Origin of the sequence: Tumebacillus algifaecis, from assembly GCF_002243515.1 — a bacterium.
Taxonomy (GTDB): Bacteria; Bacillota; Bacilli; order Tumebacillales; family Tumebacillaceae; genus Tumebacillus_A; species Tumebacillus_A algifaecis.
In genome coordinates, this window is the sequence record NZ_CP022657.1 from 1,124,397 (window position 1) to 1,181,083 (window position 56,687).

The 56,687-nt window shown below is 52.5% G+C and carries 58 protein-coding genes and 1 riboswitch (2 of these 59 cut by a window edge); of the genes, 43 read left to right on the forward strand and 15 right to left on the reverse strand.

Annotated features, from left to right (window positions below; genetic code table 11):
• Together CIG75_RS05045 and CIG75_RS05050 are read right to left on the reverse strand one after the other, a co-directional pair.
• Positions 1–604 carry the 5' portion of an MFS transporter gene (locus CIG75_RS05045; RefSeq protein ID WP_094235666.1) on the reverse strand. It extends 629 nt beyond the left edge of the window, so 604 of the gene's 1,233 nt are visible here — the first part of the coding sequence; it begins with the start codon at positions 602–604; its stop codon lies beyond the left edge, outside the window.
• The gene (locus CIG75_RS05050; RefSeq protein ID WP_157729388.1) at positions 597–1,166 is read right to left on the reverse strand and encodes a flavoprotein; all 570 of its coding nucleotides are present in this window, start codon (positions 1,164–1,166) and stop codon (positions 597–599) included. Before CIG75_RS05050 ends, CIG75_RS05045 begins: the two co-directional genes overlap by 8 nt.
• A gap of 847 nt (positions 1,167–2,013) precedes the next feature.
• Between CIG75_RS05050 and CIG75_RS05055 the strand changes: the two genes are divergently transcribed.
• The gene (locus tag CIG75_RS05055) at positions 2,014–2,166 is read left to right on the forward strand and encodes a hypothetical protein (RefSeq protein ID WP_157729389.1); all 153 of its coding nucleotides are present in this window, start codon (positions 2,014–2,016) and stop codon (positions 2,164–2,166) included.
• Between the two features lie 93 nt (positions 2,167–2,259).
• On the opposite strand, the gene fabI is transcribed toward CIG75_RS05055, so the two are convergent.
• Positions 2,260–3,030, reverse strand: a complete 771-nt coding sequence (gene fabI, locus CIG75_RS05060; RefSeq protein ID WP_094235669.1) for an enoyl-ACP reductase FabI — start codon at positions 3,028–3,030, stop codon at positions 2,260–2,262.
• A gap of 198 nt (positions 3,031–3,228) precedes the next feature.
• Between fabI and CIG75_RS05065 the strand changes: the two genes are divergently transcribed.
• The 4 genes from CIG75_RS05065 (at position 3,229) to CIG75_RS05080 (ending at position 6,469) form a co-directional block, all read left to right on the forward strand.
• Positions 3,229–3,744, forward strand: a complete 516-nt coding sequence (locus CIG75_RS05065) for a DUF4178 domain-containing protein (protein ID WP_094235670.1) — start codon at positions 3,229–3,231, stop codon at positions 3,742–3,744.
• Between the two features lie 31 nt (positions 3,745–3,775).
• Positions 3,776–4,513, forward strand: a complete 738-nt coding sequence (locus CIG75_RS05070) for a YidC/Oxa1 family membrane protein insertase (RefSeq protein WP_094235671.1) — start codon at positions 3,776–3,778, stop codon at positions 4,511–4,513.
• Between the two features lie 69 nt (positions 4,514–4,582).
• On the forward strand, positions 4,583–5,014 hold the full coding sequence (locus tag CIG75_RS05075) for a hypothetical protein (protein ID WP_094235672.1): 432 nt from the start codon (positions 4,583–4,585) through the stop codon (positions 5,012–5,014).
• A gap of 18 nt (positions 5,015–5,032) precedes the next feature.
• Entirely contained in the window at positions 5,033–6,469 is a 1,437-nt protein-coding gene (locus tag CIG75_RS05080; protein ID WP_094235673.1) for an NAD-dependent succinate-semialdehyde dehydrogenase, read from the forward strand.
• Between the two features lie 8 nt (positions 6,470–6,477).
• On the opposite strand, the gene CIG75_RS05085 is transcribed toward CIG75_RS05080, so the two are convergent.
• Positions 6,478–7,293 carry a metallophosphoesterase gene (locus CIG75_RS05085; RefSeq protein WP_094235674.1) on the reverse strand — a complete coding sequence of 272 codons (816 nt, stop codon included), beginning with the start codon at positions 7,291–7,293 and terminating at the stop codon, positions 6,478–6,480.
• 117 nt (positions 7,294–7,410) lie between these two features.
• Here CIG75_RS05085 and CIG75_RS05090 point away from each other — a divergent pair, with 117 nt between their 5' ends.
• The 14 genes from CIG75_RS05090 to CIG75_RS05150 all read left to right on the forward strand — a co-directional run bounded on the left by CIG75_RS05090 (position 7,411) and on the right by CIG75_RS05150 (position 23,738).
• Positions 7,411–7,926 carry a DUF402 domain-containing protein gene (locus CIG75_RS05090; protein ID WP_157729390.1) on the forward strand — a complete coding sequence of 172 codons (516 nt, stop codon included), beginning with the start codon at positions 7,411–7,413 and terminating at the stop codon, positions 7,924–7,926.
• Positions 7,927–7,988: 62 nt separating this feature from the next.
• On the forward strand, positions 7,989–8,429 hold the full coding sequence (locus tag CIG75_RS05095) for a hypothetical protein (protein ID WP_094235676.1): 441 nt from the start codon (positions 7,989–7,991) through the stop codon (positions 8,427–8,429).
• 78 nt (positions 8,430–8,507) lie between these two features.
• Complete coding sequence (locus CIG75_RS05100; RefSeq protein ID WP_094235677.1) at positions 8,508–9,071, forward strand: hypothetical protein; 564 nt, start codon at positions 8,508–8,510, stop codon at positions 9,069–9,071.
• A gap of 161 nt (positions 9,072–9,232) precedes the next feature.
• A complete protein-coding gene (locus tag CIG75_RS05105) occupies positions 9,233–9,871 on the forward strand; it encodes a class D sortase (protein ID WP_157729391.1) in 639 nt (212 codons plus the stop codon).
• A gap of 62 nt (positions 9,872–9,933) precedes the next feature.
• Positions 9,934–14,532, forward strand: coding sequence for an SdrD B-like domain-containing protein (locus CIG75_RS05110; RefSeq protein WP_172844413.1), 4,599 nt, complete (start codon positions 9,934–9,936; stop codon positions 14,530–14,532).
• Between the two features lie 103 nt (positions 14,533–14,635).
• Complete coding sequence (fabL, locus tag CIG75_RS05115) at positions 14,636–15,394, forward strand: enoyl-[acyl-carrier-protein] reductase FabL (RefSeq protein WP_094235680.1); 759 nt, start codon at positions 14,636–14,638, stop codon at positions 15,392–15,394.
• A 71-nt stretch (positions 15,395–15,465) separates the two neighbouring features.
• Positions 15,466–15,834 (forward strand): hypothetical protein, encoded by a 369-nt coding sequence (locus CIG75_RS05120; protein WP_094235681.1) that lies wholly within the window; start codon positions 15,466–15,468, stop codon positions 15,832–15,834.
• A 47-nt stretch (positions 15,835–15,881) separates the two neighbouring features.
• A riboswitch (cobalamin riboswitch) is annotated at positions 15,882–16,054 on the forward strand.
• Between the two features lie 153 nt (positions 16,055–16,207).
• Positions 16,208–17,500, forward strand: coding sequence for an S-layer homology domain-containing protein (locus CIG75_RS05125; RefSeq protein WP_172844414.1), 1,293 nt, complete (start codon positions 16,208–16,210; stop codon positions 17,498–17,500).
• Between the two features lie 82 nt (positions 17,501–17,582).
• The gene (locus CIG75_RS20595; protein WP_157729392.1) at positions 17,583–18,020 is read left to right on the forward strand and encodes a hypothetical protein; all 438 of its coding nucleotides are present in this window, start codon (positions 17,583–17,585) and stop codon (positions 18,018–18,020) included.
• Positions 17,978–18,796, forward strand: a complete 819-nt coding sequence (locus tag CIG75_RS05130; protein WP_157729393.1) for a DUF4430 domain-containing protein — start codon at positions 17,978–17,980, stop codon at positions 18,794–18,796. Before CIG75_RS20595 ends, CIG75_RS05130 begins: the two co-directional genes overlap by 43 nt.
• Entirely contained in the window at positions 18,793–19,668 is an 876-nt protein-coding gene (locus CIG75_RS05135) for an energy-coupling factor transporter transmembrane component T family protein (protein WP_094235684.1), read from the forward strand. Before CIG75_RS05130 ends, CIG75_RS05135 begins: the two co-directional genes overlap by 4 nt.
• A complete protein-coding gene (locus tag CIG75_RS05140; RefSeq protein ID WP_094235685.1) occupies positions 19,669–21,387 on the forward strand; it encodes an ABC transporter ATP-binding protein in 1,719 nt (572 codons plus the stop codon). It begins immediately after the preceding gene.
• A gap of 112 nt (positions 21,388–21,499) precedes the next feature.
• Positions 21,500–22,225, forward strand: a complete 726-nt coding sequence (locus CIG75_RS05145) for an ECF transporter S component (protein ID WP_157729394.1) — start codon at positions 21,500–21,502, stop codon at positions 22,223–22,225.
• Positions 22,206–23,738 carry an S-layer homology domain-containing protein gene (locus CIG75_RS05150; protein ID WP_094235686.1) on the forward strand — a complete coding sequence of 511 codons (1,533 nt, stop codon included), beginning with the start codon at positions 22,206–22,208 and terminating at the stop codon, positions 23,736–23,738. The genes CIG75_RS05145 and CIG75_RS05150 overlap by 20 nt, the downstream gene beginning before the upstream one ends.
• A 33-nt stretch (positions 23,739–23,771) precedes the next feature.
• Here CIG75_RS05150 and CIG75_RS05155 read toward each other — a convergent pair whose 3' ends face one another.
• Positions 23,772–24,386 (reverse strand): RsfA family transcriptional regulator, encoded by a 615-nt coding sequence (locus CIG75_RS05155; RefSeq protein WP_094235687.1) that lies wholly within the window; start codon positions 24,384–24,386, stop codon positions 23,772–23,774.
• A gap of 181 nt (positions 24,387–24,567) precedes the next feature.
• Between CIG75_RS05155 and CIG75_RS05160 the strand changes: the two genes are divergently transcribed.
• Both CIG75_RS05160 and CIG75_RS05165 read left to right on the forward strand, forming a co-directional pair.
• Positions 24,568–25,377 (forward strand): Cof-type HAD-IIB family hydrolase, encoded by an 810-nt coding sequence (locus tag CIG75_RS05160; protein WP_094235688.1) that lies wholly within the window; start codon positions 24,568–24,570, stop codon positions 25,375–25,377.
• A gap of 272 nt (positions 25,378–25,649) precedes the next feature.
• A complete protein-coding gene (locus CIG75_RS05165; protein WP_094235689.1) occupies positions 25,650–26,129 on the forward strand; it encodes a ferritin-like domain-containing protein in 480 nt (159 codons plus the stop codon).
• Positions 26,130–26,218: 89 nt separating this feature from the next.
• Here CIG75_RS05165 and CIG75_RS05170 read toward each other — a convergent pair whose 3' ends face one another.
• Positions 26,219–27,034 (reverse strand): hypothetical protein, encoded by an 816-nt coding sequence (locus tag CIG75_RS05170; RefSeq protein ID WP_157729395.1) that lies wholly within the window; start codon positions 27,032–27,034, stop codon positions 26,219–26,221.
• Positions 27,035–27,431: 397 nt separating this feature from the next.
• Here CIG75_RS05170 and CIG75_RS05175 point away from each other — a divergent pair, with 397 nt between their 5' ends.
• A complete protein-coding gene (locus CIG75_RS05175; protein WP_094235691.1) occupies positions 27,432–28,022 on the forward strand; it encodes an RNA polymerase sigma factor in 591 nt (196 codons plus the stop codon).
• A 4-nt stretch (positions 28,023–28,026) separates the two neighbouring features.
• Positions 28,027–28,278 carry a helix-turn-helix domain-containing protein gene (locus CIG75_RS05180; protein ID WP_094235692.1) on the forward strand — a complete coding sequence of 84 codons (252 nt, stop codon included), beginning with the start codon at positions 28,027–28,029 and terminating at the stop codon, positions 28,276–28,278.
• Positions 28,279–28,398: 120 nt separating this feature from the next.
• On the opposite strand, the gene CIG75_RS05185 is transcribed toward CIG75_RS05180, so the two are convergent.
• From CIG75_RS05185 to CIG75_RS05195, 3 genes are all read right to left on the reverse strand, one after another.
• Positions 28,399–34,362: an FG-GAP-like repeat-containing protein gene (locus CIG75_RS05185; RefSeq protein WP_094235693.1), complete on the reverse strand. Its 5,964-nt coding sequence runs from the start codon at positions 34,360–34,362 to the stop codon at positions 28,399–28,401.
• A gap of 5 nt (positions 34,363–34,367) precedes the next feature.
• Positions 34,368–35,771 (reverse strand): hypothetical protein, encoded by a 1,404-nt coding sequence (locus CIG75_RS05190; RefSeq protein ID WP_094235694.1) that lies wholly within the window; start codon positions 35,769–35,771, stop codon positions 34,368–34,370.
• 476 nt (positions 35,772–36,247) lie between these two features.
• Entirely contained in the window at positions 36,248–36,385 is a 138-nt protein-coding gene (locus CIG75_RS05195) for a YvrJ family protein (protein WP_094235695.1), read from the reverse strand.
• A 191-nt stretch (positions 36,386–36,576) separates the two neighbouring features.
• Here CIG75_RS05195 and CIG75_RS05200 point away from each other — a divergent pair, with 191 nt between their 5' ends.
• The 3 genes from CIG75_RS05200 to CIG75_RS05210 all read left to right on the forward strand — a co-directional run bounded on the left by CIG75_RS05200 (position 36,577) and on the right by CIG75_RS05210 (position 38,762).
• Positions 36,577–37,107 carry an MgtC/SapB family protein gene (locus CIG75_RS05200; protein ID WP_227874365.1) on the forward strand — a complete coding sequence of 177 codons (531 nt, stop codon included), beginning with the start codon at positions 36,577–36,579 and terminating at the stop codon, positions 37,105–37,107.
• 162 nt (positions 37,108–37,269) lie between these two features.
• Positions 37,270–38,265, forward strand: coding sequence for a biotin synthase BioB (bioB, locus tag CIG75_RS05205; RefSeq protein ID WP_094235696.1), 996 nt, complete (start codon positions 37,270–37,272; stop codon positions 38,263–38,265).
• 119 nt (positions 38,266–38,384) lie between these two features.
• Positions 38,385–38,762: a hypothetical protein gene (locus CIG75_RS05210; protein ID WP_094235697.1), complete on the forward strand. Its 378-nt coding sequence runs from the start codon at positions 38,385–38,387 to the stop codon at positions 38,760–38,762.
• A gap of 94 nt (positions 38,763–38,856) precedes the next feature.
• Here CIG75_RS05210 and CIG75_RS05215 read toward each other — a convergent pair whose 3' ends face one another.
• Positions 38,857–39,207, reverse strand: coding sequence for a cupin domain-containing protein (locus CIG75_RS05215; RefSeq protein ID WP_094235698.1), 351 nt, complete (start codon positions 39,205–39,207; stop codon positions 38,857–38,859).
• 66 nt (positions 39,208–39,273) lie between these two features.
• Here CIG75_RS05215 and CIG75_RS05220 point away from each other — a divergent pair, with 66 nt between their 5' ends.
• A complete protein-coding gene (locus CIG75_RS05220; RefSeq protein WP_172844415.1) occupies positions 39,274–39,795 on the forward strand; it encodes a mismatch-specific DNA-glycosylase in 522 nt (173 codons plus the stop codon).
• On the opposite strand, the gene CIG75_RS05225 is transcribed toward CIG75_RS05220, so the two are convergent.
• Positions 39,785–40,666, reverse strand: a complete 882-nt coding sequence (locus CIG75_RS05225; RefSeq protein ID WP_094235700.1) for a complex I NDUFA9 subunit family protein — start codon at positions 40,664–40,666, stop codon at positions 39,785–39,787. The genes CIG75_RS05220 and CIG75_RS05225 overlap by 11 nt on opposite strands.
• Before the next feature lie 117 nt (positions 40,667–40,783).
• On the opposite strand from CIG75_RS05225, the gene CIG75_RS05230 reads away from it, so the two are divergent.
• From CIG75_RS05230 to nth, 6 genes are all read left to right on the forward strand, one after another.
• The gene (locus tag CIG75_RS05230; protein ID WP_094235701.1) at positions 40,784–41,734 is read left to right on the forward strand and encodes a D-2-hydroxyacid dehydrogenase; all 951 of its coding nucleotides are present in this window, start codon (positions 40,784–40,786) and stop codon (positions 41,732–41,734) included.
• Between the two features lie 13 nt (positions 41,735–41,747).
• Entirely contained in the window at positions 41,748–42,380 is a 633-nt protein-coding gene (locus CIG75_RS05235) for a YktB family protein (protein WP_094235702.1), read from the forward strand.
• Positions 42,381–42,654: 274 nt separating this feature from the next.
• A complete protein-coding gene (locus CIG75_RS05240; RefSeq protein WP_227874413.1) occupies positions 42,655–43,740 on the forward strand; it encodes a tetratricopeptide repeat protein in 1,086 nt (361 codons plus the stop codon).
• A gap of 382 nt (positions 43,741–44,122) precedes the next feature.
• Positions 44,123–44,305 (forward strand): hypothetical protein, encoded by a 183-nt coding sequence (locus CIG75_RS05250; RefSeq protein WP_227874366.1) that lies wholly within the window; start codon positions 44,123–44,125, stop codon positions 44,303–44,305.
• Between the two features lie 73 nt (positions 44,306–44,378).
• Positions 44,379–45,812 carry a bifunctional metallophosphatase/5'-nucleotidase gene (locus CIG75_RS05255; RefSeq protein WP_094235706.1) on the forward strand — a complete coding sequence of 478 codons (1,434 nt, stop codon included), beginning with the start codon at positions 44,379–44,381 and terminating at the stop codon, positions 45,810–45,812.
• A complete protein-coding gene (gene nth / locus CIG75_RS05260; RefSeq protein WP_094235707.1) occupies positions 45,809–46,483 on the forward strand; it encodes an endonuclease III in 675 nt (224 codons plus the stop codon). Before CIG75_RS05255 ends, nth begins: the two co-directional genes overlap by 4 nt.
• A 36-nt stretch (positions 46,484–46,519) precedes the next feature.
• On the opposite strand, the gene CIG75_RS05265 is transcribed toward nth, so the two are convergent.
• The gene (locus tag CIG75_RS05265; RefSeq protein WP_094235708.1) at positions 46,520–46,834 is read right to left on the reverse strand and encodes a DUF2614 family zinc ribbon-containing protein; all 315 of its coding nucleotides are present in this window, start codon (positions 46,832–46,834) and stop codon (positions 46,520–46,522) included.
• Between the two features lie 94 nt (positions 46,835–46,928).
• Here CIG75_RS05265 and CIG75_RS05270 point away from each other — a divergent pair, with 94 nt between their 5' ends.
• The 5 genes from CIG75_RS05270 to CIG75_RS05290 all read left to right on the forward strand — a co-directional run bounded on the left by CIG75_RS05270 (position 46,929) and on the right by CIG75_RS05290 (position 49,705).
• Positions 46,929–47,534 carry a DUF2140 family protein gene (locus tag CIG75_RS05270; RefSeq protein ID WP_157729397.1) on the forward strand — a complete coding sequence of 202 codons (606 nt, stop codon included), beginning with the start codon at positions 46,929–46,931 and terminating at the stop codon, positions 47,532–47,534.
• Positions 47,535–47,633: 99 nt separating this feature from the next.
• Positions 47,634–47,834, forward strand: coding sequence for a hypothetical protein (locus CIG75_RS05275; RefSeq protein ID WP_094235710.1), 201 nt, complete (start codon positions 47,634–47,636; stop codon positions 47,832–47,834).
• Between the two features lie 139 nt (positions 47,835–47,973).
• Complete coding sequence (locus tag CIG75_RS05280; RefSeq protein ID WP_094235711.1) at positions 47,974–48,543, forward strand: N-acetylmuramoyl-L-alanine amidase family protein; 570 nt, start codon at positions 47,974–47,976, stop codon at positions 48,541–48,543.
• A gap of 37 nt (positions 48,544–48,580) precedes the next feature.
• Complete coding sequence (locus CIG75_RS05285) at positions 48,581–49,351, forward strand: N-acetylmuramoyl-L-alanine amidase (protein WP_157729398.1); 771 nt, start codon at positions 48,581–48,583, stop codon at positions 49,349–49,351.
• 9 nt (positions 49,352–49,360) lie between these two features.
• Positions 49,361–49,705, forward strand: a complete 345-nt coding sequence (locus tag CIG75_RS05290; protein WP_157729399.1) for a phage holin, LLH family — start codon at positions 49,361–49,363, stop codon at positions 49,703–49,705.
• Positions 49,706–49,744: 39 nt separating this feature from the next.
• Here the strand turns inward: CIG75_RS05290 and CIG75_RS05295 are convergent, their stop codons facing one another.
• Together CIG75_RS05295 and CIG75_RS05300 are read right to left on the reverse strand one after the other, a co-directional pair.
• A complete protein-coding gene (locus tag CIG75_RS05295) occupies positions 49,745–50,407 on the reverse strand; it encodes a hypothetical protein (RefSeq protein WP_094235714.1) in 663 nt (220 codons plus the stop codon).
• 40 nt (positions 50,408–50,447) lie between these two features.
• Complete coding sequence (locus tag CIG75_RS05300; protein WP_094235715.1) at positions 50,448–51,677, reverse strand: aminotransferase class I/II-fold pyridoxal phosphate-dependent enzyme; 1,230 nt, start codon at positions 51,675–51,677, stop codon at positions 50,448–50,450.
• Between the two features lie 148 nt (positions 51,678–51,825).
• Between CIG75_RS05300 and CIG75_RS05305 the strand changes: the two genes are divergently transcribed.
• From CIG75_RS05305 to CIG75_RS05325, 5 genes are read left to right on the forward strand one after another with little or no spacing between them, the layout of a single operon-like run.
• Positions 51,826–52,959 (forward strand): YhgE/Pip domain-containing protein, encoded by a 1,134-nt coding sequence (locus CIG75_RS05305; protein ID WP_157729400.1) that lies wholly within the window; start codon positions 51,826–51,828, stop codon positions 52,957–52,959.
• Positions 52,960–52,984: 25 nt separating this feature from the next.
• Positions 52,985–53,596, forward strand: a complete 612-nt coding sequence (locus CIG75_RS21525; RefSeq protein ID WP_094235717.1) for a TetR/AcrR family transcriptional regulator — start codon at positions 52,985–52,987, stop codon at positions 53,594–53,596.
• Positions 53,593–54,024, forward strand: coding sequence for a ribonuclease HI (gene rnhA, locus CIG75_RS05315; RefSeq protein ID WP_094235718.1), 432 nt, complete (start codon positions 53,593–53,595; stop codon positions 54,022–54,024). Before CIG75_RS21525 ends, rnhA begins: the two co-directional genes overlap by 4 nt.
• Before the next feature lie 15 nt (positions 54,025–54,039).
• Entirely contained in the window at positions 54,040–55,194 is a 1,155-nt protein-coding gene (gene queG / locus CIG75_RS05320) for a tRNA epoxyqueuosine(34) reductase QueG (RefSeq protein WP_094235719.1), read from the forward strand.
• Positions 55,191–55,655, forward strand: coding sequence for a 2-thiouracil desulfurase family protein (locus CIG75_RS05325; protein ID WP_094235720.1), 465 nt, complete (start codon positions 55,191–55,193; stop codon positions 55,653–55,655). Before queG ends, CIG75_RS05325 begins: the two co-directional genes overlap by 4 nt.
• A 127-nt stretch (positions 55,656–55,782) precedes the next feature.
• Here the strand turns inward: CIG75_RS05325 and CIG75_RS05330 are convergent, their stop codons facing one another.
• Positions 55,783–56,687: the 3' portion of a CotS family spore coat protein gene (locus tag CIG75_RS05330; RefSeq protein ID WP_094235721.1), read on the reverse strand. The gene runs 475 nt beyond the window's last position; 905 of the gene's 1,380 nt are visible here — the last part of the coding sequence; its start codon lies off the right edge, out of view; it ends in the stop codon at positions 55,783–55,785.

Genomic DNA, 56,687 nt, shown 5'->3' on the forward strand with positions numbered 1-56,687 from the left:
GCTTTGGAATCGATCCGATCAGGAAGACGCAGAGCGCCATCACCAAGTAACTGAAAGCGCAGATGAAGATGGAAAGCGACGTGCCGATCGCTGCGAGCAGAGCACCGGCGAGGATCGGCCCGAGCAGGCGAATCGTGTTGTCAACCAACTGCAGTTGACCATTCGATTTGATCAGTTGATCCTTATCGACCAGATTCGGGATGACCGCAGACAAGGAAATATCGACAAAGAAGGAGAGCGTAGAGAGCACAAAGGACAATGCGAAAAGATAAGGCATGGACAGCAGATCCATCCAATAGAGCAACGGAATCGAAACGATCAATAACATACGAGCTATATCGCAGACCATCATGATCTTACGGCGATCAGAACGGTCGATGATCACGCCACCAAGCGGCAACAATAGCAGGAACGGCAAGGTTTCAAAAGCGAACACCGCTCCCATCTGCACCGACGACCCCGTCAGATCATAGGCCAGCCAGGGAAGTGCGAGCATGTAGATGTTGTTGCCAAGACGAGAAAAAAGCAACCCGAACAACAGGTAGTAAAAACGGTAGGCTTGTTTGGGCTGTGGTTGAGTTGGCTGCGTCAACGGATTAGACATACAGCCCTTGCCCCCTTAAAATCTCTTCTAAACGCGGGATAAACTGGCTATAGGAAGGCATCGCACCTTGCACTCTTTGTCCAGTGGAGAGCTGGATCGCGTCTTCTCCGCCTGGTTCGACGATCAGGTAGCCGTCCTCTTTAAGTCGGCGCAAGTTGCGCTGCATCGCAGGGCGATTGAGCATGTGTTCGTTCATGTTCGGGCAAAATACGACCGGACACTTCGCCGCCATCGCAGCGGTGGAGAGCAGATCATCAGCAATGCCGTTGGCTACCTTGCCCACGATGTTGGCGCTGGCCGGGATAATCACCATCAGGTCGGCCCAAGCGGTCAGATGAATGTGCGGAATTTTAAATTGGTCGGTCGAGTCGGTCGATTTTAAAAACACATTTCCATCGATGAAATAGTTGACCGTGCTGCTTTGGAGCATCGAGGCGGCACTTTCGGTCATAATGACATGTACGCTTGCGCCCCAAGTGCTGCGAAGAGCTGTGAGATAGTTTTGAATTTCTACTGCGCCGATCGACCCGGAAATGCCTACGAGCACTTTGTTGATGTCCAAGTGAGTCCCCTCCATAAATGAGTGAAAAGCCCGGATGGAACCATCCAGGCTTTTGAGATGCATGTTATGAGTCAGTGATTAGCAAACCCAGACTTGATCTTTCACGACTGTCACCTCCATGCGTCTCAAGTGTTATCATGAAAATGAAACTAGCAGATGAAGATCGGTTCGAAAGTTTGTGCCATGGTTGTCACCTCCCTACAGTAGTTTAGAAGTTCTCGTTGGAAAGGAAATTAGCAAACGAATACCGGATCTTTCATATTGTCACCTCCGCACCAACGTAAATATCGAAAGAAGAATGTATTTAATTCAACCACTTGTATGAATGAATACTACAAGCGGGGACATGATTCCTACCTGAAATTGAAAAAATCTGAAAATAAATGATGGAGCCCGGTAAGAAAACCCGGGCTTTGGTTTGAAACTAGCAGAGGTAGATGTTGATATCGCCTACTTTGACGTTGCGCTCCATGTCTGTTCACCTCCGATTCTAAATTAATAAAGGTTGTTCTGAAATATAAATACTACACTCGATACTCGAACTCCTTTCTATTAGTCAAAATTAATTGAAAAAATCTGCAACTTCCCATCGGCGGCAGTTTTTTGGTACTTTGAACAGGCAAAGATCTTGTACAGATCGAATGCACTACCGCAAGACACACGATTTCAATTGAACAAGGGGGAAGCAACTGTGATCTCCATAACGGACCGCGCTAAAGAAGCACTGCACATCTACCAGACTGTAGGCGAGACGCTGACTTTGCGCTTTTTTATCGAAACGGAAGGCGGCTGAAGCGCTACAACCTTTTATGATTTGGCTCTGGATGAGCCAAGAGCGGATGATGAAGTGATCGACGCAGGTGACAACATCCAAGTGGTCGTCGATCGCGGGTCGTGGTTTTTTGTCGATGAGCCATTGAAAATCGATTACGAGCCCGCAGAAAAAGCGTTTCGGATTCGGGCGGCGACCCACGTGATCCCTGACCGAATCAAGTTGTAACCAATGTCGTCGCGCTGTCCAAGCTGTCAATTGGCAAATAAAAAGCGGCTTGCAGAGTAAGACTCTGCAAGCCGCTTTGCGTGTTGGTATCGTTTAGCCCATGATGTGGTAGCCAGCGTCCACGTGAATCGTTTCGCCGGTGATGCCGCTGGCCAAGTCGGAAGCGAGGAACAGCGCGGTCTTGGCGACTTCTTCCTGCGTGATGTTGCGGCGCAGCGGGGATTTTTCTGCCACTTGCGGGAGGATCGACGTGAAGTTTTTCACGCCGCGCGCAGCGAGCGTGTTGATCGGACCTGCGGAGATCGCGTTGACGCGGATGCCCTGCGGACCGAGGTCATTGGCGAGGTAGCGCACGCTATGTTCCAGCGCTGCTTTGGCCACACCCATCACGTTATAGTTGCTGACGATGCGCTCACCACCGATATAGGTCATCGTGATGATCGAGCCGCCTTCTGTCATCATCTCTTTTGCTTCCTTGGCGATGGTGACCAGCGAATATGCCGAGATGTCATGTGCGAGCAAGAAGCCTTCGCGGGACGTGTTGACAAAGCTGCCTTCCAAATCCTCAGCTTTTGCGTACGCCAAGGAGTGAACGACCCCATCCATCGTGCCCCATTCTGCCTTGAGCTGACCAAACGCAGCGGTGATTTCTTCGTCGCGGGTGACATCGACAGAAATCAACGACGAGCCCGGCATGGTCGTTTCCACGAGCTTTTGTACACGGGATTCCAAACGCTCCCCTTGGTAGCTGAATGCGAGGGTTGCGCCCGCTTCGTGCAGCGCTTTGGCGATCGCCCAAGCAATCGAGCGGTCATTGGCAACGCCCATGATCAAGAACTTTTTACCGGCTAACAGTTGGTTCATATTCAATCTCCTTTGTGAGTAGAATACACTCTTAGTACCTAGTACTATATTGAACGATTTTGCCGCAAAGGACAAGTCCTGGCTTTCCTAACATTTTTTTCTCGAGGTAAAAATGAGAAAGGGTGAAACTCTACTCGCGTTCGCTCGTATACTAGATGCGGTGCTTAGCAACCGAGCATACACAAGGAGAGTACCCCCATGGGATTTTTCGATAAGATAAAAGGAATTTTTGGCGCTGACAAACCGAAGGGTTTGGAACAACGAACATTGGTCAACCTAAAAGTTGGCGATATCATTTCGATCGACCTGACCGATTACGAGGTGACAGGTATCACGATCTATCGCGGCGGCTCCAAGCAACGCATCGGGTATCTGCTGAACGATGCCGGCCGCAAGTGCTTCTTGCTCGTCGAGACGAAAGAGGTCATCCGAGCTTTCCTGTATGAAACGATTCAAGCTCGTCTTGCCAACCCTGAAGCGGTCAACTACGAGATGATCTACGACGGGTTGTCCTATTTTGAAAAAGTGCGCGGAGAGTCGAACGTCAACGTGATCGGCCAAAGCGCATTTAACACGGTCGATCCGGTCCATTGGTGGATGCACGTTGCCGATAGCGGGCAGGCAATGTTAATCGAATGGCAAAACGGAGAGACGATCTTTCGCATCGGAGCCCCGATCAAAGCGGACCACATCACGATCTTCGCCAACAACTAACGAACTAGACCTGATAGGAAGAGGGAGATAGATGAGCAACTGGGCCGTTGTACAATTTCTAGCTGGGCTGCTACATCCTGTTTTGAACACGATCGAAGGAGTTGTTCACGACTGGGGACTGGCTGTCATTTTGTTTACCTTATTGGTTCGACTGGTCTTTTTCCCCATTTCGGTGCGTCAAGCACGGTTCGCATGGAAAAACCGCAAATTCTCTAAAGCGATCAAGGAGTTGCGCACGCGTTTTGCCGATAAGCCGGAGCGACTGCGCGAAGAGACGACCCGACTCGCCTTGGAACACAAGTTCAACCCGTTTGGCGCGCTCGGCACGGCGATCTTGCAAATGCCGATCTTCGCTGCGGTGTATGCGTTGTTTTATCACTTTGGAGCAGACATCACGTCGGTGCTGATCCCGTGGGCTTCGGCGCTCGGTCACAACGACTCCACACACGTGCTCCCGATGATCGCTGCCCTGTTCACCGCAGGTGGTGCCTTGGTGCCGCTGATCCAGCCGGAAGCGGTTGAGCAGATGGCTGCGCTCAAAAAACTGACGCCGATGCTGATGATGCTGCCGCTGATGTTGTTCGTGCTTTGGAAAGCGCCGGTGGCGATCTCCTTGTACATGGGCACCACGGCGCTTTGGGGAATGCTTGAGCGCACATTTTTGCGAAGCGCGTTTGCTGTCAAGCGCTTCCGCCTCGATCCGGACGCGATTTTCTCGTCTGGGCAGGGAGGAGTCATAGCTACAGAAGACGAAACAAAAAAAGCGTAGCCCGCAAGGCTGCGCTTTTTGTTCAATCAAGTTTTTTTCGAACTAAATAGGAAAAAAGGAGTGGGTGAGATGCATTACACAGTCGTCCCGATCATCCAAGATGAGCCGCTTACCTTGGGCGCAGAGCATCTGCCCCTCGACGGGTCAGAAGGTGAGCGTTGGAAAAAAGCGATTCAGAGCTTGCACCCGCGCCTCTTGCCCTCGTTGAAAGAAAATGCACTGCTCTCCGAAGAAGACAGCGAGTTCTGCGTGGCAGGCGGCATTTTTGATTATGAGCGGGGCCGCGAGCTTGTGTTCGACGGCACCGAACTTCGCTTATCGCACTGTGCTGAGAACTTTTTCGATTTCTTGATGGCACCTGTAGACTGTTTGCATGTCTTAGCCGAGCGGCAGGAGCAATGCGCAGAGATCGAAAGCAGTGCTGACAACAGAGCGCGCCTTGCTGTGCTCACCGCCTGGTGGGAGCAAGGGTATCGCGTTCTGATGCTGCAACATCAATAAGCGAGGAGATGTAGCCCGATGACCGTGGATTCGAACAAATTATTCATAAATGGCGACTGGATTTCGGCGGGAGGCACCTTTCCGATCCATGATCCGGCGACAGGAGAAATCGTCGGCTACGCGGCCGACGCTGAACAAAGCCACGCCCTGCTGGCGGTCGAAGCGGCGCATACCGCGTTTCCCACATGGTCGAAAACGCCCGCACCGAAGCGTTCCGCCCTGCTTTATAGATGGTACGAACTGATCATGGAACATCGTGACGAGATCGCGACCCTGCTGACCTGTGAGATGGGCAAGCCGTTTCCGGAAGCGAAAGGGGAAGTCAGCTTCGCAGCAAACTTTGTGCTATGGTATGCAGAGGAAGCCAAGCGGATCTATGGCGACACGGTCCCGTCCAACGAACCGAACAAACGAATCACTGTGCTGCGCCAGCCGGTCGGCGTCGTCAGTGCGATCACCCCGTGGAACTTCCCGGCGGCGATGGTCACTCGCAAAGTCGCTCCGGCGCTGGCGGCTGGCTGCACAGTCATTCTAAAGCCTGCTGAGCAGACACCGCTCACGGCGATCCGTCTGGTCGAGTTGGCCGAAGTGGCCGGCTTTCCTGCGGGCGTGTTCAATTTGGTGACGACCAGCAAACCGGCCGAAGTCGGTAACGTGCTGACCACCGACCCGCGCGTTCGCAAAGTCACGTTTACAGGCTCGACCGAAGTTGGCAAACTGCTCTATCGCCAAGCGGCCGACACCATCAAACGCGTCTCGCTGGAGTTGGGCGGTCACGCACCGTTCATCGTCTTTGCAGATGCGGAGATCGACCTTGCTGTTCAAGGGGTAATCGCCTCCAAATATCGCAATGCGGGCCAAACTTGTATCTGCACCAATCGCGTCTACGTCCACGAAAGCATCGCCGCGTCGTTTGCTGAAAAGCTGAGGCAGGCGGTCAGCACATTGCAGGTCGGGCCCGGAATGAAAGAAGGCGTTCACATCGGCCCGCTGATCGATGAGCACGCGCTAGCCAAGGTGGAACGCCATGTTGAAGATGCGTTGGCCAAAGGTGCGACGCTTTTGATCGGCGGAAGTCGGGAAGGTGAGCAAGGCTACTTTTTCCAAGCGACGGTGCTCAACCATGCCACCGAAGACATGCAGATAGCGACCGAAGAAACATTTGGTCCTGTCGCGCCGATCTTCACCTTTCAAAGCGAAGAGGAAGTGCTGGCCCGCGCAAACGATACGCCCTACGGCTTGGCCGCGTACTTCTACACCCGCGACATCGGTCGCGTCACGCGGATGCAAGAAAACTTGGAGTACGGCATCATCGGAGTCAATGATCCGGCGCCGTCTGTGGCGATTCAAGCGCCGTTTGGCGGGGTGAAAGAGAGCGGTTTGGCTCGCGAAGGCGGCAAATATGGCTTGGATGCCTTTCTTGAAACGAAATATATCTCGTTGGCCTTTGCATAAAAAACACCCTACGCAGTGGTGCGCAGAGTGTGAACGGTAATCTCCGGACGGGTGCCGAGGCGGACATTGAGTCCAGCTTGGCCCATCCCGTCTGAGATGTAGATGTTTTTGCCAAACACATGATGGGAGCCGGAGATCACATTCGATTTTGGCAACTCGCCCATCGGAAACAGCTTGAATGCGCCGGGAATCTTAAACTGGCCGCCGTGTAGATGGCCGGAGAGCATCAGATCGAACGCGTGCTCCTCCATCTCCAGCACGATGTTCGGGTCGTGTGACAGCACGAGGTTGATGCCGTCTTCCACACCGCGAAACGAGCGTGGGATGTCCGATTTGCCAAGGCAGAAATCATCGATGCCGATAATGTTCAGGCGCTTTTCGCCAAACAGGATCGACTCGCTCTCATTCTCCAACACCTTCACACCTTTGGCGCGGATCAGCTCGCCCAGATGCTCGATGCGGTCGCCAAGGTAGTGATCATGGTTGCCCCAGACCAGCCAAATGCCATGTTTCGGCTCTGTTGCAACAATCGCGTCCAAATAAAGCATAAATTTGTCCAAGTTCTTATAGTTATCCAAATAATCACCCGTCATCACGATCAGATCCGGCTTCGCGTCTGTGATGGCATCGACCAATCGGGCCGGGGAGATCGACTGACGCTCCATATGCAAATCGGATAGCTGCACGATGCGCAGTTCCGCAAATCCTCCATCCTTCTCAAGGGTCATCTCGACTTTACGGATGACCGGACGGAACGTGTTCCAATGCGCATAGGACAACACTAGCACAACAGCTACAGCCACAATCATCAATAGGTAGAACATCGAGAGTCACCTTCTTTCACATCATTTCGTTTGTGGATAAGTGTTATGTCAACAAGAACTGATTTTAGCACGACATCTAGCAAGAAATCGACCCACAAAACTTGGAGGAGAGTCCGGATGAAACAAGTTTGGATGCAAAGCTACAAGCACGATGGACGCGAGCACCGCAAATGGGTCAAACTGTATGAAGTGCCCGGCGAGAAAGGAATCTACTGGATCGATCCGGATACACCTGTCGTCGAAGCCGATGGCTCCGAATGGTCCAGTCCCTTTCCGGTCATCTACTGGCTACATCCTGAAAAATGGTACAACGTGGCGATCCTTTGTAAAGAGACGGGAACTGGTTATTACTGCAACATCGCCTCTCCGGTCGAATATGACGATGAACACCATCTCTACCGCTTCATCGATTACGACGTAGATCTGATCGTCAACGAAGATGGCGTCTACGAGGTGGTAGACGAAGAGGAATTGACCGAACACGCCCATGCTATGAAGTACCCACAGGAGATTCTGCACAAAATTGCCGAGGCGACGGCCGAACTGGTCGCGCTGTTCGAAGCGCAGGAGGGGCCGTTCGACCCCGAAGCGCGGGCGCGCTGGACAGAAGCGTGGCTCGAGGCAACCTCTTGACGCATGACTTTGTCCCTCTTCACAAACACTAGTTCAGAAGCAGTCGATGAAGAGGTGAAAAAATGGAATTTGTCAACAAACAGGTACTCGTCGCAGCGTTTTCGAGCTATCAGAACGCCCATAACGCCATGCAAAAACTGCACGGCGCAGGAATCAACGATTTTACCGTTTTATATCTGCAAAAAAATGGTGACCAAAACGGTGATGGCGTTGAAGGTTTCTACCCATCGATCACCCCGAACATCCAAAGCGTGATCGATGGACCGGTCCAAGGGGAGATCGAGGCCCCGCAACTTTTTGTGCTCCCCGGTCATAACAACCAGCGCACACAAGTCGGGATCGAAGACCGCCTTGAGTCGTACGGTGTTCCTGAGTCTACGGTAGACCAATGCACCGCCCAGATTGAGGGTGGAAACGTTTTGGCTGTCATCCGTGACAGTGAACGCATGGACAACATCAGCCAATTGCTCAAAGCGGAGACGGACTTCGTTCAGCTCGTCTAAGCAAAGCCTGCCGATTCGGCAGGCTTTTTTTCATCAAGATGGGGCACCCTACATGACAACGAAGGAGTGTGATAGCAGATGACCAAGTTCAAAACGATTCTCACAGCCACAGCGCTTGCCGCTTTGACGATGAGCGCTACTGCCTATGCGGGAAACGAACACGGCGCAGTCGATTCGGACATCGTACATAGCCACCCTGCCGGACATGACCATTCATCCCATCAGCACCAGCACAAAGCACCACAAAAACAGCTTGGCGAACTTGAGAAACAAGCGCTCGTCGATGCAGGCATCGATCTCAAGCAACTGCAGGTCGCTCATGAGCAGATCCGTGTCGAGTTCGACAATTTGCGGGCGCACAGCAACGCAATCCATGAAAAAGTGAGCGCTGCCAAAGACGAAAAACTGCAAGCTCAAGTGAAACAAGATCTTGAGAAATTCCGCTCGATCATGCAGCAGCTGCAAGTGAGCAAACAGGAGTATCGCACACTCAAGCAGGAGCTTCGCACTGCGGCCGAAGCGAAAGACAAGTCGAAAATCAAAGCGACCTTCGCCAAACTGCAAACGAGTCAACAAGACGTGGTCAAACTGCTCCAAGCTGCTGACAAAGAGCTACAAAAAGAGTTGACCAAACTCCAATAATTCATCATTCCGAAGAGCAGACCAGCCGATCCAAATTTGGATCGGCTTTTAAATTTTATTTTATATTCAAACGAGATGAAATTTCTTTACCTAATCATAGGTAAATAAGATACAATCTATTAGAGATGAAGAATTTTACTCTTGAGGAAAGGAGGACCACCATGTCGAGACTGCACTGGAAACAAAATCGCTTCCTGCACATCACACTCTGGCTCATGCTGGCGGTCGGTGTGGGGATGATGCTGTTGCCTCGTATCGATGAGTGGATTCAAGAGCGCAAGCAAAACCAACTCTTGACCGAGTGGACGAAAGAGTTGCGTTCATCGGAGGAGCAGAGTACCAAGCTGGAATCTTCTGCTTCGGTGAACGGTTCACCACATGCAGCTTGGAAAGAGATTGATGGAGTTCCGGTGTTGGGTACGATTGCGATCGACAAAATTGCGCTTCGTGAAGCGATCGTAAAAGGTGCCGATCCAGAGTCGTTAGATCTTGGCATTGGTGTAGTGGAAGCGGATCGTTTTTCCGGGCAGAACGATCATCTCGTGCTGGCGGGACACCGCAGTTTTAAGCCTGGAAAGCACTTTAACCGTTTGGGGGAGTTGGAGCGAGGCGATCGAATCTTGATCGAAACTGCTGAAGGCACAGTTGCCTATGCGGTCAAAACATCGTTTTTGGTAGAACCAACCGATTTGAGTGTTCTGAATTCCCATTCTGAGGAAGCAGAATTGACTCTGATCACTTGCCATCCGATGCGCAATCCAACTCATCGGTTAATCGTGAAAGCATCCCAAGTATTTTAGATGAAGGAGTAATGATGATTGTGAGAGGGAGAGGGAAAGCAAGTCGGCTAGCGGCAGTGTGGATGTTGATTTTCATGCTGCTGATCCAAGTGGTAGCCCCACATAGCGCCTTGGCAGCTGGGGGAACGGCCAATGGGATCGTCGTATCGGTAGCGCCGAATAAAGCGGAGGTCAAATCGGGGGAAGAGATCACTTTCAGCATCAACTACAGTGTCTCGAGTACCATTGCCGATTTTGTCAATCCGGTGATTAAATTTCCGATGCCAGCGGGGGTCACCTTCACGGCAAGTTCGGACAGTTCGATTACGACAAGTTCATTTAACAACATCACTCGGGAAGTGTCCTTCCGATTTAAAAACGGGGTTCTTCCGCCTGGTACGACTGGTCAATTGTCTGTCAAAGGGATGTTTGACAACTACACAACGTTGGATGGAACGACTGCGCCAATTAAAGCCACCTTTGAAGCGAAGGTTAATGGCGAAGATGTGACGAAAGAATCGAATGTGGCGACCGTTAAGGCCAAGGCATCCGCCGTATGGTCGATCGAAAAGACGAAAGTCCGCCCGATTCCCGATCCGTTCAAAGGGGCGCCAGTCCATTATGAAATTGAACTGAAGGATGTGGCACCCACTGCCACTGGCCGATTGAACATCACCAATTTGAAGGTGATCGATAGGTTGCCACCGGGAGCGGTATTTATTTCGGCAACGCATGGTGGGCAATACGATGCGGTGGACAATGTGGTGGAATGGGTGTTACCAGATAACACGCAAGATATTGTGCGCTTGACCGTCGTCGTTAAATATCCAAGTAGTGTCACTGCGACGGAAGTTACAAACCTAGCTGGATTTTTCTATACGCCACTTGGGCATTCGGGCGAAGTGAGAAAGGAAGCGAAAGCCAAGCACGGTTTTAACGAGTTTCCGTACGATAATGGGGCAGGTCTGGAAAAGTGGACCAATCTGAGCCTACGGGAAAGATCGCCTGGTGAGATGGTCAAGTTCCATATCTCCGATATTGTGAATAACTCAACCGGTGAAATGGAGTCTGTGGTGATCGAAGATATGACGCCGAAAAAAACCAATTCGGGCAGGGATCTCGACTTACGCTTGCAGACCATCAAAACGGCCGTTTTGAAGGATGTTGAAGAATATGATGTGTACTACACGCTCAAGGCAAATCCGACGACGGATAACGACTGGCAACCCCTTGAGGAGAAAGTGGATGCTTCTGTTGCAACGATCATCGATGTCAGACCCTACGGGGATGTCAAAGGGATCCAGTTCCGCATCGGCACCATGCCGCTCACTTTTAGGCAAAGCACCGATTTTGAACTGGACTATTTAATCCCAGCCGACTTTGTCGTGCCGCTCGATGATTATGAAGTGGTCAACAATGTAGCCAAAATGACTTATAAGTTCAATGGAGTACCGAAAACGAAATCTGACAATACCGTTTTTAATATTGTCCCTAAGCGCCCCTTGATCAAGGTCCTGAAATCGAGCAGCAAAACTTCACTCAAACCGACCGATGAGACGACCTATACGATCAAAGTGACGAACTCAACGTATAGCAGCGCTGATCTGGTTAACCCCGAGGTTATCGACCTGTTGCCGGCAGACCTCGAATATGTGGAAGGCACTTGGACGGCTCAGATGCTAGACTCGAACGGGAATCCAGATCCCGCCGGGATGCCACATCTCCCCATGTTTGACTTGGAGCCGCAACTGGATGGGGTTACGAAGTTGACCTGGAAATGGGATCAAGATCAGAATCCAGTCACTTTGCCGATCGAGAAAGCGATCATCGTCAAGTTTGATGCCAAGGTGAAACCGGGAGTTCAGAAAAAACAGATTCAAAACAAAGCTCTGATCTCCTCTCCGAACTATCTGAACAGAGACGACTTTAAAAACAAAGAATTAGACCAAAACGGCCAGCCCATCCAACCTATCCACAACAAAAAGGTCAACGGTGTGTATACGGTTGAACAAACGGTAAACATCAGCGTTGAAGAATCCGCTGCGTTGCAAGCGGAAATGTGGATCAAAGGTGAACTGGACACCGAATGGAGCAAATATCCGGGCAAAGGTAAGACCACACCGGGCGGACGTGCGATGTACCGCTTGGAAATCACAAATGTCGGGAATGTACCGACAAAAGAATTGAGTATTGTCAATACGTTCTCCCGCATTGGAGATCGCGAAGTGCTGAACGCTTCAGTGCCTCGCGCTAGTCAGTGGGGACCGCTTTTGACTGGAGAACTTCAAGTTCCCAGTTATGTGACACCTTATTATTCGACAACGTCGAGCATCGTGATGGACAACAGAACTGGTGATGATAACGGAGAGTGGCTGCCGACTCCACCGACAGACCTCACCATGGTCACCGCGGTCAAGTTCGTATTCGATCCCGACTTGGTGCTCAATCCGTTGGACGATAGTATCAAAGACAAAAGCAACAAAGACAAAAGCATAAAATTGGAATGGCCGATGGTCGCACCGGTCGGGGCACCGACTGGTGGACAAACAGCATGGAACTCGTTTGCTTACAAAATGAAAAAAGCGGACGGAACACCACTCCTGCCGGCCGAACCGTACAAAGTCGGCATGACGATCGCCAGCAATCCGAAAGCGAGCATCGGCGATTTCGTTTGGTTCGATGCGAATGAAAACGGGAGTCAAGATGGTGCAGAAGCGGGTTTGAATGGGATCAAAGTCGAACTGTACGATGAACTCGGCAACCTGGTGTCCGAAACGCGCACTGGGTATGACTATTCAGGTCTACCGGGCCCCTTAGGTAAACCGGGTGCCTATCTGTTCCCCAATCTAGAGCCAGGCAGATACCGAGTTGTTTTCGCTTCCGATTCATCAACCTATGAAAGTGTTGAAACCGATTGGATCACGCTAGGGGCTGGCGACCATCATCTGACGGCCGATATCGGATTGGGTTTGAAAAAGGGCAAGATCGGCAGTCGGGTATGGTTGGACAGCAATGGAAACGGCGTGCAGGATGTTGGCGAGATCGGTGTGAATGGGGTCAAAGTTGAACTCTATTCTGACACTGATCCAAGCAAGCCGCTTGCTACCACGACGACCGCCACATTGAATGGGATAGCAGGTTCGTATTTCTTTAATAAGTTGCCTCCAGGCAACTATCGCCTCAAATTCACGCCATCCAATGCGTACCTGTTCACAGAGCGGGAGAAGAGCGGAAATCCCAACGTTGATTCGGACGTCTTCCCGGCCGATGGGTTTACTGCGATGCTTGCTCTGGCGCAAGGGCAGGAGATCATGACGATCTTCGCTGGCTTGCTCGAAAAGCCTCGTGGATCGATCGGTGACTATGTCTGGCTGGACACGAATGGCGACGGGATTCAAGATCCGTCCGAGCAGGGCATCAACCAAGTCAAAGTTCAATTGTATGACGAAGGGCACAATCTGATCGACGAGACGCTGACGGCCACTTTTGCCGGAAAAGCAGGCTACTATCGCTTCGATCAAGTTTTAACCGGAAAGTATTACGTACAATTCATCCTTCCAGGCACGGCAACTAAGCAATCGGCGGGCAACAATCGTGCGCTCGATTCTGACGTCGATCAGAACGGCCGCACCGCGGTGTTCACGCTTCAACCTGGCGAGGTTCTCAATCAGATTGATGCGGGTGTCTTAGGCTCCGTAATACCGCCTGTCAACCTACCTGGAACGATCGGCGGTAGGGTCTGGATCGACTCGAACGCCAACGGATTGCAGGAAGTGGACGAGCCCGGGCAAAATGGTGTCACCGTCGAGCTGTACAATGATGAAAACAAACGTATCGCTTCGACGACGACAAGCAATTATAACGGGAAGCCGGGCTACTATCGATTTAATCAGATCCAACCGGGTCGTTATCATGTGCGCTTCCTGTTGCCTGACGACACGTACTCGTTTACCGAAGCTCTTGTTGGGGCAGGACTCGGGAATGATTCGGATGCCGATGCTGACACGGGACGTACCGCTTCGTTCCTGCTTGGGATCGGGGAGGAAATCCTGACTGTCGATGCGGGTCTGATCGGACTTGATCAGTTCGAACTTGGCAGAATCATGAGTTTTGTCTGGCTTGACAGGAATGGGAACGGGATTCAGGACCCAGATGAGTTGGGGATCAACGGCGTGCGCGTTGAACTGTACGATGAGTTTGGTAACCTGGTCGCGGTGACGACAACGACCACCTATCAAAACAAGCCAGGATACTATTCGTTCAGCAATCTGCCGAAAGGGAAGTACAAATTGAAATTTATCCTTCCTGACGGTTACGCGCTTACAGCAGGAGCGAATGGAAGTGACGTGCTCGATCTGGCGGGATGGTCAACCACCATCGATTTGAAAGCTGGTGAAGTGAATCAATCGATCAGCGTTGGATTGGTCATCTCACAGGCTCCTGGCAATGGTAATGGTAATGGTAATGGTAATGGTAATGGTAATGGTAATGGTAACGGTACTGGCAATGGCAATGGCAATGGCAATGGCAATGGCGGGACTGGGCAAGTGAAACCTGGTCAAACGCCTGCTCCGGGGAGCACGCTCCCACAAACGGGCGAACAAGCGCCGCTCATGCCATGGTTTGGGCTGGTATTGTGCTTGCTTGCAGGAAGCTTGCTGCTCATCCGCAAGAATGCCTAACTCGAAAAGCTTCTTCTTCGTTTCATGCGAAGAAGAAGCTTTTTCTCATTCTTTCATGCTATACTTACTCTTAAGACCAACTACCAATGGAGGTACACACATCATGACCACACTCAGCGGCAAAACAGCGCTTATCACCGGGGGCTCCCGCGGGATCGGCAAAGCGATCGCCATCAAACTGGCCAGCGAAGGCGCGGATATTGTCATCAATTTCTTTCGTAACCGCAAGCCTGCCGAAGAAACCAAAGCGCTCATCGAAAGCATGGGACGCAAATGCCATATCATCAAAGCGAACGTCGGGGATCTCGACAAGATTCATTTGCTTTTTGACGAGATCAAAGAGACGATGGGCGGTCTCGACATTCTGATCTCCAATGCGGCATCGGGCGTTCAACTCCCGGCGATGGAAGTTGAAGAAAAACACTGGGACTGGACGCTCAACATCAACGCCAAGGCGTTGCTGTTCCTCGCGCAGCAAGCGGTTCCGCTCATGGAGCAACGCGGCGGAGGCGCGATCGTCTCGATCTCATCGCTTGGCAGTCGCTTCGCCTTGAAAAACTATACCTGTGTCGGCACTTCCAAAGCAGCCCTTGAGTCGCTCACACGCTATCTTGGTGCGGAGCTGGCAGCGAAGAACATCATCGTCAACGCCGTTTCCGGAGCGGCCGTCGATACGGATGCGCTCACCCATTTTCCGAACCGCGATGAAATGATCAGCGATGCGGTCAATCGCACTCCGGCTGGCCGCATGGTCACGCCAGAGGATATTGCTAATTCTGTGCACTTCCTCTGCACCGATCAAGCGCGCATGATCGTCGGCCAAACGTTGATCGTTGACGGTGGCTTCTCGCTGATCGGCTAGCTGGCATTTGACCTTCACCCCGTACTTCGTTAAACTGAAACCAAGAACGCACTACATACGAGGTGATCTCAATGCTTACCGAAGCACTTTTTCGCTCCAACGAATTTATGGTCATCCAAGCGGCAGTAGCTGCTGCCAACTTTGCCATCGGTGCCTTTACCATTGAAAAACAAGGCCAAGAGGCGCTTGGTGATACGGAACGTGCAGCTCGCATGCAAGGTGCCATCGATAAAGCGAAAGCGGACCGTAAATTCGCGCTCTCCCTGTTTGACACGCATCTGCGAGGCGAATTCAACACCGAAGCAGATTTCAAAACAGTGCTCGACATGGTGCACAACTACAACTCCTTGATCGATCACTCCTTGATCAACTCCCGTGCGGCATTCCTTCCGCTCGGCGCTGTGCCGGAGATGCGCAAAGATCGTTTCGAAGAACAATAGGACCAGCCTGCGGGCTGGTCTTTTCACTTGTTTCTCAATCATCTAAATGATAAACTACCACTGTAGTTAGAAGAGAAGGGAAAGTGGTGCAATTCCACTGCAGCCCCCGCTACTGTAAACGGCGACGCGCTCACGATAACCATTGTCCAATCGGATGAGAAGGGGTGAGAATTGCGGTAGACCCGTTAGCCAGGAAACCTGCTTCTAACCGTAGTCCTTTGGTGCTTTCGGCGGGAAGGTACAGGAACCGGGTGATATTCTCATGGCGATCCCTAGCGATGGCTGGTTGACCCTGATCCTCTACACCTTCAACTCCTCCCTGAGCGGCAGGAGTTTTTTTATGACCACTTTTCATTTCGAGAGGAGAATATTCATGAAAAAGCGTTTGGCAAGCATCCTGCTCGCCACCTCACTCTTGATCCCGCAAACGGCTGTGCTCGCGGCGGATGATCAAGCGACAGTCAAAGTCCGTGTCGTCGGACTGAACGGCCTGTACAAAGAACAAACTGTTCATGTCGGTCAAACTGGTTTTAAAAACACAGTCGGTGAAGTGATCACCATGCAAAAACCGACGACGATGGGTGCACTGGTCACGCTGCTTGATCAAGAAAAGCTGACCTACGAAGCGAAAACGGTTTCTTTCGGCTCCTACATCAGCAAAATCGACACCCTCGCTGAAAAGACCCTTAACGCCAATTCCGGTTGGTCGGTCTGGGTCAACGGCCAAGCGCCGAACTTGTCGGCCGATGTAGCCGAGATCAAAGATGGCGACGAAGTGGTCTGGGGTTACTATGACTACACCCAAACCCTCTTCCCGCAAGTCAACTTCTCGACGACCACACCCAATGTAGGTACCTCGTTCACAGTCAAAGTCACTGCGGAACAGACCACCTATGACGAAGAGTGGAACCCGACCGTCTCCACCGTAAACATCGATCAAGCGGCCGTCCACCAAGCGAATAGCGCAACGCAACTGGCTTTGACCAATGCTGAAGGTGTCGCGACGATCGAAGCCAAGCAAGCAGGTCTGCTCCAACTGCACATCGACAAAACGGATGCAGCAACAGGCGTGCCGCAACTGATTCGTACCGGCACCTTAAACGTGCTCGTCGGCAACCCGAACGCCTCTTTCAACGACTTGGCTGGCTATAATTGGGCCGAATCGTCGATCCTGAACCTCGCCCGAAAAGGGGTGGTCATCGGAGCTGGCAACAACGATTTCCAACCGAAGCGCGCTGTCACCCGCGCTGAATTGACGAAGATCCTCGCCCTTGCAAACGGCGACCTTTCCTTTGGCGGAACCGCATCGTTCCGTGACGTGGCCGACAACAACGGCTATAAATCTTTCATCCAAACGGTCGTGCAAAGAGGGTATATGAGCGGCGATCAAGCGGGCACGTTCCGTCCTGATTCGGGCCTCACCCGTGAAGAGTTGGCCGTCGTCCTCGTCCGCTTCTCCGGCCTAGAACTGTCGAATACCAAAAACCTGGTGCCTTTCAGCGACAGAGAAACTGTCAGTGACTGGGCACAGCCGTATGTCAAAACCGCTTTTGACAAAGGTCTGATGGCTGGCGATGCAGAAAACACCTTCCGTCCGCAGGCCACCGCTTCGCGTGCTGAAGTAGCAACTGCTATCGTCAATGTCATGAACAAACTCAACAAGTAGTACGCTGTACGGGAGAGGCTCTGCAAAGAGCTTCCCCGTTTGCTACTTCTGCTTATATGAATGAACAGGAGGAACAGGTATCATGCAGTTCACGAAACGTCTTGGACTTTTTCTTGCGCTTGCCTTCTTGGTCACCGCTTGTGGCAGCGAAGAGTCAAAACAACAAGTGGGAAAGCTGCCCGAACAAGTCGTCCAGCTCCCGGAGCAAGAACAGACTCAACAGGAAGCGGAACAAACAGACCAAGAACCTCAACCGCCTGATGACAAAAAAGAAGCGGAACAGCAGCCAACCACCGATCCGGCTACTCCGTCCAAGCCTGCTAACGAAGCTCCGGCATCCAACGGCACCTCAACCCCACCTGCGACATCAACCAAAACGCCAAGCGGCGGGGAGCAACTAAACCATCCACCCCACCAAAAAAACAGCCTGCAGGCAACTTCAACATGTTTGTCACCCACAATTTTGGTGCGGCCTCTGTGTACAACCAAGCGGTTGATTACTACAGTGGTGACACGGTGATGGACGTGATGCGCACCCGTCTCGAAATTGAAACGGCGTATGGGGGCGGATTTGTCAACAGCATCAACGGGGTCAAATCGGGCTACACGGACAAATCGATCTTTACCCGCAAAAAACGCGACTGGTTTTACTACGTCAACGGCTCGATCTCCGGTGTCGGGGCCGATGCTTACAACGCCAAAAGCGGCGACACTGTCTGGTGGGACTACCACGATTGGTCGGGCAACGGCTCGACCACGCCGAGCGTGGTCGGCGCGTATCCGCACCCGTTCACTGTCGGCTATAACGGGGCGATGCCAGGCACTATCATCTATTACAGCGGCGGCCACACCGAACAAGCGGAACGATTGGCCGTCTCCTTGCGCAGCAAAGGGGCGAAAAACGTGCGTCATGAAGCGTTCAGCAACCAAAGCCTGACCGAAAACACGACCAACGCTATTTTGCTCGGCACTTGGTCCGAACTGGAGGCGAATTCGTCCGTTCAAGAACTGTTCAGTACCCCGACTCGAACCGGCATCTATGCCAATTTCGAAAACGGTGCGGTCAACCTGCTCGACTACACGGGCGGCGCATCGGGCCAAACGGGGCAAGCGCTGGTCGCAGCGACCGGAACGGGCAATGGCGACACCACTCCGACATGGTTTTTGATCGGTCTTGACGTCCCCGCCCTCGATGCGGCGGTCGGCACTTTGGTGAATCCCGGAAACAAACTGCGCGGGAAAGTTGGCGTCGTTTTAAGCGGCGGCACAGCGATCGGAGTTCCAGTCGCACCATGAGGCTCGAACGATTCCACGCGGCGACGCTCTCGATCTATCCGCTCCTGCTGATCGTGCTTGCGATGATCACGCAACACCCGCTCTACCTGACCGCTTTGCTTGTGGTCACTTGCTTAGCGTTGCGAACGGCAGGGGGAGCGAAGACGTTCATCAAAACGATGCGCTACACGTGGCCGATCCTGCTGATCATTCTGCTGATCAATGTCTTGATCTCCAAAAACGGAGCGACCGTTCTTTATGACGGCCCGCGAATTCCGGTGTTCGGAGCGCTGCGAATCACGCTGGAAGCCACCTTGTTCGGTCTGATCATGGTCTTGCGCCTGTTGATCGTACTGGCCGCCTGCAGCCTTTACCTCGCATGGCTCCCCCCAGACCGGGCGCTGGGGCTGATGGCAAAATGGGCTGGCCGATCGGCAGTTGTCGCTATGTTGACCGCCCGACTGATTCCCTACCTCACCGAGCAGGCCAAGAGCGTCGGAGAGGTGATGCAGACACGCGGTGTGCGCTTTCAGGAAGGCAGCACTCGTCAGCGCCTGCAAAAACATGGCCGGATGCTCAACGTCCTGCTCATCTCTTCGCTGGAAGGATCGTGGCAGGTCGCCGAAGCGATGGAAGCGCGCGGGTTCGGATCACGCCACCGCAGCTCCTATACACGGGAAAAGTGGCAGCGAAACGACCTGCTGGCAGGAGTGGCGATGTTCGTCGCCGTACTTGCGATGCTGGTGCTCGCAGGAGCTGGCGCGGTAGCTTATGAGTTCTACCCGCACTTGACACCGCTGCTTGCCGCTGGAAGCATCACGTGGGTCGGTGCGCTTGCACTGGCTCTCTTGCTCGCCATCCCACCTGCGCTGGTACAAAGGAGAAAGAACTAGATGGCATCTTCAGACCTTCGACTGACCAAGCTAACCTACTATTATCCAGATACTGACCGACCGGCGCTCGATGACCTCACATGGGGCGTCGAGCGCGGTGAGTTTGTCGTGCTTGCAGGTCCTTCCGGTTGTGGCAAATCAACGATGCTCCGTGCACTCAACGGTCTCGTCCCCGAATTTTATGGCGGTAAGATCGCAGGCACCGCAACGTTTCGCGGCGTCAACTTGACCGATTTTCCAGAGCGCGGGATCGCTCGCCACATCGGGATGGTCTTTCAAGACCCGGAAAAGCAGCTCGTGATGTCTGAGGTCGAGCGTGAGATCGCGTTTGGCCTCGAAAATTTGCGCATCCCGCAAGCGGAAATGCGCCGCCGCGTCGCGGAAGTCATGTCCTTCTTCGACTTGACCCCGCTTCGCCGTCACAAGACGGCAGACCTTTCCGGCGGGGAAAAGCAGAAAGTCGCGATCGCGTCGGTGATGGCTTTGCAGCCTGACGTGTTGCTGCTCGACGAACCGACCTCTCAGCTCGACCCTGGTACGGCCCAAGAGATCTTAGACCTGATCAAGCGGCTCAACGAAGAGCTGGGTCTCACCGTCATTCTCGTCGAACAGCGTCTCGACCGCGTCTTGCATCTGGCCGATCGGGTTACGGTGATGTACGGAGGGCGCATCGAATATGACGGCGACCCGCTCGGATTTGCCCATCATGCGGCAGATCGGCGCAATGAACTATTATCACCTGTGACCAAGCTGTTCGTTGAAGCTGGCTCCCCGCACCGGCCCTTGACGGTCAAAGCGGCGCGGCAACTTGTCACCGCACAGTTCCCACCGCAACCGCTGGCACCGACCCCCGTTGAAAAAAACGGTTGGGCAGCATCTGTTCGCAACTGGCTAGGCGCGCGCAACAGACAGGAGGAGCCGCCTGTCATCCTGCGCGCCAAAGATGTTCGTTTCGCCTATCCAGAAGGGGAAGATGTGTTAAAAGGGATCAATCTGGCGATCGGCCAAGGAAGGCTTACGGCGATGCTCGGTGCGAATGGCACTGGCAAAAGCACGCTGTTCCGCCATTTTTCTTCCCTTGTCAAACCTACTGCGGGGAAGGTTGAAATCGACGGACGGAACAGCAAAGACCTCGATCCTGCCGATCTGGCCGGAGTGATCGGATATCTTTCACAAAACCCGAGCGACTATCTGTTTCATGACACGCTATGGCAAGAGTGCCAGTTCTCACGGCAACTGATCGGACTGCCGACAACAGGGGAGGAGGCCGAACGTGAAATCGGTGCGATCCTGAGCAGTCTTGGCCTGCTCGAACAGAAAGATCGCAACCCTCGCGATCTGAGCGGAGGGGAACGCCAGCGCGCCGCACTTGCGACCGTGCTCGTGCAACAACCGAAGCTCCTGCTGCTCGACGAACCGACGCGGGGCCTCGACAGCGGTCAAAAGGAGAACTTGGGCAAGTGGCTCCACTCCTATCTGTTACAAGGCGGAACGGTGCTTCTGATCACGCACGATGTAGAATTTGCAGCCGAATATGCCGATTGGGTCGTGCTGATCGACGATGGGATCGTCGCAGCAGAAGGCACCCCACAGCAGATGCTGACCCGCGGCATGTTTTACGCCCCGCAGGTCGGGCGCATCTTCCGCGGAGTGGCCGAGCATGTGGTCACCTTGCAGGACGGCATCCAACTGCTGCGCCAAGGAGGAACGAGCGAATGAGACATGTTGTTGTTCCTTGGCACTCGATAGTCGCTTGCTGCGGCGGTGCAGAGCAGTTCGGTACGATGCGCGATGTTTTCGTACAGCCCTTTGCTCGTGCAAAGGAGGAGCTATGAAGCGCAAACTGCTCTCTGTTCTCCTGATCTTGGTCACGGTGGGGCTTGCTTGGCTGGCTTATGCGCTGTGGCCGAGCGAAGATTTAAATTGGGCCGTGACTTCGTTCGTGTTCTTGCTGCTCGCGCTCGGCTTGTTCTACCTGCGTTTTGAGCGGGCCAAAGTGTCCTCCAAAGAGATGGCCTTGATCGCTTCCTTAGCGGCGCTGGCTGTGGTGGGGCGCATCATCTTCGCACCGTTTCCCAATTTCAAACCGACCAGCTATCTGATCTTGCTCGCAGGCTACGTCTTTGGCCCACGCGCCGGATTTATGGTCGGTGCGACGGTGGCGGTCATCTCCAATATGTTTTTCGGGCAAGGCCCGTGGACTCCGTGGCAGATGATGGCTTGGGGGCTGATTGGTGCCACAGCCGGGCTTTATGGCAGGTGGCGTGGGGAGAAGGTACATCCGCTCGAACTCGCCGTTTTTGGAGCTGTCTGGGGCTTTCTGTTTGGCTGGTTCATGAATACGTGGGTCTGGCTGACCACCTTCTATCCGCTCAACCTGACAACCTTTCTGGCCGCCAATGCGGCAAGCGTTTGGTTCGATGTGTCCCACGCAACGGCGAACGTGCTGTTTGCGCTGTTGCTGACCCGCTCCTTTTTACCGATTCTCTATCGTTTCCGAAAAAAACTGACCACGACTTCGTTGGAGGTGCAGACCGATGTTGAAACAAAAAACTAAAACGCTGTTCTTGACCGCATTGGCGCTGGCGATCACCGCAACGCCGCTGCAAGCGGCAGGCCCGTCAACTCCGGCCGAATACCGGGATAGCGCGATCTCCTACCTGCATAGTTACTTATCGAAAGGCGAATCCCCGTTCCGCTACGTCATGGATTGGCCTGCGCTCACCTTGTATGCGGCAGGGGAATCACCGACGAGTGCCAAGTGGACGACAGCCGCTGGACAAAACGGTGTGACGTGGCGCGAAGCAGACCTCAAGAAAAACTTGAACATTACCGATGCGACCACCGACTTTGAGAGCACGATGCTCGGCGCCCTCGCAGCAGGCAAAAATCCGCGCGCCTATGGACGCCGCGACCTCGTACAGGCGGTGCTTTCCGCTCAGCAGACGAACGGAAAATTTGCCGACACGATCTATGGGGTTGGCGATGAGCTGCTCAATGCACACATCTACGGGATCATCTCGCTGTACGCAGCAGGCGTTGAGATTCCGAACAAACAAAAAGCCACCGACTACCTGCTGTCCAAACAGCATCGTGACGGTGGATTCAACTGGGCCAACGGGATGGATCGCTCCAACCCGGATGTAACGGCGATGGCCCTGATCGCGATGAATGCGCTCGGCCTTGCGCAACAGCACCCAAATGTGCAGCAAGCGCTGACCTATCTCAAACAAAACCAGAGCGAGCAAGGCGGCTTTAAAAGTGAAGGCGTCGAGAATCCGGACAGTTCGGCCATCGTCACAGAGGCCTTGCTGATGTATAAGATCGACCCGATTTCCTGGAAAAAAGGCAGTGGGGACGTGATCTCCAACATGCTCAACTACCGGAATGCGGACGGTGGTTTTGCCTATAGCAAAGGGGGACCTTCCAGCGTCCTCGCCACCCAAAACGTCGCGCTCGCGCTCTCCGACTCGATCAAAGGCGAATCGGTCTACAGGCAGTTACACGAGCAGTACGCAGGGAAATCGAGCACATGGCAGCCGGTGTTCCCCGACTTGCCGTTCTCTCATCCCTATTACAAAGAGAACATCCAGATGGTCAATCTCGGTGTGGTCGTCGGCCACCCGAACGGCACCTACGGCCCGAACGACAACGTGTCCCGCGAGCAGTTTGCGACGATCATGGTCAACGGTTTGCACCTGCAAGATCAGCTGGGCACGAAGATTACGAAATTCCGCGATGTCACAGCGGATCGCTGGTCCAATCCGTACATCCAAGTCGCTTTCAAAAACAAGTTTATCATCGGTACGTCCGACACTACGTTTGACCCGAGCGGCAACGTGACCGGGGCACAGGTCATGGCCATTTTGGTACGGATGTTGGGGTTGGAGAGCGAAGCGTTGTCTCGTCCCAACCAGAAGAACTGGTATGATGGTCACATTCAAGTGGCAGCGGAGCAGGGACTGTGGTATCCGGGATTTGACCCGAAAAAGAACGCGTCTCGCGCGGAACTGAGCTATTCCTTCATTCGCTATTACGAAGCACAAGCTAAAAAGGGAGCGTCCAACTAGGACCCTCCCTTTTTTTCGTGGATGACGGTGCGATCAGTCACTCACCCGTTCAAGATTTCCTTGGTCGTCCAGTTTAAAACGCGGCTTGTATCCTTGCTGTTCGAGTTCCAAAATCTTTTTGGCACGATCCATGATCTCAAGCAGTGCTTTCGAATCTTCGCCGAGCAGATCGTTCGCCACGCGGGACAGCGGTTTTTCACCGTTGCGCAACTGGTCGTTCTCTTCGGTCAAACTGCCGACTTGTCCTTGCAGTTCCTCGACGCGCTCTTCGAGTTTGCGCGCTTTTTCCTGCAGATTAAAAAAATCGCGCTCATGATTTTTCAGCGCACGGATGATGCCGTCGATCGAGGGATCTTCAAGGTCAGGGCCATATACGCGTCGCTGTTTGGCTTGCTGGCGGATGGAGAGCCGTTCTTTTTTTGCCAGTTTCGCCTCTTTGATTTTGTCCTCATACGTTTTGCGAACGACACCGTTCCATCGATATCCGCATGCGGCCGGCGTACGTCCGAGCAGGTTGGCCGATTCTACGAACGCGTTGAGCTGCGTGCTGCCTTCTCGTATATGACGCAGAACGATCTCGGCGAGTTTAAGATCGTCCTCGGGTGTCCATGCGTCGGAACGTGTGGTCCAACGTTCTACAGTTTCCATCAATATCGCCTCCAAACTCGTATATTATCTGTATGTCCCGTAGTTGGGAGATTGATACACTTTCATCCACGAAATTTAGGTGATTACTCCATTCATATGAAAGACTTTGCTCATTCTGTCACTTTTCTTAGTGGAAAACGAGAAAAAGTTTTTCTATACTTGGACATAGGGAGGGATAGCGATGAAGAACACGTCACGGAAACTGATTGCCCTCGATTTGGACGGCACATTGTTAACGAAGCAAAAGGTGATCTCACCGCGCACCAAGCGGGTTCTCGAAGAAGCGAAAGGCATGGGCCATCATGTGGTGATCGCGACGGGACGACCACCGCGAGCGAGTCTCGCCTACTATCATGAGTTGGAGCTTAGCACCCCGATGGTCAACTTTAACGGTGCGTTGGTACACCATGCCACCGATCTGAACTGGGGACATCACCATTTCCCTTTGGAACGGGAAACGGCGCTCGATGTGCTCACCGTCTGTGAACGATATGGCATCGACAATGTGATGGCTGAAATCAAAGACGACTACTATTTGAAACAGCACGATGACAAATTTATGCGCATTCTGGCGGACGGTCGTGCGCCGCTTGGGGTGGGGCTGATTCACGATCTGTTGCAGGATCACCCGACTTCGCTGTTGATCCAAGCGCAGGAGCAAGCTGTCAAGGAGCTGCGAGCTCATCTGCACGAGCACCATGCGCACGTGATCGAGCACCGCTACTGGGGTACGCCGTGGAATGTGATCGAAGTGATGAGAGCGGGCGTGAACAAAGCGACCGGACTTGCGCTGATTGCGGAGAGCCTTGGTGTAGCGCGGGAGCAGGTGATCGCGTTCGGTGATGAGGACAACGATTTTGAGATGATCAAATATGCGGGGACAGGTGTTGCGATGGGCAATGCCAACCCGGAACTCAAAGCGCTGGCCGATGTGATCTGCGACACGAACGACAATGAAGGCATCGCGTTGATGTTGGAGAAGCTCCTCTAAGAAAGAAGGCCAATGTACAGGACTGTACAGCGGCCTTCTTTTGTTTGACACGCGGTATCTAGCAGTTGCGCCGCGTTCTGCTTGGCTGACAAAGGTGATCTTTATGAACAGCGAGCAGACGATCGCCTGAGCGATGGACGATGACAGGGTTGGGTTTCTCTTGCCACAGAGCGCGATCGCAAGGTGCCTATTTCTTGCGCAGGTGTGACGACGAGGCTGGTAGGCGAATATCTTGGCAAGGAACGACCTGTTCGCAAGGGAGGACTTCGCCGATGTATTACAGCTACTACTGGCCTGTTAAATATGCCGCTCAAAAGGAGCAGCGTGTGAAGAGCGCGCCTCCGTTTCAAGATCAGCATCGCTTTTTGCAAATGACCCTGCAAGCGATCTATAACGAGCGCGAGGCACAATTGTTCTATCGAGCCTTAGAGGATCGGGCCATCACGCCGTTCCAAAAACGGCAGATTCGCCACGCTCATGATGATGAGGTCAAGCATGAACGTAAATTGACCAATTTGTACAAAATTTTGACCGGTCATCCCCCGCACGTGCGCAATCCTAGCCCGCCGGAGATCCCCGACTTTCAAGTGGCAGTCCGCAAAGCGTTCGAAGATGAATTGGAAGCGGCCGAAATGTATCGCACCATGTACCTGATGACCCACTTGCAGTGGGTGCGCGATCTCTTGATGGAACTGATGACCGATGAGTTCGAGCATGCCAACCGCTTTGCTTTTATTCGAGCTGAGTTGTAGATGAACGAGAAAAACCCCTCCATCGCTGGAGGGGTTTTCTGTTATGAGTGTTCGCGGCTCACGATTTTTCAATCATTGTACCAGCTCGTTCATTCCTTGATGACGATGGGCGCAAACCCGGCTCCTTTTATCTTGTGTTCCTTGAACAATTGCCGGATTCGCTGCGGGACAATCGTAATGGGATCGGGATAAACAACACCTCCGAAAAGCTCATGAGACCGGTTAAATCCGTCCAATGCCAATTTCCGTATCTCTGGACCGTAGGCCACAGGATCAGTTTTAGAATATACATAGCTTTTTAGACCGCAGACCGGACAGTTCACTGAATATCGCAAATTGGAGTCAGGGTGAGTGGGAGGAAGTATGTGTTCCACGATAAGTTGCCAACCGATCGGATCTTCTACTTTTAAGGTGTAGACAGGGCGGAATGCGACCCCGGGAACATCCTCCCGTTCCAAAATCTCTTTTACGCGTGGTGAGACGATATTCCGTATTTCATACGCTGAATAAAAATCCCACTTGCCGACATACTTTCTTCGAATCTTGATGTCAGATGTCTGCTCGAGGTGGGCCTTACATTTCTTGCAGTGGTTCTTGAAGTGAGTATCAAATTCAGACCGCACAGGGTCTTCACACTCATTGATCGCTCCGAGAATCAAAAATTCAGCATCATCAACTTCTTTTTTGGACCACTGTTTATCATAGAAACATTTCGAATCAAGGCCATGTTCTTGCAATTCCTGCATTAGTTCCGAGAATTGAGGCAAATCGGTGTACATATACAGCATGAAATCGTTGACTTTATGCAAATAAGGCTTATACTTTTCCACCAATGCAGCTCGTGCTCCTTGTTCGGATGGAGCAGAGCCAAGGGAAAGGGCTGTAAAGCGAGCTAATAATCTCATCCATATCATCCTTTCGAACTTATTTTACACGTCTTTTCATTATTTTCAGGAGGAAATAGATTCAAGATTTTTTCACAAATGCCTTTGAGTGGATTCTTCCAGCAGTGCCATCGAACTCACAACTAGGGAAATCATTAGAAAAAAGATTCCCTCTATACTGGATGGATTGGGGAAACCGAACTATTGTTCAAAAATTTGCATCAGGAAGGAAAAAATATGGTATAAAAGAATGATTTATTGCATAATAGAAATTAAATAAGAGTCGCAAGATGGTTTTGAAAATATCACATAAATTTAGAGAATTTTTCGTCACATTAGGGAATTTGGTTGTTTTTGTAACTAAAAACTAACATTTAGTAGGTAATCTCTTACTTGCAGAGAAAGGGAGGGAGTCCGGATGACTCAGTTTGCACAGTTGCCCGTCGGGTCTTTGGTCCGTAACCCGTTGCTAAGGTGCTTTTTGGAGGAGCCGGAGAACCAGCGCTTATTTTGTGAGGGGAAGCGTGAAGAGTTGGAGCGCCGCTTTGCCGATTACTACTTTGAAATGCGCTTTCTCAGCTTTGTCCGCAAACACATTCACTTTGAGGCGCAACATCTGTTACGGAAGGTGAGAAGGAAGCAAATACAGGAGCCGTTGTCGTTGAATCAAAAGGTTGGCGATGCGGAGGGGACAGGCCGTGAGACGCTCGACCTGATTGTGGATACGACTGTGTCGGTAGAGGAAAAGGTGATCGCCCAAACGAGTGCGCTCGACGATTTGACACCGCACGAAGGGTTGCATCGGGCTCTGCAAACGTTGCCGCACAAACAACAGCTCATTTTGCAACTGCTGTTCGTCGAAGGTCTGACCGAGCAGGAGGCGGCAGAGATCTTGGGGATCTCGCAGCAGGCGATCAACAAAAACAAGCGCAAGGCGCTGGCGATGATCAGAGGCCAGCTTGAGGTGAAGCGTGGCGCTGGTAACAACAATCTAAGGGAAAGCGGGTGAGCGGATGGTACAAGCAACGCTGCGCTCCCTCATCTTGCGAGCCAAAGCGGGCGATCAAGACGCGCTTGCCGAAGTGATCATCAGATTTCGGCCACTGATTCAAAAGTATGCCCGTCAGGCCCCGACCTCAGATGCGAAAGACATCGAGCAAGAACTTACCCTGCGTCTGATCAAGCTCGTTCGCTCGTATCGAGAGGAGCTACCGTATGGATTGATCGACCTCATCGAGCAAGAACTTCAAAAGCCAAATTCATAAGGGAGATTCGATCGGCATACAGTGGGGGGTATGTCGATTTTTTTATGCAATCTGTGCGATAGCAAAAACCTCCGTCCCGATCGGGACGGAGGTTTGAATCGTTTAAGAGGGTCTTGGTGATTACCAGGAAGGCATCAGATGGTAATGAGACAGCAGAGCTTTAGACGTCTTTTTGAAGATGAACCCAGGAGCCTTTACTAATATTTTGTTGAGGATCGACCCCTTCATCACCCGTCTGTACGGAAGTCCGACTCCTTTTTCGGCTGCCTCGATGTCATACACATACGATTTCGCAGATCGCCAGTAGGTCACCCCTTCGCCCATACTGGCCCCTATAAAGCCGGTAATTCCGCCAAACAATGCCGCTCCACCTACGCCGTGTCCTAATGCTTCATGGTGCGCTGCATTATTTAATACTTTGGAAAGGGCACCTTTGGATGCAGAACTGAGCGCCGAACTGGTCGTTTTGACTGCAAATCGTCCGACTCCACCGATGCCAAACGTGGAACGACCGGCTTGTACACCATAATCGATGATCGCTGAGCTACCGGCTGAGAAAATACCAGCTACCAGACCGGTCGCTGCACCGATGCCCACCTGAATTCCAAATTCCTTCCAGCTAAATTGCTGCCCTTTGATCATTGAGGATACACTGTATGAGATGCCGCCAAGCCCTGCACCGATCAAAGTCTGCCCGACGATCGTCGAAGCCACACTGCCAAACGGTGTGGTGGCGAGCACGGCGATTCCAGCTACGACGAGAGCGGCACCTACCACGATTCCGACCACATTCTCCCAGCATTTTTTGAAGAAATGTCCGATGTCACTCCAGATCGAATGACCTGTTGGATCCATGAAGTTGACCGGGTCGTTTAACACATACGCATAGCGGTTGAACACGTCCTGTTTGTCTAACGGGCCGCCTGGTCGATCATCGGCGGAGAGGAAGCGACCGAGTTGCGGATCGTAATATCTCGATTCGTAATAATACAATCCCGTGTCCTGATCGAACTCTTTGCCCGTATAGGAGTAGCGCAGCGAGCGGGACCCTTGGATGTCATAGATCTCACCGAACGGGAGGTATTCGAGTGTCGTGACGACAGCACCGGACGAATCGGTTTGTGCGAGCGTGCTGTTGATCATATTTTTATGGAGGTAGAACGTGCCCGGAGCAGGTAGACCCGCCTGCGTATGGGCAGGGTTTTGCGAGGTGGTCACCGTAGCGAACGTACCGTAGACATCAGCGAGGTATTTCGTATGCTGTACGTTACCATCTGGGAAGACGACCACTTCGTAATACGGAGACACGTAGTAGGTCACCACTCCATCGGGCGATCGTTTGCTGAGCCTTCTGCCCGCATAATCGTACGTGAAGTGCACGCCACCCACGGAGAGCAATTGACCTTCACCGTCATAATCGAACTGGGAAGTTTGCCCGTTCCTGGTTGCATCCGACATGTTGCCGCGATCATCATAACTCGCGGTCATCACCGTTTGCCCATCTTTGTGCCCTTTAACCACTTGATGCCCTTCAAAGTCATACTGAATCCCGTTTTTGTTTGACGTATTCCCAGCTGGGTCATACGAGTACGTTTGCGTTCCATAGACACCTACCGCTTGTGTTAAACGACCAGCCGCGTCATATTGGAAGCTCTGGGATTTTGATGGGGTTAATTGATCTTGAATGCTTGAGAGTGTGTTGAGTTCGTTCCAAGCATAGTTATGATGAAACGCCTCTGTCCCCTTGCTCGTTTTGAGCAGGCGTGTACCGATCTGTCCCACCGTGTTGTAGTCGTACCGATCGGACGTTCCATTCCCATATTGAATCAACTGCGGAGCACCGTAGACCGTAAATTGCTGATACGACGCGTACTCTTTTTCCCCAGCCCCTTGATCGTTCAGTCGAACAGCTTGTAGTTGTCCACCTGCTGTATACTTGTTGACTTGGTAGGAACCATCAGGGAAGGTGAGCTGTATGGGCGCTTGAGTTGGAGAATACGTTTTTTCGAACGTGTAGTTTTGCTTGTCGAGCGTAAGCGAGATTTTCGTTTGATTGCCGTACGCATCGTAATCAAATTCATACACGTTCCCATCCGCATCCTGTACGCGACTCAGATGACTTTGCTTGGTCGGCTGGCCTGCGTTGTCGAAGGTAAAGATGTCCGCTCGACTTTGTTGCCCGTCTGTTGTCGTTTTACGAATCATACGTTGCAAGGCATCAAAGGCCATCACTTGCTGTGTTCCTTTGGAGCTCTGATGTGTCAACGTCCGTTTGACATCATCGTGAGCATACGTGTCGGTCGCGAACGTCTTTTGCAAAGTTTTGTACTCCATTTTGATTTCACGATTCAAACTGTCGTACTCAATCGTTGTGATGACTTGGTTCGGGTCGAGAATACTGACCACCCGGCCTAAGGGATCGTAGGTGTACGCGGTCACGCCTTGCGTCGCATCCGTGTGTTGCATGATGCGCTTCTGGTCATGGATGACCGCGTAATCGGTCTGCTCTGTGCGCTCCATCGAGGTGCCAACCGCTTCTACCTTGACTTCGGTTCGCGTATTTGGATAGGTCAGCTTCGTCGTCACAGACTTTCCGCCATCTGTCGGATTGGTCTCTTGCGTCATGCGGCCATACTCATCGTATTGGCGCTCGATATAGAGCGGATGGTTTCCTTCAAAGTAGGGCAACGATTCTCGAACGGCCGCACCCTGGCTGTTCAATTGCTTCTCTTGCACGACGTTTTTACTGCCATCGGCAGAGGTGGAGATCGTTTTAAAAATTCGACCGAGACCGTCCACATACTCTTGCTTCAGCGCCCAAGTTTCGACATCCCAATCCAGAAGTTGACGCGTTTCCTGAACGGTGGTGTTGTTCTTGACGATCCAATCGTGTTTTTGGATCACCACTTGTTTTTCTGGATGCTGCGGATGTGGACCGAGCAGTTGAACGACCCGACCGAACCCATCAAGAACCTGTTTCATCGTTGTCTGGTTGGGCTCCGTTTTGCTTACGCACACATTGAACTCTGGTGAGTAGGTGTAGGCGGTTGTAAGCTTATTCCCAGCATCATTTGGCGGGGTGATCTGTTCGGTCAAGAACGTCTGGTACTGCGTGTCATAGGTGCAGGTGGTAAGCGCACCGGACGGGTCGGTCATCGAAATTTGGTTGCCATACGCATCATAGGTGAACGCGTGGTCGAGCCAAGTTTTCGATTGGTCATTCCAGGTCTGCTTTTTGGTGAGGTTGTAGGTGCCATCCTCGTAGACCGACTTTTCCCAATTCAGCACTTGCGTTCCGGCCGCATCACGAGTTAATTTGGTCTCGGTGAGCAGGCCGATCACCCATTGATTCGGATCGTTCCGATAGGTGTTCAGGGTGTACAGAGGAGAAGGAATTCCTTCGTCCGAATCGATCGTGACCACCGGATTGCCATACGCATCGTAGGTGATCGTTTTCTGCTTGGTATGATCGAGCACCCCGTACGTGTAGGATTCTGTTTGAATCTCTTGAATCTCGGCACGGTACACGCCGGGAGCAGAGGTTGGCGTTTGATAGCTTTGCAGGGTGCGCTCCAGCAAGGCCAGATCGGAGGAGCGGTACGTTTTCTGTTCTTTCGCACCACCGGTCAACGGAAACTCCTGGTGATAATGAGTTTCGACGGTGACCTTTTGCTCGTGGTCACTCACTCGCATCACGGCAAAGCCCAACCAACCCCGTCCTTGGAGGTCGATCTTCGCATCTTCGTACGAATAATCGCTCGTGTAGTTGTTGCCTTGATTGTCCGCTTTCACGACCTCGGACACTACATATTTGGGGAAGGTGACATCTCGGAACGCAGGAACGCTTCCGACACTTCCGCCTGCCAATCCGGTCGTGGCGACTTGATACACAGAACCGGAAATGGTGTTATACCCGGTCAACGGCTCGATCTGGCTGTTCGCTTGGTCACCCATCGAGTAGACCGAGTTATCGGTCAAGGGTTTGTAGCTCAGTGTGTATTCGCCGCCGAGCCCTGTCGTGATCTTGCTTAGCAGATCGGGCATCGTCGGTGACGAAGCAGCATGGGTGAGATCGTAATTGGTGGTCCCTTTTGTAAAGTACAGCAGATCGTTTTTGCCTGTTCCGGAAAGGTCAAGCGGGAGGAATTGTCCGCCCCAAGCGCTGGACGACAACGGTTGGGGATTCGTGGCCGCTTGGAAATTCCCGTGCTGTGACAAAAAGTAGGACAGGTATACTTTTTGATTGTCTTGGGAGGCGATGACCAAATCTGTCTTGCCGTCCCCGGTGACATCCATCGGCAACAGCTGTGGAAGTACCGAGCCTAGCTTGAAGTTGGTGTCATATTCGGCTTGGACCTCAAATCCTTTTCCTGTCGAGCATAGCGTTTGCAACGACAGGTGGCCGAGCGAATTGCGTCGCACATAAACCAGATCGATCAGCCCATCGCCGTTGACATCCATCGGCAACAGCGTTCCTCCGTACGGCAGGGAGGGTGAAGCTGGCAACGGACTGCCCGGTTGCTGTTCATACGATGTGCCGTTGGAGCGGAACCAGACAAAATCGAGCGTGCCATGATTTTGGTAGGCGTACAAAAGATCGGTTTGTCCGTCTCCGTCGAGGTCTAGCGGGATACACTGTCCCGACATACTCAGTGTGGTTTCGGTCACCTTGTTGTCAGGACGGTAGAAACTTGTCCCGTTCGAGAGCAGGGTGATGAGTCCGAGATTTCCATTTTTGTAATTGTACGCGTAAACCAAATCGACTGCACCATCGCCGTTGACATCGCAGGCGATCAAATTTCCGCCATAGGAAATCCCAGAGGGTCCCCCCGCATGCAGCGGACCTGGCGTTAATGTCCAGTTCCCTTGGTGATCGAGCCCACTGATAAACACAGTCAACGCCAATTTTCCGCTTTGATTGACCGCATACACCAGATCGGTACAGCCATCACCGTTCACATCCAGCGGCAGAAACTGACCGCCAAATAGCAATCCGCTGTCCGGCAATGCGATCCCTGCTTCGTAGCCACTTCCGTCCGATTTGGCAAGGACCAGCACCAATTTCAGATTGCCTCGTGCATCGCGGGAGGCGCATACCAAATCGGTGCGTCCATCCCCGTTGACATCCATCGGCAAGATTGTACTCCCATAGGGAATCCCAGAGGATGGCAACAATTTTCCAGTTTGCAGCAACGGTCCTGTTTCATCTTGCCACTCGAATTTAGTTGGTGCCATCGTATTTCCAGCGGCGTCCAAAAGAGTGAGCGAGCGCAATTGGCTGCGTCCAGTCGCCTTGCCCAGTTGGTAATCGAGTTGATACTGTAAGACCGTGCTTTGATTTACTTTCGTCGTGATGTGACGCAGGCGCTGCGTCGTTTTTACGGCTGCCCCGCCCGCGTAGGCAACTTCTACATCGGTACGGGATTCATAATCGAATTGCACGGAGCGCTTCGGGTCCAGCTTCGAATTGCCCGTGTAATCGATTCGGGAGAGATAGTAGGCGTTGTTCCCTTTATCCTGTTGATAGGAGAACGTCATGTAGTTGCCATGACGATCGGTGACTTTGTTGAGCGCCCACTCGCGAATCACAGGGTTCGTAGCGGAGGCAGGGGTTTTCGCATCTGCTGTCAGCCCATATTCACACGTTTTTCCGTCCTTCGTGTACACGCGAAATCCATCCGGTCCTTGTGCGACCTGACTGGGGTTGTGGAAAACGGGGACGACCTTCACCCAGCTTTCCATTTCCGTACGGTAGGTCGAGTTGGACGATCCATAGCTTCCGTCCGTCACGATTAAGCGTTGTCCATCGAGTGCATAACGGTCATTTTGATCATACGATACGCTTCCGTGGTGCCCATCTTGCGCAACGGTGGCTGGCACGCGCGAGATGGCGGAGAGACCTTGCAACATCCAGCCCATCCCGAGCAGCCCATTTTGAAACGCGCTGTGAAACACCAAAGCGAATTGGGGCATCACTCCTGCTGTCCCGATTGGGAGTTGCAGGGGGATGGAATACACGGCACTGCCGTTCGCATCGACGGAGAATTCACCTGGCAAGGAGCCCGCAAATTGTGAAGTCGCCATGATGATTAATATCCTTGACTTACGATTTTGCCCAGATCGAGTGGGTCAGTCCATCCGATCGGATAAGATCCGCTATACAAGTGGTGATGTCTGCTACCAGAAGCTCCTGTACATCCGTTGTAGTTGTGCAGAAGTGCAAGAGATTGTCCAATGCTCCCAGATACGTTAAGGGAAACATCTTTACTGCTCGCATCAACTCTCCACGCAGTGATGGTTTCGACTTGGAGATTGGAGTAGGAGAGGGAAGGCATGTCATTGACTTGGCCGTTATACTTGCCGTGGAAAACGCTGGCCCACCAATTTCCAAAGTCGCCAGGAGGGTTCACAGTCGGGTCCCACGTATCGATTTGGTGGAAGTACCAGTCTGTGATGCCTCGCCCAGCAGAGGATTGATCGATTACGCCCCAACCGGGAATTGCATTGTCGCAATTCTCAATCGCCGAGAACGGTGTCGCAACTTGTCCCCCATTGTTATCGACCATCAGCCGCATGGACTGTTCGAAACGCACGTGGGAAGCGCCATCAGTCGAGGTGCTCGGCGATTGACGCAACAGATTTACATTTGCGCTGCTACCCCATGCGGCGGTGGGTTGATTGTTATTGAGCTCCACTGCGTATTGAAAATATCCATTGGAATTATAGCTGCTGGCAATGCGCTGACTCGGGCTCATCTGAACTGTTTGTTTCAAGATGACAATGTAGTAAGGTTGACCGCCTTCTCCATCCACATAATACACGTAATAGTAGTTCCAGACGCCACCAGTCGGAGACTGCGTATTTGTTCCAGCTGTGTAATCATCCGCATTCCCGTTGCAAGTCGGTGCGCCCCAAGTAACGTTGTAGGGGTGATATTGTGCCGCTGTGCCAAAAGTTGCCCCTGATGGCGGATACAATGACGAACCGGACGCATCGAATGTACCGTGTGCGATCAAGTGTTGGAGCAGGAGTTGTTCCCGATCGATTTCGACTGCCTCTACCTCAGAAGTTTCAGGCGCATGATGCTCGTCTGCATCGGCAGTAGCTACAGTGAGTGTTACTTTCTCAGCCGCTTGTTTCGGGACCACGCTCAGATGATAGCCGTTTGCCGGTTGTGCATGTTTGGTGATGACGACCGCTGCCAGTTCCTCAGTCGCGGGTGCGCCCATGCCAGTCAAATTTTGAAGCTGTGCAAGCTGTTGCTCCGAAGGGTTCCAGATCGCGATCGTTTTGCCTGCATCCAGCCATGTAGACAACGACGATTGGATCAGCTCGTTAGCATCGGAATGAGCCCCGTCTGCCAGCAGGTATTGGGTGTCATCTGCCGACTCATCACCCAGAACCATTTCTGCTGTGGCCGTCAAGTTTTTCAGTTCCAAAAGATTTGCGGAATTTCCTACGATTCGGATCGACAATTTTTCTGTCATCAACATAGTAATCACTCCTAATTTTTCATGATTTCGGAAGAGTTAAAGCGCTGATTTCAAATGGACTCCCATTTCGATCAACAACTCTACCAATTTGTCAAATGATTCTTGATGTAATTTTATAACTACTTCACACTTAATTTCAGTAACTTATTTGAGCGATAAGGTCATATATTACTTTTCCGAATCTGGTCAGAAAGTCATAGGATGCGATCAATGGGCAGCCAGAGTGAAGTCATGCCAACGCAAATCATGTATGTGGAGAAAACAGGCTCCGACCAGCGCGGCAAACGAACATCCTCCCGGTTTAGAATGCGATATATACCGAACGATTCTAAACGAGCAGCAGGTCGCATACGGTGAGGATGTGTCGATTTTTTATAGGGGAACGTGGCAAAAAAGGTCGCTGATCCTTGGGAGTGCAGGATTGCGACCTTGGTCATTCTCTCGGGAGGTTGTCGAACACGATTGCAGGGTGCAGCCTAGCGTTTTCCCAGCGTTTTATCAATGCGGGCTAGTAAGGTCGTGACTTCTTCCAACTTCTGTTGTGTCTTGGTGAGGAGAAAGAGGCTGACGACGATAGGGAACCCGTAATTCGTTACCAGTTCTACCCAATCCATGTGAAAAACCTCCTTGTTTGTTGGTTGTTGTTCGTACCTTTGCTCGATAGGTAGGGCCTTTCGTAAGCATCTCCCGGAGATTACTTATAAGATGGAGTTTTCTGACGATTCGTACAACCATTCTGTCAAGTTTTGTGGTAAGATGTGTATCATTATACTTAGAAATTGTTAAGTGAAGAGGGGTTTCGCAATTGTCAGGAATTTGGAATGATCTAGTGGCAGAGTTTGCCAACATCGATGTGGTAGCGATTCGGCTGTTGATCGCCTTCCTCGCAGGGGCGATCATGGGGCTGGAACGAGAGAAAAATTTAAAGACTGGTAAATTTCAAACTGGAGCTGGCTTTCGAACCTATTCGTTGGTGTGCCTCGGTTCTTGTATGTTTGCACTCGCCTCCGAGTACGGCTTTCCCACCACCGGGGCGACCTATGATCCAGGTCGTGTGGCCGCGCAAGTTGTCGCAGGTGTTGGTTTTCTTGGTGCCGGAACGATCATCAAGGACGGCCGAGGCTTTGTCCGCGGCTTGACGACGGCGGCAGGTCTTTGGGTCGCAGCGGCGATCGGGCTGATGATCGGCGCTGGGATGTACTTGAGCGGACTGTTGTCGGCAGTGTTGGCGTTTGTGATCCTCGATGCGCATCACCTGTTCCCGCGCCTGTTTGATCGCGCGATCCAGTCGAAGTCGCGCTCGGGGAAAGAGGAAGAGGATGAAGAAGATTATTAATGCTCATGGACAATTTCGCTGCCTGCGAAGTTGTCTTTTTTTTGTCAGGCACGTGGAACTTGCCGCATTTGGTAGAGGATGGTACAATTTTTCTTATTGTAAACTAATTGTTTTTATGAGGTTGACAATTGAGTAGGAAGTGGAATTTTAGGAGGAACTGACATGACCGTACAAACGAACCGCAACTACCGCGAATTGGCAGAGAAAATTTTGAACGGCTACGTCCCGAGCGAAGCGGAAGCGCTGCAGATCGTCGAAGCGCCTGACGAAGATCTGCTCGATATCATGCAGGCGGCATTCCGAATCCGCAAGCATTATTTTGGCACGAAAGTAAAACTTAACATGATCATCAACGCCAAATCGGGACTCTGCCCGGAGGACTGCGGGTACTGTTCGCAGTCGATCGTCTCCGATGCACCGGTTGAAAAATACGCATTGCTGAACAAACAATCGATTCTCGCAGGCGCTCAAGAGGCGATCAAACGCAAAGCGGGCACCTATTGCATCGTGATGTCGGGCCGCCGTCCTTCCGACGCTGAATTGGATGGGGTGGTGGAAGCGGTCAAAGAGATCCGCGAGACCACCCAGTTGAAAATCTGCGCCTGCCTCGGATTTCTGACCGACCAACATGCCCAAAAATTGGCCGAGTCGGGCGTGCAGCGCTACAACCACAACCTCAACACATCGCAAGACAATTATGACAAGATCTGTTCGACACACACGTATGATGATCGAGTGGACACTGTGCAAAAAGCGAAAGAATCGGGGATGTCCCCGTGCTCCGGTATGATCATCGGAATGGGCGAATCGAATCGGGAACTGGTCGACATCGCTGTTGCGCTCCGTGCGCTCGATGCCGATTCGATCCCGGTCAACTTCCTCAACGCTATCGACGGCACGCCGTATGAAGGGGTTCGATATCTCAACCCGCGCCATTGTCTGAAGACGGTCGCCATGATCCGTTTCCTCAACCCGACCAAAGAAATTCGGCTCTCTGGTGGACGCGAAATCAATCTGCGTTCGCTGCAGGCGCTCGGGCTCTATGCGGCTAACTCCATTTTCGTCGGGGACTACTTGACGACGCAGGGACAGGAGCCGACTTCCGATTGGAAGATGATCGAAGACCTCGGTTTTGAAATCGAAGAATGCGCATTATAAATTGGCTTAATGTATAAAAATCAGAGCTGAGGCACTTGCAGGGAACGCCAAATTTCGTTAATGTATATAGTACGTACCTAAAGAACGTTCCTATTCGTTGGGGAGAAAGGGGAGTGTACATGGAAGCAGCTGTGAAGACTGTATTGGCTTGGGTTGACAATCTGATGTTCTCCGTTCGTATTGGTGAGGTGGCAAGCGCGCTTGGCGGTCATGTCATCTTGGTCTCCTCGAACGAAGAAATCATCGAGAAACTAGACATCTATCCGTCACTCGTCATTTTGGATCTGACCGCCGTAACGGAGGGATGGCAAAAGACGGTGGCCCAAGCGAGGGAGACAGGTGTTCCTGTCCTCGCCTATGGCCCCCACGTAGACGTCGATGCTCGTCAGGCTGCGGAAGAGGCAGGCTGTGATGAAGTGGTCGCCAACTCGAAGTTGCGGATCGATCTTCCGAACTTGCTTGCGAAGTATCTGACGAATGCAGAGGCCAGCTACTAGGCGTTTTTCGTCCTCAGTAATTAAGCAGTAATTAAGAAAGAAATAGAAAACCCGACTTCCACAGAAGGAATGTCGGGTTTTCTATTGTACATAACTAGTAGCCTTTCGCTTCGTGCAAATGATTCGGATGACACACTTCGGTGCAGATCAGTTCCTGGCTTCCTGAGTTTACCATCTGAAATTGCACGCCGTTCGGGACATAGACCACCGACCCGGCCGCAATGTTGATCGTCTCCTGTTGTCCGTTGTCCAACAAACATTGACCTTCACCTGAAAGTACGACATAGACTTGATCGCTGATGGGACGGCTTTGCACGTTCAGCGTTTGCCCAGGGCGAAAGTAATACGTATTGGTGGTCAGAGCGGCTCCGGTGAAATTGTTCACCTTGCCGACACCGCCGTCATGAAATGCCGGATTTTGAAAAACTGTTTCCGCACGGTTCATATGAACAGCTCCTCCTTTTGGCTGGCAGATGAACCTAGTATGCGTAGATTGGGGAGGTACATGTATATGAGAGAACTGAATCAACAGCCGATTCCAGACTCGATCAAAAAGGGGCTTCGCATTTTATTTATTGGCTATAATCCATCGCTTACATCGGGAGAGATCGGTCACAATTATGCTGGACGTGGTAACCGCTTTTGGCGATTGCTGCACGATGCGGGCCTGACACCGCGCCTGATCAAGCCGGCGGAAGACCGCGATCTGTTGGAGATCGGCTATGGTTTCACCAACATCGTCGCCCGCTCGACACGGCGTGCCGACGAGATCACTCGGCAGGAATATGCGGAAGGAAGAGTTCGCCTGCGCGAGTTGATCAGTGAGCACACCCCGATGGTCGCCTGCTTTGTTGGCAAAGGTGTGTATGAAGAGTACAATGGCCATCGCAGCATTCCTTGGGGCGTTCAACCGGAATCTGCTGTGCCTGGCGTCATCGATTTTGTTGCGCCATCATCCAGCGGATTGGTGCGCATGAAGTATGAAGACATTCTGGAGATCTATCGTGAATTGAGCGTGTTGGTCAACCGTTAACATAGGAGATGCCGGTTCGAAACGGGGTGAGAGTCAGTTCGAAATCGGCTGCAAATCGCGCTGAGTCACAGGCGTTTCCTTCGACGAGCATGGTCAGCATGGCGGATGTGATCGGAAAAAAGGAGAACCCTTCGAGGAGCGAAACGACCGGACGCACCAAGGGAATCGGTGCGGTGAAGGTCCGCACTCGTTTTTTACCGACCACCTGCCCGATGCACGCGATCACATCGCGATACGAAATCGCCTCCGGACCGCCCACCTCATACGCTTGCCCGACCGTTTCTGGCTTGGCGAGCGCACGCACAAATCCTTCAGCCACATCGATCAGCGCGACTGGTGATAGCGGAAATTGCCCGTGTCCGAAAATCGGAAACAGCGGCGCACGTTTTAACACATCGGCCAGCAGTGAGACGAAGCCGTCTCCAGGGCCAAAGATGACCGAAGGGCGGAACACCGTCCATTCCAGTCCGCTGCCTCGTACATATTCTTCTGCGTCCCACTTGGTCTGGTGATAAGGGCTCGTCGCGCCAGGTCGCGCTCCGAGCGCACTCATCTGTAAAAAGCGTGAGATGCCAACTTCCCGAGCGGCATCGACCATGTTTTTAGTTCCTTCCACATGAATCCTTTGAAACGTCGCGCCTTTTTGCGGCGCCTCGCGAATGATCCCCACCAGATGCACGACGGCGTCACACCCTTGCATGGCTGAAACGAGGCTGTTTTTGTCCAAGATGTCGCCTTGCACCGCCTGGAACTGTGTTGGAAGTTGGGCGCTGTTGTGGATCAGACAACGAACTTCATGACCTGCCGCCGCTAAGCGCTTCCCGATCTCCTGTCCGACAAAACCGCTCGCCCCGGTCAAAAACACCTTCATTTGAGACCACCTCAACCTTTCTCATGAATTGCCTCTATTTTACAACAAAAGGGAAAGGTTGCGTACCTGCGAGACTTTTCCCATAATGAAAGAACAGACATCGAAGGGGCTGAGACTATGGTATTGATCACCACCTGCCCGGTCAGCGACCGGCATGTAGCGAAGATGAAGGAAATTGCCTCCGATTTAGACGTTCATGTGTTTCCCAACTTGGAAGAAGCGAGAGATCACTTGCCAGAAGCAGAGATCCTGATTACATACGGCGAAGACTTGACCGCAGAGATCGTACAGACTTGTAGCTCGTTGCAGTGGGTACACGTCCTGTCCGCAGGTCTGGAACACATGCCCTTTTCGCAACTGGACAAACAAAGGATTCTCGTCACCAACGCGAGGGGAATTCATGTCGGGCCGATGTCCGAATATACGATCGGCCTGATCCTGATGTTCTCCCGCCGTTTTGTTGAACTGTACCAACATCAACAGCAACAGCATTGGGATCGCACGATTCGCATTGACGAATTGGATGGGCAGACGCTCGGCGTGATCGGTGCTGGAGCGATCGGGAGCAAGATTGCGGAGCGCGCCAAATTGTTTGGAATGCACACGCTTGGCGTTGCCACAAAAAAGCGCGACCTGCCTGAATTTGATGAAGTGTTCGACCGAAATGGGCTTGATGAAGTGCTGACCCGCGCTGACTATGTGGTGGTCATCGTGCCGCGGACGCCGGAGACAGACGGGATGATCGGCGCGCGCGAGATCGGCCTGATGAAGCAAAGCGCCGTTCTGATCAACATTGCCCGTGGACAGGTGGTCGATGAAGCGGCACTGTTGACCGCTTTGCAGGAGCGGAAAATTCGTGGAGCGGGACTGGATGTGTTCGCACAGGAGCCGCTGCCGGCAGATCATCCGTTTTGGAAGTTGGACAACGTGATCCTGACACCGCATGTCTCGGCGCGCTCCCCGAAATATATGGAACGTGCTCAGGCCATCTTGCTGCACAATTTGGCGATCTACCGCGGTGCAGAAGGCACGATGCAAAATGTCATCGATGTGAAAAAAGGGTATTGAGGAGCGAAACGACTTGAAGTTTACCGGTTTTACCGAGGCGGATTTTGATGTGTTTCAAGTAGAAGGACTGGAAGAGCGCATGGAAGCGTTGATCGCCCACCTGCGGGTCAAACTAACGCAACTAGGCGATGACTTTGTGCCGATCTTGAGCGAGCTGACCGGTGAGGAGATGTTCCCGCACGTGGCCAAACACGCGCGCCGCAAGACCAACCCGCCCCAAGATTCGTGGGTTGCATGGAGCAAAAACAAGCGCGGATACAAGATGTATCCACACTTTCAGATCGGGGCGTGGGGAACCCATGCCTTCATTCAATTCGGAATCATCTATGAGTCGCCGATGAAAGGCGTGTTCGCCAAACAGATGATCAAGCATTTAAAAGAGATCAAAGCGACGATCCCGTCCCACTATCTTTGGTATCCAGATCACATGAATCCAAACGGGATGGTGCAAAGCGAGATGAAGAATGCTGATTTTAAAAACATCGCCCAGCGCCTTGCCAAGCAAAAGAACGGAGAAGTGATGATCGGGATTAAAATCCCGCGCGAAGAAGCGGTGCAAATGAGCGCCGATGCGTTTGCCGCGCAAGCCAAGACCGCTTTTGAAACGATGCTTCCGCTGTACCGATTGGCATTTTCAATTCAATAAAAAGGAATTTGACGCTTGTCTACCGTATGGGTATACAGGCGTCTATCTTTTTATGCGAACTACAGCCCAAATGACGCGATGAACTTTGTCGAATTAACGAGAATCATGAGAAGTTTAGTCATATTATAATAAAATGTCAGGAATCTATTGATAAACTTACATCGAAACCCTATTATATTTTTAAACACGGAAGACTAAACATTAGGCGAACAGACAGCATGAATCAACGGCCGAGTACAAAGTGAAGTGAGGGGAGCTGAGTGTGTTGGAGTCGATGATTACCGTCCGTACTGTTCAAGAGTTAGAGCAGGAGCTTACCAAGCTGGAGATGTTAGTTGAAGATGGCTCTGATGCGGTTTTGCAACTGATCGGCGATCAATTGACAACGTGGGAATCGATCGTACGGCTTCACGCTGATTATTCCTTAGCACTTCGAATCGGCAAGCTTCTGGACAAGTTACGTCAATATTGGTTGGCGCTTTCGTGGTTTCACTGGGTAGCCCAGGCGGATGCTGTGGAGCAAGCTGCACTGGTGCTGACCGGACTGCGGATGAAAGGCCGGATGTACATAAAGGTGGGGATGTACAACGAGGCGCTTTCCTTCTTAGTTGCTGTCGAGCAGCAGTGGCAGAATACGTTCCACTCCGAAGATCGGAACCTCGCGATCCTCTGGCAGAACATCGCGCTCGTCTATGAGCATCTGGAAAGTTATGACGCCGCACTCGAATATGCAGGGCGAGCTCTAAAGTGGTTTGAAGCGTTTGGCGAAGAACATGACGTCGCGCTGATGGAAATGTTGTTTGGCATCTGCTATAAGGCGCAGAGGCGTTTTGATGAAGCGTATGAACATTTGACAAGAGCAAGAGGCGGTTTTGAAAAACATAAGGATTACCTGCATCTTGCCCGAACGTGGCACAACTACGCGGAACTGATGCGAGACCTCGGACGCATGGAAGAGGCGATCGCCGCTTGGCGGATGTCGTTGGAGATGAAAAAGCGCATTCACGATTTCTCCGGGCAAGCGACGACCTTGCACTCGATCGCCAATTACCTGATTTCTGAAAGTGACTGGTACGCAGCGTTAAACTACATCACACAAGCGATCGCGATTTGCCATCAATACCGCTTGCAAGAAAAAGAGGTGCTGTGCCTCGATAGCTGGGCGCAAATCCTGTTTGCCTTGGGCCGCTATGACGATTTAGAAGTTTGCGCTTCCCGGGCTACGTTTCTCGCGGGTAGCGAGGACACGCAACACAAAGTGGTAGCTTTGTTGCAGAAGATTGCTGACAATTTTGAACAAGCAGGTCTCGCAGAGCTTGCCGAGCAGTACAGCCAGAATGCAGTCCAACTAATTGGTTAGAGGAGGTCTTTCCTGTGAAAATCAAAGTTTGGATGAGTATTACATTCGCAAGTCTTCTTCTCTTGAGTGGGGGACTCTTGGCTGGGGGAGCATGGGACGTAACGAGTGGGGGACATGATCAAGCCTCAGCAGTTTCAGCTGAGTTGATGAATAAGGGGGATTCGATGGAGCGGCCAGAACCGATGGGTGCTCCAAAGACGGAACCGCCGGAGCCGATGCGCGTGCCAGTCCTCGCGCAAACGGAACCGCCGGAACCGATGGCGCCTGATATTATTGGATAATTCAGTTTTTACAAAAGCGAATACTGGGGGCAAGAAAACTCCTGCTGACGCGAGGAGTTTTTTTGGTTCTTGGAATACTACCTCCATGCGAGGAGGTGTGCATGATGAAGAGGCAACAAAAAACGATACGGTTGTACCAGCGTCGTCACGAGCCGACGGTCGCGCCAGGGCTTGAAGATGATGAATTACAGCGCCCCGCGACCGAGCGGGAACGTGAGCAAGGCGAGACGACGATGGTCTACCATCTCTCCTTCGATGAACATGACAATGGTTCGGATGACTAAAGGCCGCGCGGGTGCGTGGCTTTTTCACTTGTGTTAGAATAAGGAAAACAGAGGCGAAACGGGAGCGGGCGCTATGAAAATCCACTTTTTCCATACGAACGATGTACACAGCCATTTTGAAGAATACTTGCAGGTGGCCACCCAGATCAGGCGGCACCGCGAAGGGGCCAAAGCGGATTTGGCTTTGGTGTTCACGTTGGAAATTGGCGACCATGCGGACCGTAAGCGGATGGAGACGGAGGGCACGCTTGGCCGTACCAACGCTGCGTTGCTCAAGCAGATGGAGTATGATGCGTGGACGTTTGGCAACAACGAAGGACTGACACTGCCGCGAGACAAGTGGTATGAATTGGTCAATGAAGCGGGTTTTCCGGTGATGATCGCCAACCTGTTTGACAGCGAGACGCGGGAGCCATGCGCTGAATTTGAGCCGTATCAGATTTGGGAGCGGGACGGCGTTCGCATCGCGGTACTTGGGCTCACCGTACCGTTTTTTGATTTTTATAAAATGTTTGGGATCGAGGCTGAGCAGCCGCGTGATGCGATCGTGCGGCTGCTTCCGGAGATCAAAAAGCAAGGTGTCGATCTGATCGTACTGATGTCACATTTAGGCTTGCACAGTGACCGACAGATCGCAGCCGAATTTCCGGAGATCGATCTTATTTTTGGCGGACATACGCACCATGCGTTGCAGAAGCCGGAGCAGGTCGGCAACACGATCATCTGCCAGGCTGGGTGTTACGGCTCGCATTATGGCCATCTCGCGGTAGAGTGGGACGTTGAGTCGCGGAAGATCGTGTCTTTTTCAGGCGGTGCGATCGGTCGCGATCTGAGCACCGTGCCCGATCAGGACCTTGTGGACGTGCTTGCTCACTTTCAGGAAGCGGCGGCGGTGGAGTTGGCGCAAGTGGTGGCCGAACTGCCCGAGCCGTTGGAACATCGAATCGCCGGAGATTCTCCGCTGTCCAATGTGCTGACCGATGGGATGCGCCGACTGACCGGCACCCCGATTGCGATGATCAATGCTGGCCTGCTATCACACGGACTGATCGCCGGGGAGGTCACCCGTGCCGATCTGCTGACCTGCTTCCCCGGGCCGAGCACGCTGGTGGTGCTGGAGCTGACGGGGGCCCAGATTCTCAGCCTACTTCATAAGGGGCTCGACCCGTCCTATGTAGAGCGCGTGGGCAAAGGGTATGGCTTCCGTGGTCACTATGTCGGCGGTCTGCAAGTGTCGGGACTTGTCGTGCGGGTTGTGCCAAGCGGTGTGGAGGACCAGTATGAGGTCACGGCAGAACTTGGCGGTCAACCGCTCGACCCAACGGCTTACTACGAAGTGGCTACTGCCGACTATCTCTATTTCTCGCCCGTCTATGAAGAGTTCAAGCAAGGGCGCTCAACCCGCTTTGAACTGCCGTTTTTGCGAGAGTTGCTCGGTATGCAATTGAAAGAGATCGTTCGGGTGGACACCGTGCCACGCTTTTTATATCAGGAGGAGAAAGAATGAGCACAACCGAAGCCAAAGCGAACCTGCCGCGCGTCCCGGTCACCAAGATTCTCGACACGCTGTATGAGATGTACCCAGACGCGCACTGTGAACTCGATTTTCGCAATCCGTTTGAGCTGTTGATCGCAACGATCCTCTCGGCACAGGCGACCGATAAAAAGGTCAATCAAATCACAGCGACGCTATTTCAAAAATATCCTGACCCCGAGTCGTTTCTCGCTTTGAGTCAGGAAGCGTTGGAACAGGAGATCAAAGAGATCGGCCTCTACAAAAACAAGGCGAAAAACATTCTCGCCACCTGTCACTTGCTTTTGACGCACCACGGTGGTCAAGTGCCAGCCAAGATGGAGCAATTGGTCGAACTGCCTGGCGTCGGGCGCAAGACGGCCAATGTGGTGCTTTCTAACGCGTTTGGAATTCCAGCGATGGCGGTAGACACCCATGTGTTGCGCGTATCCAATCGCATCGGATTGGCACAGAGCGATGATCCGGTGGTGATCGAAAAGCAATTGACCAAGCGCATCCCCAAGGCCAAGTGGACCGATGCTCATCACTGGTTGATCTGGCACGGACGACGCGTATGCGATGCCCGCAAGCCGAAGTGCGAGCAATGTGCGTTGACCCCCTTTTGCCGCGAATTTAAGGCAAGAAAAAAGACCCGTGTCGAATAGACGGGGTCTTTTTTCATATACTCAGCTATGATCAGGTTATTTGGTGCGCGGTACGAGGTACAGGCCGTCCGATTCGTCCATCTCGACTTTGATCAACCCTTGACAGTACATACAACCGTCCTCGACACCTAATACTTTGGTCTTTTTTTGGCAATGGGGGCATTCTAAAGTGGGGATCGACATCGACATCGCTCCGACGCGGAAGTAGATGAACACCGAGATCAGGATCATGATCATGCCGAGGACCAGCAGGTACGGCATCAGGACAGGCACGAACACGCCGATGTACATCACGATAAACGCAAGAAAAATCAAGCCCAGCGCCCAGTTGCGCAAACGATTTAATTTCATAGGAAAATCCCTCATTTTTTGCAGAGTCTGTCTCCATGCTACCCTACTTGCAGGTGCTTTGTCCAATGAAGGAAATGTGAAAGGAGGAGTCCGCTTGTCCACTTTGAAAAGAACTCTGTTTGGAAATCCGTGGCGCTTTTCATTTTTTCTGCTCGCAGGATTCCTGATCCTTCTGCTCGCGTTTTTGCTGTACATATGGTTCGACCTGACCAGCGCTCGGCCAAGCCCAAGTGCGTCCTTACCCTCTTCTCAAGTCAATACGGCGGGCGTGCCGATCGAAGCGAACGTATCGATCGATTCGATCAATCAATACCTTGCGATGCAGTTGGCCAAGCAGGAGACGCCACTGCAACATGCCAATTTGGCGCTGGAAAAAGGGACGGTGCGCACCGATACGGCTTTGTTCTTTTTCGGGCGGCAGATGAATTTGTCGATGTGGATGCGTCCGCAGGTCCAACAAAACGGTGACCTGACGCTGGTGGCGGAGGACGCGAAAGTCGGCAATTATTCGATCCCACTGAAGACGCTGTTCGCCGTGCTGGAAGGTCTGCCCTGGCCGCCGTGGGTGCATGTGGAGTCGGAGCAATATACGTTGCAATTCGCGCTGTCGGAGCGTCCGAGCGACAAATATTCCTACCGAATCAAGAAGATTGATTGGGGTGGCGAGCGGATTCAATTGGAAGTTCTACTACGCGAATAAGAACAAATGTTCCTAGAATTAAAGTTTAAGCTTGCAAAAATACGAACATATGTGCTATTCTTGACATGTAAAGTCGTATTCAAGTGAGGGATTGCTTGCATGAAAAATGCACTTCAAAAAGAACCGATCTACCAGTCTGTGCGCGTGGATGATGGTCCGAAGCTGGTTCTCGTTGACCGCGGACGCATCCTTGATGAGCTCAAGTTGGGTGAGTTTGATACCCGCACGGTGAAAACGCACCATGGACAGATTTTGTCATGTGTGATGGAAGCGACTACCTATTATCGCGAAAAAAAATAAAGCAAAAGTACATGGTCCGACCGAGACCCGGAGGACGTTATGCAGAGTGTGTCCATGTGACTGTCAGTTGTTGCTGTACAGTCCGAAGATGGCACGGCTCGCATAGCGTCTTTTTTATTGAAAGGAGCACGTTATCTGCATGACAGCAAAAATGGATAAATGGCATGTTGTTCTCGATCCCGGACATGGAGGTTCGGAGAGCGGTTTTACTACAGATACGCTGATCGAAAAGGAGATCAACCTCGCGGTCTGCCGCAGGTTGCAAACGATATTGGAAGGGTATGGCGTCGATGTGCTGCTCACTCGCACCGGCGATGTGGACGTATCAGCGGTGAAGCGGGCCGAACTGGCTGCGGCGATGGAGGCCGATCTGTTCGTCTCGTGGCACTGCGATTTTTTGACCGATGAAGAGGTCAGCGGCGTGTCGCTGTGGGTCAACGAGAATGTGGATGAGCACTACATGATCGAGTTTGAACTGATCGGTGATGCGATCGTAGATGCGACCAAGCAGATCATGCTCGGCGTGTTTCAGGACAGCGACAAGGTGTTGTCCTTAGTCGAGGTGCCTGCCGTGCAGATTCGCGGCGCTTTTTTGTCGAGTGTGCTGGAGCGTGATTGCTGCAAAAACCCAGACTTTTTGCAGGCCCAAGCGCAAGGGGCGGCACGCGGCATTATCCGCGTGCTGCAACAGTTGTCCCCCAATGTGTAGGTTGGCTGCATAGGAGTAGTGTGAAGGAGGAATGCAAATGCCAAGAATTGTGCTCGACCCTGGGCATGGCGGCCGCGATCCCGGTGCGGTCGGCAAGCGATTGCGGGAGAAAGATGTAAATTTACAGGCGTGCCTGTATCTGCGTGAGGCACTGCTGCGCGCCGGATTTCAGGTGCTGATGACGCGGGACAAAGACATTGAGCGGGTGCCGGGCGTGACCGATGCGGTCGATCTGAAGGCACGTGCGATGCTTGCCAACACCAATTCGGCCGATCTCTACGTTTCGTGGCACTATGATGCTAGCGTCGATGAAAACGTGCATGGCGTGTCGGTGTGGATTCACCCGTCACAAAAGGACAGAACTGCCTATTACAAGGCCGACCTGATCTGTCACCACATCTCGACGGCGACCGGACAGAAGCACCGTGGAGTGTACCTCGGCGATTTTCAGGTGTTGCGCGACACGATGATGGATGCGGTGTTGATCGAAGGTGGATTTATCACCAATGCGCTGGAAGAAGCGAAGATGTCGGATGCGCACTTTTTGCAAACACAGGCCGAAGCGGTCGCAGTCGCGCTGTGTAAAATTTTTGACCGTCCGTATGTGGCACCGATCATGGTGGCACCGAAGAAACCTCGTGTCGATGATCGAGTGACGGTGAAAGTAAACGGCGCATCACTGGTACAACAGGGGCGCTTAATTGAAGGCAAGACCTATGTGCCAGTGCGCGAGTTGGCCGAGCTGCTCGGCTGTGTGATCGCTTGGGACTATGATACGCATACGGTCAGCTTAACAAGGGGGGAGTGAAAAAATGGAGTGGAATCAGCAACCTTTGACATCTCTGTACGAGACGTCCTGCTTATGGGGTTGGAACTGGGTTTGTTCGTCCTTCTCGTGGTACTCTATCGGTGGAAATTAAAAGCGCTCGGCTATTACCGTACAACGATGAGCGTCAGACAGCGTGAATGGCTGAATTTGATCGGAAGGGAGGCCTTTCATTACGCTGAGCGGGCGTTTACTCATTACGACGGACCGGCCAAGCTGAACGAAGCGGTAAAATACGTGCTGGAGCGTAGCGATCAACAAGGTGTGGAAGTGACATACCCGGAGATCCGCGCTGTCATCGAAAAGGCGAAGGCCGAAATGGTGCTTAGCAAATAGCAAGAGACACACCGCGCGGTGTGTCTCTTTTTTGTTGCTTTAAAACGAGTTGCTCAAGACGGTCAGGAAATCGTTCATAAACGGCGCCATGTCCCCGCCGCGCGAGATGAAGTGCTTGTAACCGCTGAGCCGTTGAGTCACCTCGAGATTGCCTGTGACGTAGACCTTTTGGACATGCGGCAACGATTGTTTGACCGTACTTTCGACCTTGCGTTTCAAGGAATCTGAGATCGTACCGGAGATCGAAGAACGCGGACCTTCTCGTGTCGCAGCGTTGCTGCGAATTCCTTCGGTTTGCAACTGCTCCACCGTCATTCCGGCTGCCGATTTGGGGTTGGACGTAGTGCCCCAAGGGCTTTCTCCACGAAAGGAATCTTGCTTGATTTGCGCATCGGGAATTCGTTCATTGCCGATGCTGGTCAAGCCGACATAGGCGTGACCGTTGTAGACCAGGACGGTCGTGTTTTGGATGCCCGGATGCTGATTCAAGCGCTGTGCCAATTCGTTCGCGGCGAGAATGCCGTTGCTTTGCGCATCATTCATCAGCCGCTCCGTGCCTAATTGCGCATTGCGAGATTGAATGGTAGCGCCGCCGCTATCGTGTGCACGATCGGGAAGCGCTTGCTGGCCACAGCCCCAAAGACCTGTGGCGACGAAGGAAAGCAAACACACAGCGGACAACCCGTTGCGCCAGGACTTCATCTTGCAAAACCTCCTCACAGCAGGCGTTTACATGCTGCACTTAGCATCTGTCGCTCCGTTCGCTTTCATGAGCGGGAACGTTTGGGGACTTGCCTTGTTTTTGTAAAGCTTCGCAGATGCGGTCGATCCCTTTAACCACATTTTCATAGTTGGTGGTCAGTGACAGCCGGACATAGCGATCACCTGTGCTGCCAAATGCGGTCCCTGGCGCCACCACCACACGGTACTCCTCCAACAGGTGATCGGCAAACTGCTCGCCGTTCAGGTTGGCTGGCGTCGGTACCCAGAGGTAGACGGTGCCTTGTGGTGGATGTACATCCCAGCCGATCTCTTTGAACTTTTGCAAGGCGTAACTCATGCGGCGCTTGTACTCTTCACGCTGCTCGTGCGGGAAGGAAGAGCGAGTGATCTCGGTGAGCGCCGTGACCCCTGCAAATTGAATCGGTGCAAAGATGCCGGAGTTGATGTGGCTTTGCACGACGAGCAAGGAATTGATCACCTCTTGGTTGCCGATGGCGGCGCCCAAACGCCAGCCTGCCATATTGAACGTTTTAGAAAACGTGATGAACTCCACGCCGACATCCTTGCCGCCTGCATATTCGAGGAGGCTTTTCGGTTTGTTGGCCGAATCGTAATACACTTCGCTGTAGGCATGGTCATAGCAGAGCAAAATTTGATGCGCTTTACAAAAAGCGATCGTTTTTTCCATAAAATCGGGCGGTGCAAAGACGCCCGTCGGATTGTTCGGATAGTTGAGGAACAAAAGTTTTGCCCGCCGTTTGGTCTCGTCATCAAGCCCTTCGAGGTCGGGCAGATAGCCATTTTCTTTGGTCAAAGGCAGCCGCACGACCTCGCCGCCCGCAAAAAAGATGCCATCGTTATAGGCTGGAAAAGACGGATCGGGTACGAGACCGACGTCTCCTGCCGAGACATAGGCGAGCGAGATGTGAAAGAGCCCTTCTTTCGAACCGAGCAGTGCGATCACTTCCGTTTCCGGGTCGATCTCGATGCCGTATCGTTCGCGGTACCATTTGGCCACATGCTCGCGGAAGAACAGCGAGCCTTTGAAGGCCGGATAGTGATGGTTTTCCGGGTCGGCTGCCGTCTCTTGCAAGCGTTTGACGACCGCATCTGGCGTCGGATGATCGGGGTCCGCTTTGCCAAAATCGACAATATCTTGCACGCCCGATTCGCGCAGTCGGAACACCCGCTCATCGAGGCGGGCGAATATGTAGGGGGGCAGGCCCTTTAATTTGTCAGCTTTTAGCATGTCTGTCTCCTCCTCAGGATTGTTCTCAAGTAGCCTTCCCTAATCTGGATGATTTCTTGTTGACAGCCGATCTCTTTTGCAGGTAATCTAGAGACAGGAGTTAAACAAACGTTTGATTAAAACAATCGTTTAGATGAGGTGGATGAAGATGGGACGTACGCTTGGGCTGTTTTTTAAGCAAAAAACGACGATTATCGGATTGATCACGATGTTGCTTTTCCAGTTGATCTTTGCGGTGGTCTGGATGAACGGATATGATGATGTGACCGCGCGGATGGATCAGATGAACATCGGCGTGATCAGTGAGGACGCTGTGACAGGCGCGGAAATTGCAAAGCATCTGGTGTCGAGCTTACCGTTTCGCATGCATGATCTTGCATCTGTCGAAGAGGGGAATGAAAAATTGAACGCCCGCGAACTGCAGGCGGTGATTCACATCCCAGCCGATTTTTCAGCACAGCTACAAAAACAGGGTGGAAAGACAGAAATTGAAGTGCTGGTCAATGAATCGAATCCGGCGATGGTAAAAAGCGTCGGACAGCAGGTGTTGGGCGAAGTGACGAAGAATGTTAATGAACAGGTAACCCAAACATCAATCGTGGCGGCGCTCGGCCAGATGCGCGTACCTGCTGAACAGGCGCAGGCGTTGGCTTCCGGTGTGACTGGACGTGTTACAGGCACGTATACGGCGCTCAACCCGATTTCTAATTTTGCTTTGCAGATGGTCCCGATGATGGTTGTGCTCGCTTCCTATGTCGGCGGGATGCTCCTGTCGATGCAATTGACAGCATCAGCATCGATGATTGCGGGACAGACCAATCGCTGGATGCGCTTTCTGGCCCGTCAGATCATCGGCGCTGGGGCAGCTGTGCTCGTCGGATTTATCGCCACATCGATTCTCTATCTGTTTGATGTGGAGCCGGCGGCTGGATTTTGGTCTTTGTGCGGATTCTTGATCTTGACTTTGTTCGCGTTTATCTCTTTTGCACAGATGTTTTTATTTCTGTTCGGACAGGCGGGCATGCTGTTTAATATCGTCGCCTTGTCGCTTCAACTCGCAACCTCTGGCACGATGTTGCCGCGCGAGCTTTTGTCTGACACCTTTTATGCAATCGGGAATTACCTTCCGGCTACGTATGCGGTGCTTGGCAATATGAACTTGTTGTTTGGCGGCACGGGAACGAGCGGAGCAGTCTCCAGCTTGCTGTGGATCATGGTGGCATCGCTCGGCGTGTCTGTGATCGGCGTGTTGATTCATCGAGACCCTTCGGCTAAGAGATGATCAGATCAGAAGGTTGTGGTAGCAAATGAGTGAAACTGTGAAAACAAAAATCCTCGATGCGGCGAAGCGCCTTTTTGCAGAAAAGGGCTTTGAAGCCACATCGGTGCGTCAAATATGTGAGGAGGCAGGGGCCAATGTGGCACTTGTCTCTTATCATTTCGGTGGTAAAGAGAAATTGCTGTTTGCCGTGCTCGAGTCTGCATTCCCTGGACCTGAAATCTTTGGGAAAGTTGATGCGATTGAAGATCCAGTGGAGCGGTTGAGCCAATATATCGCAGGCTACATGGACTGGATGCGGCAGGAAGATGAAGTCCATAAAATTTTGATGCAGGAAATTATGGTGAAGTCGGATCGGCATCACCAAGTAGGGCGCTATCCGATTTTGTTTTGGCAGCGTCTGTATCGGACGATGCTCGAAGGGCAGCAGCTGGGCGTCTTTCAGTTTGTCTCGATCAAATCGGCGATGTTGCAGACGATGGGGGCGCTGTTGTACCCGAAGATGGCTCCAGCCTTTGTGATGGAACTGTTTGACGATGAAGGGTTGTCCGACGAAGAGCTCGTGCAGGCGAGGCAGCAATATATATTGCGTGGGCTTGGTGTACACCCTACGGAGAGCGGACGAGGCGGTGAAGCATGAAGGAAGTCGTGATTTATACGGACGGTGCCTGCTCGGGCAATCCAGGGCCAGGCGGTTATGGCGCGGTGCTGATGGCAGGCGAGCATCGCAAGGAGATTTCCGGAGGAGAGCGGGAAACGACCAATCAGCGCATGGAATTGCTGGCTGTCATCGAGGCGCTGAAGCTGTTGAAATATCCCTGCAAAGTGGATGTGTACAGTGACAGCGCCTATTTGATCAACTGTTTTAAGTCGCGCTGGTATGTGAATTGGGAAAAGAACGGTTGGCTCAACTCGCAAAAGCAGCCGGTCGCCAACCGCGATCTGTGGGAAGAGTTGCTGCGGTACTATCGGACGCATCAAATACAGTTTGTCAAAGTGAAAGGGCATAGCGGTGACCACTGGAATGAGCGCTGTGATCAGTTGGCGCGGGCGGCCGTGCCGAGGTAAGGATGTGAGGTTTGGATGGGCAAGCATGAGATCGACAAGGAAACGATTGCTCAGATCGGTGAGGAACTGGGCATCGACGGGATCGGCGTGACGACTGCGGAGCCATTTCATGATGTGTACGAGCATCTGGTCATGTATCGAGAGTCGGGGCATGAGTCTGGATTCGAACATGGTGTGTTGGAAGAGCGGGTCGATCCGAAAACTTTTTTCCCGGAAGCGAAGTCGATCGTGGCGATTGCGATGGCCTATCGCACCGAAAAGTATGCCGGTCAGAAAAAGCCGGAAGGTCTGCGCGGTCAAATGTCTGTCTACGCGTGGGGGATGGACTATCATAAGGTGCTGAAGCAGAAGCTGGAGCTGTTGGTAGCGCGCTTGGAAGTGGAAGTCGGGCGGCCGATCGTCGTTCACAATTCGGTCGATACCGGGCCGTTGGTCGATCGGGCCGTGGCGCAGCGGGCGGGGATTGGCTGGGTGGGCAAAAACTGTTCGCTGATCACCGAAAAGCACGGTTCGTGGGTCTTTCTCGGTCAACTGGTTTGTGATGTTGACATCGAGCCGAACGAGCCTAGTTTATTGCCGCAATGTGCGGATTGTCCCGACCTGTGTCTGAAAGCCTGTCCGACCAAAGCGTTGGTCAACCCCTTTCAGACCGACTCAAGCAAGTGTTTATCTTACATCACCCAGATGAAAGGGCTGATCCCCGAAGAGTATCGGGCCAAGCTCGGACGTCGGTTGTGGGGGTGTGACACCTGTCAGGTGGTCTGCCCGAAGAACAAGGACGTGGCTTTTGGGACGGCGATCGAGTTCGACCCGGAGCCGGAATTTGCGTTTCCCGACCTGATGCATCTGTTGGAGCTGTCAAACAAGCAATTTCGCCGTGAGTTTGGCGAGTCGGCGGCCGCTTGGCGCGGTGCGAAGGTGATGCAGCGCAATGCGATCATCGCCCTTGGCAACATGCGTGAGAAAGCAGCATTGCCGAAACTGCTTTCGATGTTACAGCAGGATGAGCGGCCGGAGATTCGGGGGACGATTGCGTGGGCCTTGCGTAAGATCGACGCTGAGGGCACTTGTGAGGCTGTAGCGGAGGCGTTTGAACGGGAGACGGAGGATGAGGTCAAGCAAGAGATGGCATGGGCTGTGAAGCTTAGAGAAGGGGGAGCGGAAGCATGAAAGTGATCAGCGCTTGTTTGGTGGGGTGTCAGTGCCGTTATGACGGAGACGACAATTTGATTCCTGCATTTCAGCAGATGGTCGAGCAGGGCGAGGCGGTGTTTGTCTGTCCAGAACAGCTTGGCGGCTTGTCCACACCGCGCCCGCCCGCCGAAATTGTAGGCGGCACAGGCGAGGATGTGCTCGACGGCAAAGCAAAAGTGCTGACCAACCAAGGTGTAGATGTGACCGATCAGTTTTTGAAAGGTGCACAGCAGGCGCTGAAAATGGCTCAATTGGTTGGGGCACAAGAAGCGATTTTAAAGGAGCGGAGCCCTTCCTGCGGCTCGGCGCTCGTCTATGACGGCACCTTCTCAGGTGACAAACGACCGGGGGATGGTGTGACGTCAGCGCTGTTAAAGCGACATGGCATCGCCGTCTTTTCGGAAGAGACCTACGCGAACAAGGATCGTCAAAAGTAGGTCTGGTTGTTGCATACGACACATTCCGCCCCGACCTGCTTGGGGCACATCTTGCTCGATGGTAATTGACGCAACTCGATCAAGATGGGAAGGTGACATGGATCGGCTGACCAATTGGTCGGCTTTTTTATGTTCGCCTGATGCGAGCGATCTGCTTCTCAAAGTCGTCGAGAAAACGGAGCCGCTGCGGTTCTTCCGCTTCGGCCAGTTGGAAGTAGCCGAGGTGATTGGGGTCGTGGTCGATGTCATAATGTTGGTAGCCGATGCGCCAGAAACGGTGCGGGAAGCGGAGCAGTCCGCTTAAAATCATGTACTCGGCAGGTGTCAGCGGCGAGATTGCGCCGTAGTTGACCAGCGCATGGCGGGCGACCGCTTCGTCCCATTCGTGCCGTTGGAGCGCGCGGCGCATCAGATGGGCCAAATCGAGTGTGCGCGGGCCAAACGCAGCAAAATCGAAGTCGATCAAGGCCACTTGGTTGTTCGGCGTATAGATCATGTTATAAGGTGTCAAATCGAGATGTAGAAGCGGTGGGTCATCCTCTTCGAACAACAGATGTGAGCGCACCTGTGGCCGTCTGAGCGCCTTTAGCGCTGTATCCGATTCGGCGATATAATGATCGGCATGTTTGAGAAAGATTTTGTCGATATCGTCAGGCCGCGACTTGATCGAAGCGCGACGCTTCCACTCGACCAATTCGTCGCGTCGGTCGTTAAACCGATCGACCATGTCAAAGATCGACGGTGGCGCATATCCGGATGGGTCAAACCCTCGTGATGCCTTATGAAAATCGGCCAAGGTGCGCGTTGCGAGGGCCAGTTGTGGCATCGAGCGGAAATCGACCTCCTGACCGCGAAGCCAGCGTGTCGCATAGTAGGTATCTCCACCGATTTGCGCATAGGGCAACCCTTTTGACGTCAGCAGAAACGGAGCAAAGCGAGTAAACTTTTGCTTTTCGACATGTTGGAGCGCCTGATGCAAAAATGCAACATGTGCAGAGCGGAGATCGCACTTTTTCAGTGATACCAGTCCTT

Coding starts and splice junctions, on each gene's coding strand:
- CIG75_RS05155 (WP_094235687.1), bottom strand. CDS start 24,386: ATGGAAACTGTAGAACGTTGGACCACACGTTCCGACGCATGGACACCC.
- nth (WP_094235707.1), top strand. CDS start 45,809: ATGAGCACAACCGAAGCCAAAGCGAACCTGCCGCGCGTCCCGGTCACC.
- CIG75_RS05090 (WP_157729390.1), top strand. CDS start 7,411: ATGAAACAAGTTTGGATGCAAAGCTACAAGCACGATGGACGCGAGCAC.
- CIG75_RS05065 (WP_094235670.1), top strand. CDS start 3,229: ATGGGATTTTTCGATAAGATAAAAGGAATTTTTGGCGCTGACAAACCG.
- CIG75_RS05085 (WP_094235674.1), bottom strand. CDS start 7,293: ATGTTCTACCTATTGATGATTGTGGCTGTAGCTGTTGTGCTAGTGTTG.
- fabL (WP_094235680.1), top strand. CDS start 14,636: ATGACCACACTCAGCGGCAAAACAGCGCTTATCACCGGGGGCTCCCGC.
- CIG75_RS05180 (WP_094235692.1), top strand. CDS start 28,027: ATGGTACAAGCAACGCTGCGCTCCCTCATCTTGCGAGCCAAAGCGGGC.
- CIG75_RS05280 (WP_094235711.1), top strand. CDS start 47,974: ATGACAGCAAAAATGGATAAATGGCATGTTGTTCTCGATCCCGGACAT.
- CIG75_RS05160 (WP_094235688.1), top strand. CDS start 24,568: ATGAAGAACACGTCACGGAAACTGATTGCCCTCGATTTGGACGGCACA.
- CIG75_RS05195 (WP_094235695.1), bottom strand. CDS start 36,385: ATGGATTGGGTAGAACTGGTAACGAATTACGGGTTCCCTATCGTCGTC.
- CIG75_RS05165 (WP_094235689.1), top strand. CDS start 25,650: ATGTATTACAGCTACTACTGGCCTGTTAAATATGCCGCTCAAAAGGAG.
- CIG75_RS05150 (WP_094235686.1), top strand. CDS start 22,206: ATGTTGAAACAAAAAACTAAAACGCTGTTCTTGACCGCATTGGCGCTG.
- queG (WP_094235719.1), top strand. CDS start 54,040: ATGGGCAAGCATGAGATCGACAAGGAAACGATTGCTCAGATCGGTGAG.
- CIG75_RS05240 (WP_227874413.1), top strand. CDS start 42,655: ATGATTACCGTCCGTACTGTTCAAGAGTTAGAGCAGGAGCTTACCAAG.
- CIG75_RS05250 (WP_227874366.1), top strand. CDS start 44,123: ATGATGAAGAGGCAACAAAAAACGATACGGTTGTACCAGCGTCGTCAC.
- CIG75_RS05120 (WP_094235681.1), top strand. CDS start 15,466: ATGCTTACCGAAGCACTTTTTCGCTCCAACGAATTTATGGTCATCCAA.
- CIG75_RS05190 (WP_094235694.1), bottom strand. CDS start 35,771: ATGTTGATGACAGAAAAATTGTCGATCCGAATCGTAGGAAATTCCGCA.
- CIG75_RS05275 (WP_094235710.1), top strand. CDS start 47,634: ATGAAAAATGCACTTCAAAAAGAACCGATCTACCAGTCTGTGCGCGTG.
- CIG75_RS05255 (WP_094235706.1), top strand. CDS start 44,379: ATGAAAATCCACTTTTTCCATACGAACGATGTACACAGCCATTTTGAA.
- CIG75_RS05215 (WP_094235698.1), bottom strand. CDS start 39,207: ATGAACCGTGCGGAAACAGTTTTTCAAAATCCGGCATTTCATGACGGC.
- fabI (WP_094235669.1), bottom strand. CDS start 3,030: ATGAACCAACTGTTAGCCGGTAAAAAGTTCTTGATCATGGGCGTTGCC.
- CIG75_RS05145 (WP_157729394.1), top strand. CDS start 21,500: ATGAAGCGCAAACTGCTCTCTGTTCTCCTGATCTTGGTCACGGTGGGG.
- CIG75_RS20595 (WP_157729392.1), top strand. CDS start 17,583: ATGCAGTTCACGAAACGTCTTGGACTTTTTCTTGCGCTTGCCTTCTTG.
- CIG75_RS05125 (WP_172844414.1), top strand. CDS start 16,208: ATGAAAAAGCGTTTGGCAAGCATCCTGCTCGCCACCTCACTCTTGATC.
- CIG75_RS05220 (WP_172844415.1), top strand. CDS start 39,274: ATGAGAGAACTGAATCAACAGCCGATTCCAGACTCGATCAAAAAGGGG.
- CIG75_RS05075 (WP_094235672.1), top strand. CDS start 4,583: ATGCATTACACAGTCGTCCCGATCATCCAAGATGAGCCGCTTACCTTG.
- CIG75_RS05295 (WP_094235714.1), bottom strand. CDS start 50,407: ATGAAGTCCTGGCGCAACGGGTTGTCCGCTGTGTGTTTGCTTTCCTTC.
- CIG75_RS21525 (WP_094235717.1), top strand. CDS start 52,985: ATGAGTGAAACTGTGAAAACAAAAATCCTCGATGCGGCGAAGCGCCTT.
- CIG75_RS05175 (WP_094235691.1), top strand. CDS start 27,432: ATGACTCAGTTTGCACAGTTGCCCGTCGGGTCTTTGGTCCGTAACCCG.
- CIG75_RS05265 (WP_094235708.1), bottom strand. CDS start 46,834: ATGAAATTAAATCGTTTGCGCAACTGGGCGCTGGGCTTGATTTTTCTT.
- CIG75_RS05170 (WP_157729395.1), bottom strand. CDS start 27,034: ATGAGATTATTAGCTCGCTTTACAGCCCTTTCCCTTGGCTCTGCTCCA.
- CIG75_RS05300 (WP_094235715.1), bottom strand. CDS start 51,677: ATGCTAAAAGCTGACAAATTAAAGGGCCTGCCCCCCTACATATTCGCC.
- CIG75_RS05210 (WP_094235697.1), top strand. CDS start 38,385: ATGGAAGCAGCTGTGAAGACTGTATTGGCTTGGGTTGACAATCTGATG.
- CIG75_RS05225 (WP_094235700.1), bottom strand. CDS start 40,666: ATGAAGGTGTTTTTGACCGGGGCGAGCGGTTTTGTCGGACAGGAGATC.
- rnhA (WP_094235718.1), top strand. CDS start 53,593: ATGAAGGAAGTCGTGATTTATACGGACGGTGCCTGCTCGGGCAATCCA.
- CIG75_RS05230 (WP_094235701.1), top strand. CDS start 40,784: ATGGTATTGATCACCACCTGCCCGGTCAGCGACCGGCATGTAGCGAAG.
- CIG75_RS05110 (WP_172844413.1), top strand. CDS start 9,934: ATGTTGATTTTCATGCTGCTGATCCAAGTGGTAGCCCCACATAGCGCC.
- CIG75_RS05325 (WP_094235720.1), top strand. CDS start 55,191: ATGAAAGTGATCAGCGCTTGTTTGGTGGGGTGTCAGTGCCGTTATGAC.
- bioB (WP_094235696.1), top strand. CDS start 37,270: ATGACCGTACAAACGAACCGCAACTACCGCGAATTGGCAGAGAAAATT.
- CIG75_RS05070 (WP_094235671.1), top strand. CDS start 3,776: ATGAGCAACTGGGCCGTTGTACAATTTCTAGCTGGGCTGCTACATCCT.
- CIG75_RS05185 (WP_094235693.1), bottom strand. CDS start 34,362: ATGGCGACTTCACAATTTGCGGGCTCCTTGCCAGGTGAATTCTCCGTC.
- CIG75_RS05080 (WP_094235673.1), top strand. CDS start 5,033: ATGACCGTGGATTCGAACAAATTATTCATAAATGGCGACTGGATTTCG.
- CIG75_RS05285 (WP_157729398.1), top strand. CDS start 48,581: ATGCCAAGAATTGTGCTCGACCCTGGGCATGGCGGCCGCGATCCCGGT.
- CIG75_RS05140 (WP_094235685.1), top strand. CDS start 19,669: ATGGCATCTTCAGACCTTCGACTGACCAAGCTAACCTACTATTATCCA.
- CIG75_RS05305 (WP_157729400.1), top strand. CDS start 51,826: ATGGGACGTACGCTTGGGCTGTTTTTTAAGCAAAAAACGACGATTATC.
- CIG75_RS05100 (WP_094235677.1), top strand. CDS start 8,508: ATGACCAAGTTCAAAACGATTCTCACAGCCACAGCGCTTGCCGCTTTG.
- CIG75_RS05095 (WP_094235676.1), top strand. CDS start 7,989: ATGGAATTTGTCAACAAACAGGTACTCGTCGCAGCGTTTTCGAGCTAT.
- CIG75_RS05105 (WP_157729391.1), top strand. CDS start 9,233: ATGTCGAGACTGCACTGGAAACAAAATCGCTTCCTGCACATCACACTC.
- CIG75_RS05135 (WP_094235684.1), top strand. CDS start 18,793: ATGAGGCTCGAACGATTCCACGCGGCGACGCTCTCGATCTATCCGCTC.